This window comes from Pontibacter ruber (assembly GCF_023630205.1).
Taxonomy (GTDB): Bacteria; Bacteroidota; Bacteroidia; order Cytophagales; family Hymenobacteraceae; genus Pontibacter; species Pontibacter ruber.
Genome location: NZ_JALPRR010000001.1, coordinates 1,209,327 through 1,266,997, shown reverse-complemented (window position 1 = coordinate 1,266,997; position 57,671 = coordinate 1,209,327). Strand labels below are relative to the sequence as shown.

Below are 57,671 nucleotides of genomic sequence, written 5' to 3'. Positions count from 1 at the left end.
TTGTCCGGTTTGCGCTCCGTACCCTGTCGCCGGCCCGCAACGCTGAAGTGCTGAGCAACGAAGACACCAAGTATATCCAGAAAAAGGAGTGGCGCCTGATGATCGCTTACTTTTTCTTCGCCACCGTTCTGTCTGTTTTCGGAGCGGGTGCTTTGGCCATGCTTTCCAGTATCCTGCACATGTCTAAAGAGCACATGTTCGTGCTTACGCCTAATTTCAGTGCTCTTTTTGCACCGGGCCTGCTGCTGGGCCTGACACTGGCACTGCTGCCCCTGCGCCTGGCGCAACGTGCCCTGCTGGGTTATGATTACGACCTCTACAAAACCTTCATGCGCCAGCAGGAGGGGGAACGCTCCAACAGAGCCTACGCGATACTGCTTGTCATCATGCTGCTGATCTCGGGGATTGTAGCATGGTTTGCCTTGCAATGGCACGTAACCATAGACGAAAAGCAGCTCCAGATCACGAACCTGCTGCAGCAGGAGCGCACCTACAACCTGCAGGACATCACTAAAATACAGCACCTGGGCCACGAAGGGCAGTACCTGGTAGATTTTAACGACGGCACCAACCTCAACACTACTTACCTGAAGCCGGTACAGCTGGAGATGATCGCGCTGCTGGCCGAGCGTTCGGGCCACAGGGTTATCCGCTAATCAATTATACCTTCAGACACTGCTGTACAGGCGCGTACTTCCGTTGCGTCTTGTATCTTTGCGCAGTTTTTCCGGAAAGTATAACGATGAAGTATAAATTGCTGCTGCTTGCGCTGCTATGGAGTGTGGCGGCAACCGCACAGAAAAATGCCCTTACAGTAGCTGAGCTAAGTATAACTGCACCCGTTTCTGTAGAGAACCCGCAACCAGCCAAACCCCAGGACGGCCTGTATTTTTATGGCTTTCAGAAAGGCGATGTGGTGCTGGTGAACGTGGAACCAGAGAAGGCTGGCCAAACCATAAATCTGGAAGTGCAGGACTTTGCTTCGGGCTCGGTAGTGTATAGTTCTAAAAGTATAAAAAAGGTAAAAGACCTGCGCCTGACGGTGCCGCAAAAGGCTATTTACCGGTTTATACTTACATCCGCTATCGGCAACCCGCTGGCAGCACACTTAAGTATAAAACGCCTGCCTGCCAACGACGAGCTCCGCCACTTTAACCCCAACATCACCTGGAAAAACATAGCCGACACCACCTGGACAACTGCCTCTGAAAAAGTACTTGTTAAAGGTGAACTTACGCCTACTACATTGATAGACAAAACCTTCCGGGTAGCATCGATGGCCAACCTGAACCCAAGCCGCGTTTCAGTGCCGTTTAAACTGCCGGCAAATACCGTGCACTGGGTTTACTGGGTAGGCGTGGGACAGCAATCAGTAGAAGACCTGAAGAACATGACCAAATTAATAACGAAAGGTGCTTCTGTAGTGGCTTCTACGGTGGTTAGCCCGGTTGTTGGTTTTGGGTTAGGTTTGCTGCCGAGCCTGCCACAGGTAGCAGCCAGCGGCAACATCGATTATTACTTCATGAACAAAGCCTCGGCAGATAAATTTGTGGCCGATGAAGAAGGCTGGAAACCTTATACGTTCGCACAGGGCACCGGCATTGTCTCCGACTACAAAAAAGTATCGCTTTCCGAAACGCCTAAACCTGCAGACGGCACCCTTTACGCCACTTTCCGGAACAGTAACACCGTTACCGGCCTGGATATAACGCTTAAGATTGTAGCCTTTGAGCAGGAAAAGAAGTATGTAACCCGGCAGGTACGCAAACCAGCTAAAGTAGAGCAGAAATTGGTGCCGGTTTTTGGAGAGCAGTAACTACAGTTCTGAGTCCCGAATTCTGAGTCTTGAGTTGTTTTATACTCAATTGTCATCTCGACGATAGGAGAGATCTGTTTGAGACAATAGTTGTACAAGATTTCTCCCGAAGGTCGGAATGACAAAATGGGAGAGAAATTACAAACAAAGTATAACTCGAGACTCAGAACTCAGAACTCTAAAAAGTTTTGTAATTTACGGCCGACAATTTTGATCCTTTAAACCAAACATAAATCGATATGCAAGTTCGCGTAGAGAAAGACACAATGGGCCCTGTTGAGGTGCCTGCAGACAAATACTGGGGCGCCCAGACACAGCGCTCAAAAGAGAACTTCACGATCGGTGGTCAGCTGATGCCGAAGGAAGTAGTTGAGGCTTTTGCTATACTTAAGAAATCGGCTGCGCAGGCTAACGCACAACTGGGCGTACTGGCGCAGGACAAAGCTGATATCATTTCTCAGGTTTGCGACGAGATCCTGGCTGGCCAGCTGGCTGACCAGTTTCCGCTGGTAGTTTGGCAGACAGGTTCGGGTACGCAGTCTAACATGAACGTGAACGAAGTGGTGGCTAACCGCGCACACGTATTGCTGGGTGGCGACCTGATGGACGAGAAAAAGAAGATTCACCCGAACGACGACGTAAACAAGTCGCAGTCTTCTAACGATACCTTCCCGACAGCCATGCACATTGCCGCTTACAAGAAAGTGGTAGAGCACACGTTGCCATTGGTGCAGAAACTGCGCGACACGCTGAACAGCAAAGCAGAGCAGTTTATGGATGTGGTGAAGATCGGCCGTACGCACCTGATGGACGCTACACCGCTTACACTGGGCCAGGAGCTTTCCGGTTACGTAGCACAGCTGGACTATGGCATGAAGGCGCTTCGCAACACGCTGGAGCACCTGAGCACATTGGCGCTTGGTGGTTCTGCAGTAGGTACCGGTCTTAACACACCGGCTGGTTACGATGTGCTGGTTGCTGAGAAGATTTCTCAGTTTGCCGGCCATACGTTCATTACAGCTCCAAACAAATTCGAAGCACTTGCAGCACACGATGCTATCGTAGAAACTTCTGGTGCCCTGAAGCAACTGGCTGTATCGCTGATGAAGATCGCGAACGATATTCGTTTACTGGCTTCTGGCCCACGTTCCGGTATCGCTGAAATTCTGATCCCGGAGAACGAGCCGGGTTCTTCTATCATGCCAGGTAAAGTTAACCCAACACAGGCTGAGGCTATGACCATGGTTTGCGCGCAGGTAATCGGTAACGACGTGGCTATCTCGGTTGGTGGCATGAACGGCCATTTCGAGCTGAACGTGTTCAAGCCGGTGATGATCTACAACCTGCTGATGAGCGCCCAGCTGATCGGCGACGCCTGCGACTCGTTCGACAAACATTGCGCGGTAGGTATAGAGCCAAACACGGCCCGCATCAAAGAAAACCTGGAGAACTCGCTGATGCTGGTAACGGCGCTTAACCCGCACATCGGTTACGACAACGCAGCCAAGATCGCGAAGAAAGCGCACAAAGAAGGCACCACCCTTCGCCAGGCAGCTATTGCCCTTGGCCTGCTAACCAGCGAGCAGTACGATGAGTGGGTACGCCCAGAGGATATGATCGGCAGCTTGAAGAAGTAATAACATTATACTTTAACAGATACATTATACTTTAACAGATAAAGGAAAAGCAGCTCCGGAAGGGGCTGCTTTTTTGTTTATATACAAGTTCATGTAGCTTTTACTATATTTATACTTCAAATCGTAAAGCATGAACAGGCCGCAAACAATTCAGATTTTCTTACCAGATGGCTCACCTCGCAGCGTCAAAATTGCAGAAATCACAAATAGAGTTGTGAAGGCAGTTCTTGTTCCGAGAAATAAGTTAGAGTACATCGCTGGCAGAGATGAGCTAAAGAATGTCGGTGTCTATTTTCTGTTTGGTGAAAGTGCTGATAAAGCGAAGCCCATGGTATACATAGGCGAAGCCGAAGACTGCCTGGAGCGGATAAAGCAGCACAACAGATCAAAAGAGTTTTGGAACTATGCCGTTGTTATGGTTTCCAAGATCAATGCCTTTACTAAGTCTCATGCTAAATACTTGGAGCACATTGCAGTTGCTGAAGCCAAGGAAGCTAACAGGTTCGACACTGAAAACTCAGTTGTGCCGAATAAACCATTTGTAACTGAATCTATGGAGGCCGATTTACTGGATAGCTTTGATACTATCAAGATACTGCTCTCCACGTTAGGCTTTCCTGTCTTTGATAAGATCAGCAAAGAGTCCATCACTAAAAAAGAACTTCTAACGCTTAAAGGGGATAATCTTTATGCGGAAGGAGACTTGATCGACGATGGCTTCGTCGTTTTTAAAGGATCAGGACTAAAACTAAGTACTACTGCTTCTTGCCATGACTATTTAATAAACCTGAGAAAGAAGTTGATAGAAGAACAGATCGTGATGAATGTTGATGGCAATTATAAATTCATGGAAGATTATGTCTTCAATTCTCCAAGTACAGCAGGCGGTGTTGTATTAGGAAGAGCAACGAACGGCTGGACAAGCTGGAAGAACAAGAATGGAGTGACGCTTGATGAGTTAAAGAGAAAATAGCTCCCCGCTAGTGCGAGCTTGTAGCTCGTACTTTATTGTCACGATACAATATTACTATTTGCAAACTCGCGCCAGCACAGGGCGACTAAAAAGTGTCGTGTCCCGTTTATACAATTGTTAGCTGTAATTTAAGCTACCTTCGAAATTGCACATAAAAGAAGTGCTTAAATTCAGTAAGTATGATTGATTCAACCAATATTTGTTTGGCTTGTGGGTTGTGTTGCGATGGCACCTTGATTGGCTTTGTACAGCTTAGCCACGAAGAGTTGCCTGCAATAAGAGAATTAATGGATATTGAGGAGGCAAGTAGTGATGGGGTCTTTATTCAGCCCTGCAAAAAATATTGTGATGGCTGCTCTATCTACTTAGACAGACCAAAGCAATGTGCCAGCTATAATTGCGAACTTCTGGAATCTGTCCTACGAAAGGAACTGGATTTTACTTCGGCTATCGAAATAGTCGATGTGGCTAAACAGAGAAAGAGCGCTATTGAAGAAAAATTAGCGCTACTACCAATCAAGCTACAATCCCAATCATTCTACTTTAAAATGGCTGAGCTGAAAAAGCTGTATCAGAATAACCAGCATGAGTTAGCATCAACACAGGACTTCAAAGATCTTATAGCGGACATTAAGCAACTTGATGATCTGCTGTCAAAGGAATTTGGTGTCACAGTATTTTAAAGTAAAGATTATATCTTCATTAACAAGATCTTATACAATCACTTGTGTCCCACATTCCGAAAGTTTAGCAACAGTCCAACTTGTGGTTATACTTCTCAGCCATCTTTTAATTGGCTTTTTCAGCAACTGTAGTTCCACAGCCTAAAACCAGCCGCTGGTCTGGAACACCAACTATAAAACAACAAAAGCTACCGAAGTAGCTTTTGTAATCCTTTAGTAACTATAGCAAAAGTATAAACCTACCCAGCATTCGCAGTTCCTTTCAGCGCCTCTGCCACCGTCGCTTTCATGGGCGTAGTGGGGTGCCCGATGAGTTTGGAAAGTTGGCGGCTATCGTCGTACAAAGCGCCGTTTGATGCGGCTACATCCCAGCCGGCAATCGCTTGCGCCAAGCCTTCAGGCAAACCAAAACTGGTAAGGGCAGCAGCATAATCGGCTTTAGGCAGGTTTTTGTAAGGGATGTCTTTTCCTGATTGACGGGAGATTTCCGCAGCCAGGTCGCTGAGTGTAAAAGCTTCGTCTCCGGCCAGTTCATACACTTTACCTTTATGACCTTCTCCGGTTAAAACAGCAACTGCTGCCTCCGCATAGTCCGCACGGGCGGCTCCCGAGATCCTACCTTCGCCTGCACTGCCTATAAAAGCACCACCTGCAAGCGCACCCGGAATAGAGCCGGTATAGTTTTCGGTGTACCAGCCGTTTCGCAGGAGCGTGTACGGTATACCTGAGTTCTTCAAGTCTGCTTCCGTGGCACGGTGTTCTTCTGCAAGACTGATCGACGAGGTATCAGCGTGGAGTATGCTTGTATAAACGATCCATTTTACGCCGGCCTTCTTTGCAGCATCCGTTACGTTAAAATGCTGGGCAGCACGCCTTCCCACTTCACTTCCCGAGATCAGCAGTAACGTGTCTATGCCTTCCAATGCACGGTTTAGTGTTTCCGGCTTTTCGTAATCAGCTTCACGGGCTTCTATGCCCAGGTCAGAGGCTTTCTCTGTCGATCGCACCAGCGCTACCAGGCTGTCAGCAGGTACTTTGTCTTTCAGTTTGTTTACTACAAGGCGGCCCAGTTGCCCTGTGGCTCCAGTAATTCCTATTTTCATATGCTTGCTGCGTTTAGTTTCCGATCTATTCTGTACGAAAGTTAAAAGAACTAAGAGAAGCTACTATGGCTAAAGGTTAGCTCTTAAGCAATTGCGGAATATGTGGTTATACTTTACAGCTAGCTTTTAACAACTGTACTTATACTTGTGCAGGTTCATAACTTACTGCTATACTTTTCTACTGATCATGTACTCAAGCTGGATTAACTATAAACATTTTACTATATTAGTACTCCTATATACATCTGCTATGAAACAACTTTTACTCCTCCTGTCCATCGTCCTGAAATCGGCCCTACTACTTTCCTGCTCACAGGGGGAAGCAAAGCAAGAAGCCAAAGCTGCTGAACCTGAGGCAATCAGCCAAACAACCACGCCACCTGCAATCAAAGCGCACAGCGAACTAAACCGGGAAAAGCTTGTCAGTGAATGCGAGGCTTACTATGACGAGTGGGAAAGACTGAATGCAGGCAAAGTCGATCTCTTTGAGAAAAACATACTTGCCAAAGCCTTGGCTAACCCTGGGTTGCCGGAGCAAAACCGAAAGTTCCTGCTCGCCCTGAAGGAGTACCTGCGCCAACCGGTAACTGAGCAAGGCAAAACACTGGCGCCCCAGCAGCTTCTTTTTCCTGTTTTTAACCTGAACGAAGGCGAACTGGGCGTCATAAGTTTTCCGCAGTACGATACCAAAGACGAAACTTTCACCGACATATCAGTTGAGCGCACGATGCTGAACAGCCACCGCATTGCCACAACTACAGATCCGCATACTGAAACGAAACTGGTTTACCACAAGCAGGTAGCAGACTCTCTTTTCAAGCACCTAAACAAGACAGTATATACTTTCACAGACCAGAAACCAGTTAAAGCGGAGCTGCAGAACTTCGGATCATATACCGGCGAGTGCCTGGAATACTATAACTACCAGCTAAACCCCCAGCCCTACAGCCCCAGCGACAGAGTGATGATCGGGAGCAAGTATAACTTGGAGCTTACTTACAAAAACCAACCTGAAATTGACAAGCTGCATAAGGCACAATCTAAACCACAATGTTATGACTGCCCAACAAGTGAAGAGTTTACCAAGACCTTTGCTTCGCTTAAGGGAGTAGAGGGTTTATACTTTCCCGCTAAATAATGAATTAAAAACTCCCTCCAGAGGGCTGGTGATGAAAATGGGAGACAAAATCCTTTACCTGTGGTATGCAGAAGTAGACCTGGTAGGATGTCAGTGCATTTAGTTTAAGTATGGCCACCGAGCAACCACTCATCAACAAACCCTACCTGCTGGAGAAATTCCCCGGCAAAGGCGGCTGGACCTATGCGGCCATACCGGAGATAGCGCCGGATAAGCACGCGTATTTCGGTTGGGTTAGGGTGAAAGGAAGTATAGACGGCTACCAGCTAAAAGGCTACCACCTGATGCCGATGGGAAACGGTCAGCTTTTTCTGCCGGTAAAGGCGGAGATACGAAAGAAGATAAAGAAACAGGCAGGCGATTGGGTGCAGGTTATACTTTACGCCGACAGCACACCGCAGGAAGTGCCCGAAGAACTGCTGCTGTGCCTGAAAGACGAACCCGCCGCTTATGAGAAATTCCTAAACTGCACCGACAGCGAGCAGAAAGCCTTTGTAGACTGGATCTACTCTGCCAAAACCGACGAAACGAAAGTAGAGCGCATTGTTCAAACTATACACAAGCTGCTAAACCACCAAAAGCTGCACGACAGGTAATCGGAAGCGGTAAAAAGCTTTTAACCATACTTCTATAAAAGAAAAAGCAGCTAAGCTATAGGTTGGTGGATAACCAGAACTATGGCTTAGCTGTTTTTCAATCTAACGCAGGATAGGCTTTATACCTGCGGTATTAGTATTACTACATCAGATCAGTACAGTTCGTAAGCTGCAGCTTCCCAAATGGTATTTTCTGTTGCTTTTACCTGCATTGTTCCGTTCGAGGTCAGCGTCACATTTTTTAGTTTGTAGAAGCCGGCTTTTAAGTTTTTAGGGATGGTTAACCCTTCTACTTTTGCCTGTCCTGGTATGCTGCCTCCATCTCCGGTAGTAACCGTTTCAAGAACCTCAATCGACCTCATTGGGCAGAAGTACAGCACCATCTTATCACGGTTTTTCTCCAGACGCACAGGAGATAAGTTTGCAGTCACTGTTTCACCATGTGACAACTTTTCTTCCTGCATTCTCTTCTGCAACACCTCTGGCTGCGAAGAAGCTGTAATGATTACTTGCTTTGGTTCTCCGCCTCCTGAAGGTTGATCTTTTACACCAAACAAGTTTCTAAAGAAGGAAATCGGTTGAAAATTCATAGCACTTAGTTTTTGAGATGAAAAATAATTACATACAGGTTCTATTGACTTAGTCAATCATCAGGCTTATTTTGTACTTATCGGCTTAAGAATATGGCTTATTTGTTAGAGAACGGTGTTCCTCCCGCTCTTGTTCTTCCGAAGGGACTATAAGTGGCTTTGTATCAATTTTTTGATGTGAACGGAGCAAAAACAAGTGTGAAGCGCATCTTGTGTTATGAAAGAGAGCGGCAGCTTATGTTATACCCAAGAATAACTTTGCAGCGCTGGAAGTCTGGCGGCTCTCAGGCAAGCCTGCGGTGCAGGGCGACTTCTGTTAGCAAGCCTGCCACGGAAGAAGCTTAGACAATAGAAGAGCTAGATATGCCTGCCTGAAAAAAACATGCAACAGCTACAAGGAGGAAACCGGAAGGATGAAGGAATGTATGTGCCACTTCGTCACGTCAAATCTTTTTGGGCCTTTGTTTGTTCTGAGAAGTACACGTATAAAATCGCAATAACAGAAGTATAAACAAATGAAAATAGCAAAAGACCCATCAGAGTATAACAAGCTTACATCCGAGGAAGAGCGCATTATCGTGCACAAAGGCACCGAGTTTCCGGGCACGGGCAAGTACAATAACTTTAAAGGCGAAGGCGTATACCTTTGCAAGCGCTGCAATGCGCCCCTTTATACTTCCGAATACAAATTTGAGTCGCACTGCGGCTGGCCAAGCTTCGACGACGAAATAACCGGAGCCGTGAAGCGCATACCCGACCCGGATGGACGCCGTACCGAGATTGTTTGCGCCAACTGTGGCGCGCACCTGGGCCATGTGTTCGAAGGGGAGTACCTTACTCCTAAAAACATCCGCCACTGTGTAAACTCCCTGTCGATGACGTTTGTGCCGGTAGAAGATTTTGAGAAATAACGTATAGCAGCAGGGCATCTGCCTTCATGGCAACTATGTTCAGGCACAGAGGCAAGGTATCGGGTAACAAGCAGCAGGAGCGCGGCGTTTATACTTGCTCTGAGTGCGGCAACGTGTTGTTCGAAGCAGAAACAAAGTTTGATGTCGGCTCCGGCTTTCCCAGCTTCTGGTCTCAGGTAGGAGACAATGTAAAGCACAACCCGCTGAACACGTATGGCAGGCATCGCATACAGTTGCTGTGCAGCCAATGCGGGCAGCACCTGGGCCATTTGTTTGAGGATGCCAGAACACCAACCAACATGCGCTACTGCATCAATGCGGCAGCACTAAAACATACAGAAGTATAAAACAGGACATCCTGTTACTACAAATAAGATACAACCAATGGAAATAGCAACTTTCGGGAACGGATGCTTCTGGTGCACAGAAGCTGTTTTTCAACAACTAAAGGGTGTGGAAAAAGTAGAGTCGGGTTATGCAGGTGGCCATGTGGACAACCCCACCTACAAGCAGGTGTGCTCTGGCACTACGGGCCATGCCGAAGTACTGCAAATAACCTACAACCCTGATGTGATCAGCTACGAACAGCTGCTGCAGGTTTTCTGGGAAACACACGACCCAACAACCTTAAACCGGCAGGGCAACGACGTAGGCACGCAGTACCGCTCTGTTATTTTTTACCACAACGAGCAGCAGCGGCAGCTGGCCGAAAAGTATAAACAGGAACTGGATGCTTCCGGTGCTTTCGACGCCCCGATCGTAACCGCCATAGAGCCTTACAGCAATTATTACCCTGCCGAGAACTACCACCAGAACTACTTTATCAACAACGGCAGCCAGCCTTACTGTGCTTTCGTGGTGCGCCCTAAAGTAGACAAGTTCCGGAAAGTATTTAAAGACAAACTAAAGCCGGAGTACAGTTGATCGTGTTTCGTGTTTTGTGTTTCGTTCCTGATTTCCAACTTTCCACAACATTCGTAATTATTAATTCGTAATTGCTTGGACAGCTACTTCAAGAAACGCTACAACAGCTTCCGGTTCGCTTTTAAAGGCATCAATTCTGCTGTGCGGTCCGAGCCGCACATGAAGCTGCATGTGCTGTCGGCGCTGGGGGTAATCATAGCAGGCTTTGTGTTTGATGTAACAAAAACAGAGTGGTGCCTGCTGGCCGGAAGTATAGGCTTGGTGATTACAGCCGAGATATTTAACACTGCCATCGAAACGCTTACCAACCTGGTATCGCCCCAGCACAACCCCCTGGCTGGCAAAACCAAAGACCTGGCAGCAGGGGCCGTACTGGTGGCAGCTATCACAGCAGCTATAATTGGTCTGGTTATTTTCCTGCCTTACGTTATCGCTTATCTGCAGAGTTGATCTTTTCATCAAAGAATCTTAGCTATACGGTAACCCTGTACACTTCCTTTTCCTTCTCTCTAACTCATACTTTCAGGGCGATGATTCTTAACTGAATTATTATGTACCTTTGCGCCTTTAAAAACCGCCGCCACAACTATGAAAAAATTAACAGTTTGGGTAACGCTCCTGTTGCTGCTAAGTATGGCAGAAGCCTGCAAGCCTTTTCCATCGGCGCCTGCAGTACCTGCCAGCACCCCAGCTGATCAACAGCTAGCTCCGTGGCTTACTACCCTGATCCAGCAACTGCAGGAAGAAAAGCCAGCCAACCCACCGGCCAAGATCTACCGCTATACTTACAACAACCAGGAGGTATATTACCTCACGGGCCGCTGCTGCGATATCCCCAGCAAATTATTTAATGTAAAGGGAGATGTTCTATGCGAGCCTGATGGCGGCATTACGGGTAAAGGAGACGGTAAATGCCCGGATTTTTTTGAAAAACGTACAAATGAAACTCTAATTTGGGAAGATAAACGAGAAAGCTAAATAAAGATGACTGGAAACGACGTATTAAAAAACCTTTCGGAATATAACATCTGGGCAAACCAGACCATGTTAAATGTATTTGAAACCCTGCCGCATTTGCCAAATAATGCTGCGCGCTTACTAAGCCACGCACTCAATGCACAGGCTATCTGGATTGCCCGCATCACCGACACGCAAAGCCCGGTAAAAGTATGGCAGGAGCACAACCTGGAGCAGCTGAAGGAACTGCACAAAAATACTTCTTATAGGCTGGCCGAGATCGCTGCCAAGGCTGACGAAACAGAATTCAACCGCCTGATCGATTATACCAACAGCCAGGGCAACAAGTATAGCACCCGCGTGCTGGATATTCTGACGCATGCCTTTAACCATGCCACCTACCACCGCGCCCAGGTAGCTACCGACCTGCGCAAGAACGGCCACACACCTCCAAACACCGACTATGTAACCTATGTGCGCGAGCTGATGGGCCAGGTGTATTAAGACAAAAGCAGCAGACGCTATACTTTAGATTAACAAAAAGGAGCCTCTCGTAACGGGAGGCTCCTTTTTGTTTACACACTTACCTAAAAGTTGTGTATTGTATCTGCTTTCGCTCTTAGTGAGATAACTCAACAGTACCCAGGTCTTTGATCTGATCCTGTGATACGCTTACGTTCTCAACTGTCTTGTCGTGCTCGTTGTTCTCGGTATAGAACTTCACGGTGTAAGTACCTGCCGGTACACCTTTGATCAGGAAGTCGCCGCTTTCGTTGGCAAAGCCACCGATGGTGTCGTTCGCTGCAGAGATAACGTAGATGCCTGGCTTGTACTCGGCTGGCGTTACTTTGCCTTTTATACCTCCGGCAATAGCCTGTGTAATGGTACGCACTACCGGCTTCAGGTTATACTGTCCGTTGCCTCTTGCCACAACCGATTTGGCAGCATCAAAATCCAGCAGCACCATGTAGGTAACATCTTCTTCCAGCTCTGCATCTATAGTAAGCTTAACGCCTGAAGTCTGGCCACTTGGTGTCTTCAATGGCACTACAGTACCGTCTTTCAATTTTAGGGTATTATTATTGCCCAGCACCAGTCTGATCTGTGAGATAGTACCGGCAGGAAGGTTTGCGCTGGCCAGCAGGGTGTCGCGGCCATTGGCAAAATCCAGCAGGTTGTAAACACCCGGGTGTATCTGGTCTAGCGTCATCCAGTCAGATTCGCTATCCGCTTCTTCTACGCTGATCTGTACAGATTTAATATCAATATTCACCTCGTCGTAATCGCCGGGAGCGTCCGTCATGCGAACTTCCATTTTGGCTGTACCTGAGTTGTCTGAATCTGAGTCGCAGGAGCTGAACCATACCAGGCCACTCAACAGTAAAGGAATTACAAATCTTGCTTTCATAAGGTTTGATTGTTATAAGTTACATAGCAAATATCTGTACCGAACATGAAGACTACATGAAGATTCAGATTTTGCTATACTTTTTTTCAGGAGCTTTGATTTTTAGAGCACCCGTGACAGCAAAACGGCAAATAGAAATAGATTGTTATATAGCAAAACAAAAATAAAAGCCGGCAGATAGTATACCTGCCGGCTTTTATGCTGAAGATGTACGGTACACTAACCTTGTGGCCAGTATTGCCACAAGGTTAGTGTACTTTAGTTATTGCCTGTTGTTGCCGTATCTGGTTTGGCTACTGGTTTTGTTCTGGGCTTTAGCAGGTCATTGAGCCCTTTGGTAGCCTTTTGTTTCAGCTGCTGCTCGGCATCCAGGCGTTTCTTATCCAGTTCTGCTTTTGCCTTTTGCTCTGCTTCCAGGCGTTTTCGGTTCAGCTCGTTTTTCACACTGTCTTCCATCTGCTGCCTGCGTTGCTCCAGTTGTAGTTTGGCAGCATTCACTTTGTTATCGACTATACTTTTTGCCAGGTCCTTTACCTGCCCTTTGGCACTGCCGCCCGCCAATCCCACACGCGGGTCGGCCAGGGTACCGCCAATGTTCAGATTAAGCGTAACTCGCTCCGAGCCTTTCAGCTGCTCGTTACCGATCAGGCTGGCCAGGCGGCTGTTCAGTTCTTTTCCTACTTTGCCGGCCGGTACGTTCAAGGCCGTTACATAATCGATGTTGCCGTTGATGTTATTGGTTCCGCCCACGGTCATCTTGATATTTCCTACTTCCATATCGAATGGCTTTATTACGAGGCTGCCGTCAATGATCTGGGCATCAATGTAGCGGTTTTCTACTACCAGATGTTTCAGCTCGTCGAAGTGGGTCAACGCGCTTATTTTATCTATAATTTTTACGTCGCGCACCGCAGCCCGCAGTACCTGAATAATACCCGAACCATCCAGTGTTTTGAAGATCGGCACCATATCCTGGCCAAGCTCGCCATTGAAGTTAAACTTGGTAGAGAACGTACCGTCCAGCAAACCGGCTATCGGAGCAATTGCCTTGATCGTGTTGAACGCATTGAAAGCTTCTTTAAAGTTAAGGTTTTTTACATCCAGCTTCATGTCAAACAGCGGGTGCTGCAGGTTCTGGGTATTGTAGCTGCCGCTGGTGGCAAACGTTGCGCCCAAGGTGCTGAACGTGATGCCATCGAGCCGGGCCACTTTATCTTTCACCTTTACCTTTCCGTTCACATTGCTGAGTTTCAGGTTATCGTAGAGCACTTGCCTGGCGTTCACGTTCAAGGTAAGGTCCAGGTTAGCAGGCACTTCTACCACACCTTCTGCCTCTGCGGTAGCCGTTGTCGGCTTTCCGGTGTTTTCGTCCACCATCCACTCGTTCACATTAAAGTTATTAGAACTCAGGTTGAAAGTACCACGCAACGACTGGTTATCAGCCAAGGCATAGCCTAAGTAATTAGAGATGCTGCCATTGGCCTGCACATCGCTTTTGCCTAAATAACCACTCAGGCTTTTGATCTCGATGCGCTCGTTGTTGAACACCGCATCGGCTTTGTTTACTTTTATACCCTGTGGCATGTCGGTGCTCACAAAGTTCAGGTTGCTGATGGCCATCGTTCCGTTCGCCCTGATGTTGTTATACTTCTCGGCTTCCACATCGCTCATCTTTCCTTTGGCCGCCACGTTGGCATTTATTCTACCTGAAACGGTCATGCCCTCCTGCGGGAAGATCTTGGTTAGTTTGGTCAGGTCGAGTATGCCTTTGATATCGAAATCGAATGCGGGCTTGTCTATACCTGTTATCAGGGCTCTGCCTGAAAGCGGCTCGCCGTCCAGGGTCATATTAAAACGCTCCACGTTGATGCGGGTATCGTCGGTGTTGCCGGTCTTGTTGAGGACGTTGGCAACCATGTTCAGGTTCTGGATCGGGGCAGGGAAATCCTTCGACTTCACATACCCGTTGGTCAGGCGCAGGTCGGCATCTACTACAGGCATACTTGTTTTGCTGTAGGTACCTTTGGCGTCAGCGTCTACTTTCAGCAGGCCGCGCAGGGTCATGCCTTCCACAGGGAACACCTTGGTTATCTCATCCAGATCTAAATTAGCTTTCACGTTGCCGTCTACCTGCATAATCTCCAGGCCTTTTACCAGCACGCGGGCATCTACCGGGTTCTTGCCCAGGTCCAGGTGCAGCTTGCGCACATCTACTACCATACTTTCGTTGTTGCCGTCCTTGTTATCCAGGCGCATGTCCAGGTTGATGTTGCGGGCAGCCTGTGGCAGGTCCGGGTACTTGAACATTCCGTTGATCACCTTCAGCTCGGTGCCATAACCCGGCATGGAAGTATCATTAAACCGGCCTTTTACGTAGCCATCGAAGCTTAGCTTACCTTCTGTTTTGATGTCCTTGAACTTCTCGGTATACATGCCTGGCACCACCGACAGCACGTTGCGGAAATCTGTTTCGGTAGCCTTAAAGGTCAGGTCGAGGTCAATGTCCTCTTCCGGCATCAGGATGGAGCCAGCAAACTGGAACGGAAACTCATTGATGCGGATGTTGTTGTCTTTGAACGTATAAAGGTACTTTTCCAGGTCCATTGCCATCGTTACATCTGCATTGAGTTTGGCATTTTCGATGTAGTTCGCGCCGCCATAGGTCATGGTAAAGCGGTCGGCAGTTGTCTGGGAGGTCATGTCGAACACGCTTTTCTCGAAATCGCCGCTGCCGGTGTGGTTAACATTGTAGCCAGCCAGCCCAAAAGGAATGCTGAGGTCGTCGTAGAAGAGGGTACCGTTGTTCACGTCCCACTCCTTGATAGCCATTTTAAAATCGCTGGCAGCCGTGTCTGTTTCAGCCACAGTAGTATCCGGTATAAAGATGTCCCAGTTGGCTTTGCCGCTCTTCAGCACGATCAGGTGTATGACCGGTTTGTCCAGGGTTACACTGTTCACTTTCAGTTCATCGCCCCTGATAACGCTCATCAGGTCCAGGCCCATCTGGAAAGCCGGTATCCGGGCAAGGGTATCCGTGGCGAAAGAGTCTTTGCCGGCAATGGTGAGGTTAGCTACACTCAGCGACACGTTAGGGAAATCGCGGAATACGGAGAGGCTCACATCTTCCGTTTTATAGGTAACTTCTGCGTTTATATTCTTAGCAATCTGTTTGTCGAGGGCTTCTTTAATTTTATCTTTGAACAGGAAGGGCACCAACGCTGCTGCGGCAAAGAGTAGCGCCAGAAAAATGAAGAAGCCAATTACTACTTTTTTCATATGGGTTGGTTATTCGGTTCGGTAAAGCTAAACTATATATTTTATAGCGAAAACCATGCAGTTTCTGATAAAGCTGTGTTTTATTAAATTTAAGCGGTGCTTTTAAGTATAACTATGTCCGTAAAAAAAGCGTTTCTGTGCTTCCTATTCTTTTTAGGGACCGCTACGGCCATGGCCCAGGATGCTTTTTTCACCCAGCAATATGCCAACCGCCTGTACCTGAACCCTGCTTTTACCGGGCTTAACCACGAGTGGAGCGTGGCGGCTGCGCACCGCGGCCAGTGGCCTGCGCTTAATGGCTCCTTCATAACTAATCAGCTTACTGCAGACTACCGCTTTACGGGCAGCAAAAGTGCAGTTGGGTTGTTGCTGCAGCAGGATAGAGCAGGCATTGGCGGGCTTCAGAAACTACAAGCCGGCGCCCAGTATGCTTACCAGACCAGGCTCACCGATCAATGGGCTTTTTCTGCAGGCCTGCAGGGCTCAATAGCTTCTTTGCGGGTAAATTATGACAACCTCGTTTTTGGCGACCAACTCTCGGATAACGGTGTGGTGGCGGTAACCTCCGCCGAAGCCAATACCTTCGAGCCGACAAGTTACATCAGCTTCACGGCAGGGGGGCTGGTATACTCCGAACAGTTCTGGTTTGGGTTAACGGCAGCTCACCTGAACAGGCCATCTTACGGCTTTGCCCAAAAAACAGAACTCCCGCTCCGCTTCACGGCCAACGCAGGGTATAAACTTTATGCCCGTACGTCACAGTCGCAGGGGAAATTCTTTGAATTCAGTGTTACTCCGGCCATTACCTACACGCATCAAAAAAATTTAAGCAGAACAGACCTGGGTCTATACACTATCTATACTCCTGTTTCGTTAGGATTAATATATAAAGGAGTACCGGTTTCAGGTGGAACAGATCAGGACCAGGTACTTGCACTTTTGGCAGGCATACAGATCGAACAGCTAAAAATAGGCTTCAGCCACGATGTAGGGCTACAGGGAATCAGCAGGCAGGCGGGTGGTGCTAACGAAGTTTCGCTCGTGTTCGAACAAATAGACCTCAATCATTTGTTCGGAAACAGATTTAAAGATAAAATAATACAAAACATTGTTTGTCCGGCATTCTGATTTTAATTATAATTGCACGTTAAACTACATTACAAGAACCTTATCTAATTAGGTCTCATTTTTATGAATCTTTTCAAGTATTTATCTGCTGTGGTTGTAGGGGGCTTTCTCCTTGCATCATGCTCCAGGGACGCACGCCCTACCAGTACTGACCCTGGCGACTATAGCTCGGCCACAGGTATAGAGTACAACGAGGACGAAAAAGCATTTCAGGTAGAAGACTACGAGGATTTCCCTCAGGCTCCTGGTCTGGTGTTTATAGAAGGCGGTCGTACAACACTGGGTTCTATGGAAGAAGATGTTGCCATGACGCGCGACAACCTCGAGCGTACGGTAACAGTAGCTTCATTCTACATGGATGAGACCGAGGTGGCTAACATCCACTGGCTGGAGTACCTGCACTACCTGAAAGCTGACTCTTTACCGGAAGTATACCAGGCTGCTTTGCCTGATACTACTGTTTGGTCCCGTCAGCTATCTTTTAACGACCCTTATGTAACGTATTACCTGCGCTACCCTGGCTTCCGTTTCTTCCCGGTAGTAGGTGTTAGCTGGTTGCAGGCCAACGACTACTGTACCTGGCGTACAGCCAAGGTGAACGAAACCCTGGCGAAAGAAGCAACCGGTGGCAATAAAAAAAGAGGTGGCCTTTTTGGCAGAAAGAAAGATGCTGCTGAAGCAGCTCCAGCCGAAGGCACTGCATTATCTGTAGAATCTGGCTATGTATTGCCGAACTACCGTCTCCCAACAGAGGCTGAGTGGGAATATGCTGCCCAGGCTTTGATCGGTACGCAGTACTCCGAAGACGAAAACCAGAACAACAGAAGACTTTACCCTTGGGATGGTCACCAGGTGCGTAACCCGCACGGCAAGCAGATGGGTAAGTTCATGGCTAACTTCAAGCGTGGCCGCGGTGACTATGCCGGTATTGCCGGTGCCCTGAACGACGGTGCAATGATCACGGACTACATCTACAGCTACCCGCCAAACGACTTCGGTCTGTATAACATGGCTGGTAACGTGAACGAGTGGGTACAGGATATTTACCGTCCGCTTTCGTTCCAGGATGTAGAAGATCTGAACCCGTTCCGTAGAGATGGCTTCCTGGATGACTCTTCTAACTATGACTCCAGCGAAGGTTACCACTCTCTGATCAACGACGAAGTTCGTGTATACAAAGGTGGTTCTTGGAAAGACGTAGCTTACTGGTTATCCCCTGGTACCAGAAGGTACATGGCTCAGGATTCTGCCACAGCTACTATCGGCTTCCGTTGCGCGATGATTAACGCTGGTTCTAACCAGTAATCATAAGATTTTTTTTACCAGAAAAGCCCGGTGTTGAGCCGGGCTTTTCTGTTTTTACCTTATTTGCTAAGGTAAGAGGTGAGGCTATGCAACCGGAAACTAGTTGCAGGGACGGTCGCAACCTGTCCACCTGACGGCAGCCGCTATGAAACGTATACTTCAGTTGAAGCAGTAGCCGGAAAGCTTCCCTTCGAAGGGGGCAGGGGGATGTTTATACTCCAGCGATGAAACTTATACTTGTAAAGTACAGCCTCAGCCGGATTCACCGCCTTTAGCAAAGATGGGCAGGGGTGGCTGGAGCAGGTGTATCAGAGTATAAAAGCATGTCCTAAGTATAACCTACGCCGCGGCAATCGTTACCACGCTTACCTCTGAGCAGCCTTGTGCCAACAGCACTGTAGCACAAGCCTCCAAGGTTGCACCTGTTGTCAGCACGTCATCTACCAGCAAGATGCGCTTGCCTTTTACCCGCTCTGGAAATTTTACCTGAAAAACTTGTTCCACGTTTTGCCAGCGCGCCAGCCGGTTCTTACTAGTCTGTGAAGTAGTATCTACCAAACGTACCAACGTTTTGCTGCTCCATTCTAACTCCATCGCCTCCGCCAAACCTTTGGCAAAACTATCGGATTGGTTATAGCCCCGCCGGCGCAGCTTGTTTCGGTGGAGCGGCACCGGAAGTATAAGATCAAACTGTGAAGTATAGTGATGGTCGGAGAGGAGAGATCCGTAACGGAAGCCGAGGTGTTCGCCCAAATCCTGGGCACCTTTATACTTGAGCCGGTGCAACAGCCGCTGCACCCTGCCTTTAGACCGGAAATGCAGGTAAGAGAAAGCAAACCGCACCGGTACTTTACCCCAAAAACGGCGCTGCAGCGGGTTTAGCTCGGTTGCTCCATGCAGGTGGCAATCGGTGTATGGCAGTTTTATACTACAATCCGTACAAATAAACTTCTCGCCACGCGCCAAAGCTCCGTCGCAGGCATAGCAGGTTTCCGGAAAAAGCAGTGCAAGCAGGTCTTCAAACATAATCAGGCGAAGGAGTTAAGTATAATCTTTCGTAACTTCGTGTGCCTTAACAAGTAGGCATACATACTATTTTAATTAGCGACCATAACAATGAGTTTAGTAGAAGAATTCAACGATTACCGTGAGCGCATGAACGAGCGCATCATGTCATACGATAACAAAGTGATCAAGCGTTTCTTTAACCTCGACACTAACACCTATATGGAGGGTGCCCTGGATGTGAAGACAAAGGAAATGCTGGGCCTGGTAGCATCGATGGTGCTGCGCTGCGATGATTGCATTAAATACCATGTGGGCAAGTGCTACGAAGAGGGTTTAACCGATGAAGAAATATTTGAAGTATTTTCTATCGCCAATATCGTGGGCGGCTCCATCGTGATCCCACACTTCAGAAGAGCAGTAGAGTACTGGGAGGAACTTAAAGCCCAGCCGAGCGCTTCTTAAATCAAATTGCTGATTGCTGGTTGTTGATTGTTGTTTTTCTACAGGAATAAATGATCAATAGCCAGCAACCAACAATCAACAATAAAAATTATGATAGAACCATCCGAGAACCTTGAACACCGGTGGACACAGCTGCGGGCTTTCATGATGAAGCAGTTCGGAAAGAAGCCTGACCTGAATGCCATCCTTTTTCTGATCGGGATACAGGAGCTCGGCAAAGGCATCAGCAACTTCACCAAAGAAGAAAAACAGGACCTGATGCACATTGCTACCTGCAAGGTCTTCAGCCTATCGGGTTACTACGAACTTGAAAAGGTAGATGAAGACGGCTGGCCGCATTACCGCTCCGTGAAGGCACTTCCTTTCACAACCCTGAAAGATCAGGAGCAAATGCTCAAATGGCACATTCTGGAATACTTTGATCGTGCCGAGCAAGAATAGCTTTAATCCGGACTCAAGATTTTAGACACAAGACACATAAAGGAATATTATAAGAAAGTCTTTGATCTTGTGTCCTGTGTCTAATATCCCTTTTACAAATATGAAAATCATTACTTACAATGTTAACGGCATTCGTGCTGCGCTTTCCAAAGGCTTTCAGGACTGGCTGAGGGCGGCTAACCCCGACGTGCTGTGCCTGCAGGAGATCAAGGCCTGCGAAGAAAAATTTGACCGTGCCGTATTCGAAGATATGGGCTACAACGTATACCTGCACCCGGCCCTGAAAAAAGGCTACAGCGGGGTAGCCATACTTTCCAAATCAAAGCCGAACCATGTAGCGATTGGCTGTGGCATGGACTGCTACGACAACGAGGGGCGTGTGATCCGGGCTGATTACGATAATTTTTCAGTGATGAGCGTATACATGCCTTCCGGCTCGAGCGGGGAAGACCGCCAGAAATTCAAATTCCAGTGGATGGACGATTTTTACGGCTACCTCGGCGACCTGAAGCAGACATTGCCCGGGCTGGTTGTGAGCGGAGACTATAACATTTGCCACCAGGCCATTGATATTCATAACCCCAAGTCCAATGCAAAGAGCTCCGGCTTTTTGCCTGAGGAGCGAAGCTGGATGTGCAAGTTTATCGATTCCGGATTTATAGACTCGTTCAGGCACTTTAACACCGAGCCGCACAACTATACCTGGTGGAGTTACAGGGCCGGCGCACGCAACAAAAATCTTGGGTGGCGTATTGATTATAACATGGTAACCGAAAACCTGCGCGAGCGTCTGAACAGGGCTGCCATACTTACAGAGGCAAAACACTCAGATCATTGCCCGGTTCTGCTGGACCTAACACACTAAACTATAATGCTTTGTAGTTATTATACTACAGTTAGTAAAGTATAAACGCAGTAAGTTACCCACATCCTGACCAAGGTTGTTACAACGTATAAGCACCATGTAATATAAAGGAGTAAGCGCATGAAACAGTATGATGCACTGGACACCTTGCTGAAGCAGCTCCAGGATTATAAAAAGAAGTTCTACCTCAACCTGTTGTTGCGGGGTAGCATTTTTGCTGTTGGCCTGCTCCTTTCTACTTACATTGTTTACAGCTTGCTGGAGTACATGTTCTACTTCCCGCAATACGTGCGGGGCTTTTTGCTTTTCTCTTTTGTGGCGCTGGTGCTCTACGTATTTATACGCTGGATTGCGCTGCCCCTCTCTGCCCTGGCTAACCTGAAAAAACTGCTTTCAGACGAGCAGGCTGCTCTCCGTATTGGCGATTATTATCCGGAAATTCGGGATAAGCTGGTAAATGCCATCCAACTCCGAGATTTTGACCGGACAAACGAACTGATTGCGGCCAGTATTGAGCAGCGTTCCAGCCAACTGACTGCGTTTCGCTTTACAGAGGCTGTCAGGTATAAAGAGAACAAACCCTTACTGAAGTATATCGCGCTACCTGCCCTCATTGCGCTTCTTATTGCTATGGTGTATCCGGCCATTTTTGTACAGGGCACCGAGCGCATCATCAACTATAAAAAGTATTACGCCCCGGTTGCTCCCTTCCAGTTTATTGTGCTCAACGAGCCGCTGCAGACCTATCGGGGGGAAGACTTTGAGTTGAAAGTTGACATAGCAGGCAAAGCGGTACCGAGCGAAGTATACATTAACTACAGCGGTCGCAGGCAAAAGCTTACCAAAGATGCCAAAAACATATATACCTATACGTTCAGGCAACCGCAGAAATCGGTTACGTTTCAGCTGGAAGGCTCCGGGTTTTTGTCTGAAGACTATAACCTGAACCTGCTCTCGCGTCCTAATCTGAAGGATTTCCGGATGGAACTGGTGTATCCGGCTTACCTGAAGCGGAAGCCTGAAGTGGTGCAGAATACCGGCAATGCCACCGTTCCAGAGGGGAGCACCATCAAGTGGAGCTTTGCTGCTACCGAAACAGAAAGCATACAACTGGACTTTGAAGATCCGGTACAAACCATACATGCCAAAGCCGATAAGGGCACCTTCCGGGCCAGCAAGCAGTTTGGCCAGAGCCAGAATTATACGGTAAAGCTGCAAAATCAGCACAGCAGCAACAAAGAAAACATCGACTACCAGGTCACCACCATTCCAGACCGCCACCCGCAGATCAGCATCGAGCAGTTCCAGGACACTGCCCTTTATAGTTTTCTGGTGATAGGAGGGGACGTATCGGATGACTATGGTTTAACGCGACTCACGCTCAACTACCGCATCAGCAACGACATAAACCAGAAGCAGGCAAAGTATAAAAGCAAGCCGCTGCCCCTGAACCCACAGCAACTGAGCCAAACTTATTACTACCAGTGGAATACAGCAGCCCTAAACATGCAGCCCGGCGACCGGCTGGAGTACTTTGTTCAGGTATGGGATAACGACGGTCTGCACGGGCACAAGAGCGCCCGAACGCGCACGCTGGAACTTCGGGTACCTTCCAAAAGAGAAATGGAAAGCGAACTGGCCAACAACGCGCAGTCTGTAGAGAGCCAACTGAGCAAATCGCTGGAGCGCTCCATGAAACTGAAAGAGGAGTTAGAGAGGTCGGAAGAGAAGATGAAGACCAAGCGCAACCTCGACTGGCAGGACCGCAAGCAGCTCGAAGACCTGGTTGAAAAGAAAAAGCAACTGGAGCAGGATATTTCTGCCATGAAGGAGCTTTTCGATGAGCTGAACAAAAAGCAGAACATGCTCAGCGAGCAGGACAAGCAATTGGCCGAAAAAGCACAGGAATTGCAGAAGCTGATGAACAACCTGCTGGATGAAGAAACCAAAAAGCTGTACGAAGAGCTCGAAAAGCTGCTGCAGGAGCAACGGCCAAACGATCCGGAACTGCAGCAACTGCTCAGCAAGCTCGATAACCGCGAACGCAACCTGGAAAAAGAACTGGAGCGCGCTCTGGAGCTCTTTAAGCAACTGCAGTTCGAACAAAAGCTTGACAATGTTTCCGAAAAGCTGAAAGAAATGGCCCAGGAGCAGAAGGATCTCTCCGAGAAAACGGCCCAAAAACAGGAAGACAACAAGCAACTGCAGCAGGAGCAGCAAGAGATCAAACAGGAATTTGAGGATCTGAAAAAGCAGATGGAGGAACTCAAGGACCTCAACAACAAGCTCGAGAACCCAAACCAGATGAACGAGCAACAGCAGAACCAGGACCAGCAAGGTATAGAGCAGGACATGCAGAAGAGCCAGGAGCAGTTGCAGAAACAGCAGAACCAGAAAGCCAGCGAATCGCAGCAGAAGGCAGGGCAGAAGATGCAGCAAATGGCACAGAACATGGAGCAGATGAAGAGCAGCATGGGCATGGACGGCATGCAGCAGAACCTCGACAACCTCCGCGATATTCTCGAGAACCTGATTAAACTCTCTTTTGACCAGGAGTCGCTAATGAAATCGTTCCGGGGTGTTAACCAGAGCGACCCGCGTTTCATTACACTGTCGCAGCAGCAGCTCAACCTTCGCGACAATGCTAAGGTAATTGAAGACAGCCTGTTTGCATTGGCTAAGAAAGTATTCCAGATACAATCGTTTGTAACCCGAGAGGTGGCCCAGATGAACCAGAGTATGGACAACAGCATGCAGGAGCTCCGCGATCGCAACGTGCCCAAAGCAACCGGGCAACAGCAACTGGCCATGACAAGTATGAACAACCTGGCCCTGATGCTCAACGATGCGTTGAAGCAAATGCAGCAGGCCATGCAGCAGATGCAGGGAAGTATGGCCGGCAATCAGAAAGGGAGCAAGCCAAAGCCCGGAGATTTTGGAAAAATGCAGGATGCATTGAACAAAAAAATTGAAGAATTGAAAAAAGGAGGCAAGTCGGGTAAGGCACTCTCTGAAGAATTAGCTAAATTAGCTGCGGAGCAGGAAGCCTTGCGAAATGCCTTGAAAGAACTGGAAAAACAAGGCCAAAAACCCGGAGAGAACGGCAAAAACGGCAATCTGGGAAATATTAGCAAGATGATGGAACAAAGCGAGACTGATCTCGTTAATAAACGGTTAACTGAGCAAACCATCATGCGCCAGCGCGAAATACTGACGCGATTGCTCGAAGCAGAAAAATCAGCGAAGGAGCGGGAGTTGGATAATAAGCGTGAAGCAAAAAGCGCACAGGATATCGCTCGCAAACTTCCTAAATCATTTGAGAAGTATATAAAGGCAAAAGAAAAACAAACGGAACTACTTAAAACGGTACCACCGGCACTGTCACCATACTATAAACAGAAGGTAAACGAGTATTTCCAGAACATCAGCAATTAACAAGCACCTAATAGCAACCAACTAAGTAATATGAATCAAGTAAAAATTCAGATTCCTTCCTTAATTGAGAACATCAGAGTAATTGAGAGCTTTATCGATAATTCTAAGGAAGAATTCGAGTTTGAAGATGACATTTATGGCAACATCATGGTAGCCGTAACTGAGTCTGTAAATAACGCCATCCGTCACGGCAACAAATTCGACAAAGACAAAATTGTATACCTCACCCTGCAGGTAGAGCAAAACCAACTTAAGTTCGAAGTAGAAGACGAAGGTCCAGGTTTTGATTACGAGAGTCTTCCAGACCCTACTGCTCCTGAGAACCTGGAGAACCCTGGTGGCCGCGGTATCTTTTTAATGCGCAACCTGTGCGATGAAGTTAACTTCCTCGACAATGGCAAAAAGGTACAACTGATTTTCAACATTGTGACGGCAACAAATGGATCAACCAATTGAGTTTATTAGTGAGGATGTAGATTTCTCGCTGCCAAACCCAGATAAAGTTTCAGATTGGATCGCTTCAGTAATTGAGCAGCACGAGCAGGAGCTTATTGGCCTTACCTATGTTTTCTGCTCCGACGATTACCTGCATGCGATCAACGTAGAGTACCTCGATCACGATACGCTCACAGATATTATCACCTTCGATAATGCCGACGAAGAAGGCACGATTGAAGGTGATATTTTTATTAGCATAGATCGTGTCCGCGACAATGCCACTACCCACGGCACCTCATTTGAAGACGAAATGCACCGCGTGCTCATACACGGCGTGCTCCACCTGCTCGGCTACAAAGACAAATCCCCTGAAGAGGAGGTACAAATGCGTAAACAAGAAGATTCTTGTTTATCTTTGCGTAAATTTTAATCGCAAAAAGGAATTACCTACCTCAAGCAGATGTTTCACGTGAAACATCTCTAAAATCAGAATACATGTTTGCTGAATACGATATTATAGTTGTGGGAGCCGGGCATGCAGGCTGTGAAGCCGCCGCCGCCGCTGCCAAAATGGGTTCGAAAGTGTTGCTTGCCACCATGAACATGAACACCATTGCCCAAATGTCATGCAACCCGGCAATGGGTGGCGTGGCAAAAGGGCAGATTGTTCGGGAAGTGGACGCACTGGGAGGTATGAGCGGCATCATCACCGACGAGACCATGATCCAGTTCCGCATGCTGAACAAATCAAAAGGTCCGGCCATGTGGAGCCCGCGAGCACAGAGTGATCGCATGCGTTTTGCCGAAGCATGGCGCCTGAGCCTGGAGCAAACAGAGAATGTTGACTTCTGGCAGGAGATGGTCACCGGCATTTTGGTAGAGGGTGGAAGAGCCGTTGGCGTGCGCACCAGCCTGGGGATAAACATACGTGCCAAGGCCGTTGTATTAACGAATGGCACGTTTTTGAATGGTATTATCCACATCGGTGAGAAGCAACTAGGTGGGGGCAGAGCCGCTGAGAAATCAGCCAAGGGCATTACCGAACAACTCATTGAACTGGGCTTTGAAGCAGGCCGCATGAAGACCGGAACTCCTCCGCGTGTGGACGGACGTTCGCTTGACTACAGCCGCATGGAAGAGCAATTCGGTGACGAGAACCCATCGAAGTTTTCCTACACCGAAACCACTCCACTTCAGAACCAGCGCAGCTGCTACATCACCTACACCAATTCAGAAGTTCACGAGATCCTGAAAACCGGCTTCGAAAAGTCTCCGATGTTCCAGGGCCGTATTCAGGGTCTTGGCCCGCGTTACTGCCCAAGTATAGAAGACAAGATCAACCGCTTTGCCGACCGTGACCGTCACCAGATCTTCGTGGAACCGGAAGGATGGAACACCGTGGAAGTATACGTGAACGGCTTCTCCAGCTCACTGCCGGAAGACGTGCAGCTAAAAGCGCTTCGTAAGATCGTTGGATTTGAAAATGCCAAGATGTTCCGCCCGGGCTATGCCATCGAGTACGACTTCTTTCCACCAACGCAATTGAACCTAACACTGGAAACAAAGCTGGTGGAGAACTTATACTTTGCAGGCCAGATAAACGGAACCACCGGTTACGAGGAAGCAGCTTGCCAGGGCTTGATGGCCGGCATCAACGCACACAACAAGATAAACGACAAAGCTCCGTTTGTACTAAAGAGATCGGAAGCATACATAGGCGTGTTGATCGATGACTTGGTAAACAAAGGCACCGAAGAGCCATACCGTATGTTCACTTCACGTGCCGAGCACCGTATCCTACTGCGCCAGGATAATGCAGATATCCGCCTGACTAAGTTGGGATATGAGCTGGGGCTAGCAGATGAAAGCCGCATGAAGGCTGTGGATAAGAAGATAGAAGAGACAGCTGAAATCATTGCCTATTTAAATAACAAGCCGCTTGAGCCAGGAGATATCAACAGCATGCTAGAAAGTATGGGATCTGCTCCGATCGTAGAAAAGCAGCGTGCAGGCCAGTTGATCAAGCGACCAAACATCGAGATAAAGCATATTGCGGCAGCCGTACCAAGTATAGCCGAATACCTGAGCAAGTTCAAAGCCGACAGCGTAGAGCAGGCTGAGATTGCAGTGAAGTATGAAAGCTACATTGAAAAAGAATATGCAATGGCTTCGAAGATGAGCGAACTTGAGAACTACGTTATAAAAGAAAAGATCGACTACCGAAACATCCCGGCCTTGTCAGCAGAAGCAAAAGAAAAGCTACTGAAAGTTAATCCTGAAACAATAGGACAGGCTTCCCGCATCAGTGGCGTTTCGCCAGCTGATATATCTGTGTTGATGGTATACTTAGGAAAATAAATGAGCTACGAAAGACTGGAACACTGCCCGATCTGTGGCAAAGAAGATTTCAAAAACTTTTTAGTAGTAACAGATAATTCTGTATCAAAAGAGAGCTTCGTGATTGTGGAGTGCGAGAACTGTACGTTCAAGTTTACCAACCCAAGGCCTGATTCGGAAAGTATAGGAAGGTACTACGAATCCGAAGATTACATATCGCACAGCAACACAAAGACTGGCATTATCAACAGAGCGTACCATGTGGTGCGCTCTATTACTACCAAACAGAAAGTAGAGCTTATCAACAGGCACTCGCCAAACAAAGGCCGCATACTGGACTATGGTTGCGGAACAGGTGTTTTCCTGACCGCGTGTAAAAAAGACGGCTGGCAGATAAGCGGCGTTGAGCCTACAGCCAAAGCCAGGGAAATAGCAGCCTCACAGACCGGAGAAGCAATAGCCGCAACACTGGACCAGGTAAAAGACCATAAGTTTGATGTGATAACGTTGTGGCATGTACTGGAACATGTGCATACGCTAAACGAAACAATGGAACAGCTGATATCGCTGCTGCAGGAAGACGGGGTGCTGATCATAGCGGTTCCGAACGCTGACTCGCATGATGCCAAACAGTACCGCGAATTATGGGCAGCCTACGATGTACCGCGCCACTTGTACCACTTCACACAGAACAGCATGAAGCGTTTTCTGAAGAAGCACAAAATGAAACTGGACGAGGTACTGCCCATGAAATTTGATGCCTACTATGTGAGCCTGCTGAGCGAAAAACACAAAGAAGGTAAAACCAAAATGATCAGCAGTGTGCTGAATGGGTATAAGTCGAATAGCTATGCAGAGAAAAACGGCAACGATTATTCCAGCCTGATCTTTGTGGCAAAGCGGAAATAAGTGCAAAAACAATTGTGGACAAAACAGAACAAGGCAAGCGAAAGTTTGCCTGTTTTTCTTTTAAACGAACTATAGCATGAAGTTTTTCAACACATTTTTTGCTTCGGCTACCATCGCAGCAGTTACATCTTGTGCTTCTATCAGTACACCGGAAGGAGGGGAGAAAGACACAGCTTCTCCGACGCTAAAGAACAGCAACCCAAAGAACCAGGCACTCAACGTCAACACCCAAACCATCACACTTGAGTTTGATGAGGAAGTACAGCCGAACAATCTCCAGCGGGAACTGCTCATCACACCTTTTACCGAAAACAATTATAAGGTGCGAACCAATAGAGAGCGAATGGAGCTCACGTTCGATCAACCACTGGAACAGAATACAACTTATACCTTCAACTTCCGAAAAGGAGTACAGGATATAACAGAAAAGAACATAGCCGAAAATCTGCAGCTTACCTTTAGCACCGGAGCCTTCATAGACTCCAGCAGGGTGAGTGGCAAAGTAGTGGATCTGCTAACGCAGGCGCCGGAAAAGGAAGCTGTCGTTGCCCTGTATCCGGCAGGAGATACAACCGATATCCGCAAGAGCCGCCCGTATTATCAGACACAAACAAGCGCAGCAGGCGAGTTCAGCTTTGAAAATATTAAAGAAGGACCATACAGGATCTATGCGTTGATAGATAAGAACAACAACGCCATTTACGACAGCGAAAGTGAGAAAGTAGCCTACCTCACGCAAGCGGTAAACATCACCCCACAACCGCAGGAAGTAGCACTGCAAACAGTAAAACTGGACACGAAAAAGCCGATCCTGCAGCGTCGCGAAAACTTCACCGATCGCTTTGTAGCCAACTACAACGAAGGCATAAGTTCCTTTTCAGGAGCACCCGCACAGAGCCCGAAAGACTCGCTTATCTATAAAATAGGAACCGATGGGAAGGCAATCGATATTTTCGGCGGAAAAGTGTTTAGTGGAGGAGAGGTTGTACTTACTGCCTTGGACTCTGCAGGTAACAGAACCACAGATACCCTGAAAATTGCTTTCGAAGGGAAGCGGGCGCAGCGCATAAAAGGAGCTCAGCTGAAACAAACACAAGCAGCAACCGCAGGAAATTACAGGGTAGGCCAGGCAATTACAATAGAGCTGGAAACACCAGTACGCATTACATCAAAAGAGCCGGTAAGTATAATGGCAGATAGCCTTGTGCTTCGTAAGCTCAAGTACCCGGAGGAAGTAAGCCTGGATAGAACAGCTACGGAGATGACCTTCACCTTGCCGGCCGTGAACGGAAACAAAGGCCAGATAAGCCTTGCCCTAGACAGTCTGGGTATCGTGCCGGTTCAAGGAACAGGCCTGCGGTTTCCAAGGCTGCCCATCACCATTGCCGAAAACAGAGGAGCCGGAAGTGTAAAGGGCACAGTGACTACCAAAGAAACGTCTTACACCATTGAACTCCTGAACGACAAGTATAAACCCGTACAGCAGATAAGAAACAAGAGTACCTTTAACTTCCGGAACATAGAACCCGGTAACTATTACCTGCGGGTATTGGTGGATGAGAACAAAGATGGCAAATGGACCGCTGCAGATCCGGAATTGAAAAGGGCAGCAGAGAAAGTATACCTCTACCCAAAGCCATTAGACATACGGGCTAACTGGGAAATGGAAGGCGTAAAGCTCGAGTTTTAAACAGAGGAAAAATAAACAAAAAGAGGAGGCGGTACATCCGCCTCCTCTTTTTGTTTAAGCCCATAGCAACAGGATCTGTAGTGTGGACAAAACCATAATAAAGGCAATGAATGCAACTGCTAAGTAGAAAACCACAGAGAAATCAACAGCTGTGATTGCTACAGAAGTGTGTAATAGCCGATGAAAATGACAGGCCTCTGATAAAGATGATCAACTGAAGTAAGATGGAGAAACCGATAGATGAGATCAAATAATAATACATCAACTATAGTTGGAAGCTAACTGAGGTAGTTGCTTTAGAACAGCTACTCAATAGACAAAGAAAGCAAACGATATTTCTCCAACATCACGACACACACAAATATGGCTTCACACTTCCGAATAGATTCGTTCTGCTACAAGATAACATCAATCCATAAGGGGCGTCGTTCAGATCACATCTGAAGTCTTACATAAAATCGAAGACCTACCTGACAAAATTTAGTTTTCCTGAACCGTTTACTTTTCACTCGTGCTACCAAGCTGTTTGCTAAGGATAGTGTTTGCCCCACTTGATAGGGTACTGGCTTGCCGCAACAGCAATAATAATGCATACCTATCAAGGTCAGTAACCTTACTGAATTGCCTTTGATTAAGTATCAATCTGGTGCAGGTAGCATGGAGCTAACCGTTCCTGATCAGGCAGGTATGGCTTACCAGGCACAGCGTCGACCAACCTCACGACATTCCCTGATGTTTTCCTTGAAGCAGAGACCTCGGCGTTAGCAGAATCACTTTGCCCTTTCCAGAATCAGAGCACTCAACACATCCCTATAAGTTCGTGAAACAAAAGCATAACTAGAAACACACAGATGTGCGTAAGCAAAAGACTACAGAAACATGAAAATGGGAATAAAATGCCTCAAAATACCCATTGTGGAGTAATCAACAGAAAGGGTGGGTATAAGTGTGGATAAAAGTGGGTAAAATCTGATAACTCCAAAAGGCACCCGATCAACCAGGGTCAAAGCACCCCAGATAACCTTCAAAAAGTGGAAACAGGTGCACAAGTGAGGCCCGTAAAATCACTTTTCCACGCAAATGAGAAGTGTGAAAAAAGAAATACACAAAAACAGGTAAAAAGTGGAAAAGCTACTTAAAAAGCTGACACAGTATAGCTTGAAAGAAAAGGCAGTGTGGGAAGCTAAGTGAACAAGAATACACCTGTAAACAAGTTATGCGCAAATGAGTACTCAAGGAGAACTTATCAACTTATGAACAGCCTAAATAATGAAAGAAGAATTCTTTTAAAAACTTATCTAATTAAAATTGTTAAGGTTTGAAAAGTGTGGAAAGGCAGGGAAAAAGCCCGGAAATGATAAAGAATGGAGCAAAAAACCGACAAAAAGAAAATCTGTATCTTTAGGCTAGATAGCGCAAAAGCAAAACCCATAACGCATGAGATTATTATTAAAGCTCACACCACCATTCGAAGATCCTGTCTTAATCTTTACGCTGGTTCTTCTCATCATACTTATAGCACCGATCATCTTAAACAGGTTGCGCGTACCAGGCATCATTGGTATGATCATAGCAGGCGTATTGGTAGGGCCAAACGGATTCAATTTACTGCACCGGGACGCAAGTATGATCTTGTTTGGAACAGTGGGCATATTATACATCATGTTCCTGGCAGGGTTGGAAATGGACATGATCGGTTTCAAGAAAACAAAAGTAAGAAGCCTGGTGTACGGCGCCCTGACATTTCTGATACCCATTATTACAGGTACACTTGTGTTCTTCTATGGCTATGCCTATCCCATCAACTCAGCTGTATTGCTCTCCTGTATGTTTGCCTCACACACCTTGCTGGCTTACCCCATAGTAAGTAGAATGGGGCTCACAAAAAACGAAGCGATTACCGTGACCATAGGAGGGACGATCATAACCGATACAGCCGTTCTGTTGGTATTGGCAGTAGTGGCAGGTGTGGCACAAGGCAACATAGGAGTAGGTTATTGGATAAAGCTCGTGGTGTCGCTGGCCATATTTGTAGGCATCGTCTTATTCGTCTTTCCTATCATTGCCAGATGGTTTTTCAAGCAGATCGAGAGTGAAAAGGGAGCACAATTCATTTTTGTTCTGACACTCGTATTTGCAGCGGCATTTCTGGCGGAGCTGGCAGGGGTAGAGGCAATCCTGGGCGCTTTCCTGGCAGGTCTGGCACTTAACCAACTCATACCACATACTTCAGCCCTGATGAACAGGCTGGAGTTTGTAGGAAACAACATCTTCATTCCATTCTTCCTGATAAGTGTAGGTATGTTGGTTGATGTAAGCGTGCTGCTGGAAGGATGGGAAACACTCGTGATGGCCATTGTGATTGTGGTGCTTGCCCTGGCAACAAAATGGCTGCCTACCTACATCATGCAAAAGCTTTACGGCTATTCCGTTGTTCAGCGGAACCTGATGTTCGGACTAAGTACGGCAAGAGCGGCTGCAACACTGGCGGTGATCCTGGTAGGTTATGACCTGGGCATTATCGGAGAAACAGCGCTGAACCTGACCGTGGTGCTAATCCTGGCAACTTCCCTCAGCAGTTCGTTTATAACAGAAAAAGCAGCACGGGCACTGGCCATTTTCGAAAGCCGCAAAAAACCGGACCTCAGCGAAAAGCCGGACAGGATCATGGTGCCCATAGCCAACCCCTCTACCATAGAGAGCCTGGTGGACCTGGCCATCGTGTTAAAGAACCCGGATTACCACGAACCCATCTATCCGCTGGCTGTAGTAATCGATAACGAGCATGCCGAGGAAGAGATCTACAAGAAGAATAAAATGCTGCAGGAAGCCATTAAACATGCTGCAGCAAGCGACAGCGACGTGCAACTGGTATCAAAGATCGACATCAACGTGGCAAGCGGCATACTCCGGGCCATGAAGGAGTTGATGATAACAGAGGTGGTAATAGGTTGGAACGCCAAAATAACGACACGCGACAGGGTGTTTGGCACCGTGGTAGACAGCCTGCTGGAAAATACGGAGCAGATGATCCTGGTAAGTAAAATTGTGCAGCCACTGAATACGACCCGCCGCATCTTCGTGATCGTTCCGCTGAACGCTGACCTGGAAAGAGGCTATTTAAGGTGGCTCAGATCGCTTCGGCTGCTCTCAACACAGCTTGGGGCCAAACTGATCTTCAGAGGCAGGAGACGCACGCTAAACAAGATCAGAATGGCCCTGAAGGGAGCACGTCCGGCGGTAGAAGCAGAGTTTGTGCCCATGATGGCCGTTACCGAGATGGAAGAGATGCGGGCCCAACTGACAAAAGACGATATGCTGGTGGTTATATCCGCACGCAGGGGTACCGTTTCCTACAAAGGCGAGCTCGATTACATACCACGTGTGCTTTCCAGGAACTACAAAGAAAACAGCTTTATCATTATTTACCCGGAACAGCACCCGTCTCTCTACCAGGACAACCAGTTACAGAGCTCCTTCTACACAGAAGAAGAGATCAAGTACTAATTCCGGAGAGAGAAAAGACATACTACAAACCAGTGTAAGATAAACCGAGCTGCTGATATAGTATGAAACCAGACCAGGGAAAAGCGTTCAACTACGAGCTTGATTTCAGCAAGACTGATTTCAGGAAGCATCCGGAGCTTTACAGGGTAGGAAAAGGGGAGCAGGGGGTGTTGCTGGTAGAGCCATACAAATCCGAGATACTACCGCACTGGCGCTTTAAAACACCCGACATAGCCCGTGCATCTTCGGAAAAAATATACCAGCTGTTCCTCGACTACCTGGAGGCAGATGACTTTGTAGGCGCGGATATGGCCCGAAAATTTCTGCAGATGGGCTACACGCGCTCCAGGCGCTATGCCAACCACAAGACCGGCAAGAAGTATAACGGGCCCGTGCCCGACGATAAAAAAGGACAAAGCGGCGCACATGGCAGAGAGGAACTGCCACGCGAGCCGGATCCAGTTAAAGCAGAATCGGCTGCCATATTCAAAGCGAAATGGCAGGAGGCGAAGCAAAACAAGCAATATCAGCTGCTCAAAGAAAGTTTTACACACAAGTATGTACAGTAACAGATTTAGCTGTAACCTTGTACCTAAGAAACAGTATTTCACATATCTTTGTAAAACAAGATAACCAACACATTAACATGATCAACAAAGACATCAGGTTAGGCAAAGGGCTTGGTAAGATCAAGTTTGGCCTGACAATGGAAGAAGTAGAGGAGCTGCTGGGTGAGCCGGAAGAAATCGAAGAGTCTGACGAAGATGATGAGTTCGAACACCAGGCCTGGAATTATTGGGAAGAGGGTTACTCGCTGTACTTCGATAAAGAAGATGACTATAAACTTAGCTGCATCGAAACGGCCAACCGCGATGTGCAACTTTGGGGTGAGCGCATTTTTGAAATGAGCCAGGTACAGATCAAGCAACTTTTCAGCGATAACAACATTACCGATATAGAAGAAGAGGAAATGGAAACCGGCGAAACCCGTATTTCCTACGAGAAAGAAATGATCGACCTCTACTTCGACGAAGACCAACTGATCGCAGTAAACTTCGGGGTGTTTATCAACGACAACCTGGAAGTGGTTTGGCCTGAGAAATAGAACCAAGTATAAAGTATAAACAACGAGCCCCGGTTGCATCAAGTAACCGGGGCTTGTTGTTTTAAAGCAGCAGCAAGCAAAGTATAAAGATTTATACCTGGTGGAAAAGCTGCCCGTTTAAGGACAGGCCGTACTGTGGAAAGTATACCGGAAAATGCAGTCAGAGTAGCTGAAACGGGCGAAGTATAAATGCAAGGAAAGTATACTTATGCCAGTTTATACACAGCTGCAGTGGAAGTATAAAATGAAAAAGCCCGGTAATTACCGGGCTTTTTATGTTGATAGATCAAGAAGGTTATTTGAACAGGAAGTTCATAATCTCTTCCTGAATTACCGGGTTGATGGCCACAGCAAGTATGATAGAGATAATAAGACCAATCGTTACCGAAATGATGTCTTTGAAGATCAGGTTGAAAGTCTTGGCAAACTTCTCGGTGCTGTCGTGGGCACGCAGGCGCATACCTAACTCACGGCCGGCAAGCAAACCAACAAACACCCAGGTCGTACTCATCGGAATATTGTTTACTTCCTTGAAGTAGTAAAGTATAAGCGAGTACACCAGGTCAATGATAGTCGCGCTTCTAACATCACGTACTTCTGATTTCTCGTTGATCACATTCTGGATCTTATCGCCTTTCTTATAGAAAAGGAAGCCCAGACCAAGGAAAATAAAACCAGTAAAGGCAAGGAATTCATACACGTTCATCTGGCGTGGCAGGTAAACGGCAATATTGGCCAGATCCTGAGCCAGCCAGATATACCACAGGAAACCACTGATCACCCATTGCGCTACTGTCCAGAAAGCATGTGCTTCGCCTTTGATGAAGCGTTTGATAACTTTAGAAAGCAGCAGGTAAATAACAAGTGCTGAGATAAAGGCCGCAAAGTAGCCTAGCAAGCTTTTATTAACCATGCTGATGATAGTACCCGAAGTAGCCGTGAAAACACTCAGCAGCATAAACGTAGTAGATACCGGAATACGGAAGCGTGTTAAAAGCAGCAGGATAATAGGGGAAGCCAACTGCAGGTATACAAAGCTGGTTGGTGTCTGATCAAGACCCTTTGTTGCCAGTCGCTCGTAAGTAACGTCACCATTGAAGGTATACCAGCTATAGGATACAGTGGCAACGAAGATCAGGCCCATGAATAACCACTGCCAGTACCATTTCTTGTCTTCGTTAGAACCGATGAACGTACCGATGGTCTGGATACTATCGTTGGCAATGGCAGAGTAACCTGCAAAAGCAAAACCTACCCACATTGCTATAGATGGGTAAGGATAGACAGCTCCCGCAACTATAAGTGAAATAGCGATGAAGTATAAGAATTTCTTTTCCTTCTGAAGAACAACATCAACCAAACTATACCTTTTGGTAAATTTATGTGGCTGTGCCGGCACAACGTGCTTCGGATGTTTTTTAGTCTTAGGCATTAGTTAAGTATGAGTGAGATATAAAAAAACGGTGCAAAGTTACTCCAAACACAGCTAAGGTAAGTTTGCTCAATGTTAAGAAATTGTTAACACACACCAATTAAGGCTCCTTCACGTTGTTGTTCCTTAAAAAAGAAAGGTTTAGCGTAAAAAAAGGCAACAGGAGCGGCTAAAAAGTATAAAAGACGTATGGCATAATCAATGCGTATTAAGCTATCTTTGCACCTATGGCGACACAAGAGAAAACAACTGTAGAAAACGCACAATTAAAAGATATCATCTCGCACGCGAAGGAATACGGCTTTGTATTTCCATCCAGTGAGATCTACGATGGCCTGCAAGCCGTGTATGACTACGGGCAGATGGGTGTTGAATTGAAGAACAACATCAAGAACCTGTGGTGGAAATGCATGACCCAGCTCAACCAGAACGTAGTAGGTCTGGATGCGGCTATTTTCATGCACCCGCTTACCTGGAAAGCTTCCGGCCACATCGACAGCTTCAACGACCCGATGATCGATAACAAGGATTCGAAGAAGCGCTACCGTGCCGACGTGCTGATCGAAGAGAAAGCTGCTCAGCTGGAGAACGAAGGCAAAGTAGAAGAATCCGGTGCCCTGCTGGCTGAAATGGGCAGGCTGCTCGAAACAGAAAACCTAGAAGGTGTGCGCGAGCTCATCATCCGTGAAGAAATAAAATGCCCGATCTCTGGCACCAGCAACTGGACAGAGGTACGCCAGTTCAACCTGATGTTCTCTACCCAGGTAGGCTCCGTAGCCGAGGAATCGCAGACCATTTACCTGCGCCCGGAAACAGCCCAAGGTATCTTTGTGAACTTCCTGAACGTGCAGAAGACTGGCCGCATGAAAGTGCCTTTTGGTATTGCCCAGATCGGTAAAGCCTTCCGTAACGAGATCGTGGCGCGTCAGTTCATCTTCCGTATGCGCGAGTTTGAGCAGATGGAGATGCAGTTCTTTGTACGTCCTGGCACCGAGATGGAGTGGTACAACCAGTGGAAGGAAGCCCGTAAGAAGTGGCACGAGGCTATCGGTATTCCGGCCACGGACCTGCGCTACCACGACCACGAAAAGCTGGCGCACTACGCCAACGCCGCTGTGGATATCGAGTATAAATTCCCGTTCGGTTTCAAAGAAGTGGAAGGTATCCACTCCCGCACCGACTTCGACCTGACCCAGCACCAGGAGCTGAGCAAGAAGAAGATACAGTACTTCGACAATGACCTGAACGAGGAAGGCAAGCCGTACGGCAACTACATTCCTTACGTGATCGAAACCTCAGCCGGCGCCGACCGCCTGTTCCTGATGACGCTCTGCAATGCCTACCAGGAAGAAGAGATTACCGAAGGCGATGCTGTAAAAACACGTACATTCCTGAAGTTCCACCCTGCGCTGGCTCCTGTTAAAGCTGCTATCCTGCCGCTGGTGAAGAAAGGCGGCCTGCCAGAAAAAGCAACCGAGATCTTCGACTCGCTGAAGTATGATTTCAACCTGATCTACGAAGAGCGTGACACCATTGGCAAGCGTTACACCCGCCAGGATCTGATCGGTACGCCGTTCTGTATTGCCGTAGACTACGAGACGCTGGAGAACGACACCGTTACCGTACGCGACCGCGACAGCCGTGAGCAGGTGCGCATGCCAATCAGCGAGCTGAAGAGCTACATCGAGAGAGCCGTCAGCTTCAAGAGCATCTTTGAAAAGCTGGCTTAAGTATAAAGTATAACCAATTCAAAAAGCCGAAGGACCTGTGCCTTCGGCTTTTTTGTTTCTGCCTTCAACAACATATTTGATAAGTATGAAGCTTTGATAGGAGGGAATATCTATCATTTTTGCCTCTAAGTGCTTTTATTATGTTAATGTATAGAATCTGCTATACTTGCTTATCGTGCCATCACCGTGTGGAAAATTTTCCAGAAATCATTCGCTAAGCAACGCAAAAGCAATTTATACTTAAGTTTATAAACTGACTCCTTTGCTTTTCTGCTGCCATTAAGTTCTCCATCGTAGCTACAAATCACTCCGACACCTGAACCTTTTATTCCGGTGAAAGTTAGAAAGAGTGTTATTGATCTAATACTGTGCGGCTATGTATAAATGGTTCAAATTATACCTTCTCTTCAGCCTGGTACTGCAATCTGCCTGTAACGGAAACAACGCGAATGATCAGCCTGCCCCGCAACTTTCAGATGCAGAACTGGTGGATAAAGTGCTTGCAGAAGGCCTTAATTACCCGTGGGAGCTGGTTTTGGGACCAGATAATAACATCTGGATGACGGAGCGTGGCGGAAGAGTCAGCCGCATTGATCCTGAAACCGGAGCTGTAACAGAGGTCGCCACCATAAAGGAAGTAGAAGCAAGAGGAGAGGGGGGCTTGCTGGGAATGGCGCTTCACCCGAATTTCGATGCTAACCCGGAGGTATTCCTGGTGTACAACTACAACAGATCAGGCACCTACACAGAGAAAGTAGTAAAGTACAGGTATAACGGCACTTCGCTGGTGAATCCGGTGGTGTTGGTAGATAACATTGCAGCAGCAAATATCCACAACGGTAGCAGGCTTCTGATAACTCCCGATCTGAAGCTCTTCATTACCACAGGAGATGCGGCCAGTCCTGCTTCGGCGCAGAACACAGCCGCCCTGAATGGAAAGATCTTGCGTATCAACCTGGATGGTTCTATTCCAACTGATAATCCGATTAGTGGCAACCCGGTTTGGAGTTTTGGCCACCGTAATGCGCAGGGCCTGGTTCTGGTTGGCACTACGCTCTACAGCAGCGAGCACGGTCCAAGTCAGGACGATGAGATCAACCTGATACAGAAAGGGCGGAACCACGGCTGGCCCAATGTGAATGGCTTTTGCGATGCAGATGAACGGGCCTTTTGTGAAGAAAATAAAGTAGTGGAACCGCTCAAGAGTTATACGCCCACTATAGCTGTCAGCGGAATGGATTACTATAACCATGACCAGATTCCACAATGGAAGCATTCGCTGCTGGTAGCCACGCTCAAAGACAATACCCTTTACCAGTTCAAGCTAAGCGACGACGGCAACGAGATCACAGAGACAAATGAGTTTTACCGGAGCAAGTATGGCCGTTTGCGCGATGTGTTAGTTGCTCCGAATGGTAAGGTATATGTAGCGACCAGTAATGGCTCCAACGATAAAGTTATAGAGATAAGCCGGGGCAATTAGCTGTTGAAAAACTGCACAAGTTTGGCTCCAGCCTTATTATTTTGATGTTTTAGAGTGTACTTTTCAACTTTAGTATCTGGTTTGTTTTGCAGAGAATCTAAACACAACCGGTACAGATTGGTTGATCTGATAGAAAGCATATGCATACTACAACAATCAAACTATAAGGCTATGGCAAACACATCAAAATCAACTGGCAACAAATCATCCGATAAGGACCCGTGCTGGAAGGGCTACGAACAAGCAGGAATGAAAGACAAAAATGGCAAACAGGTACCCAACTGTATTCCCGAAAGCAAATCCAAGAGTCCATCCTCCAAAAAGAAAAGCTAATCCTGATCCATTTCAGACCACATAGCCCCGAAAATCGGGGCTTTTTCTGTTATAGCACTTAAAACTCTCCGGCAATGTTATGCTAAAGCGGTAAAGCTGTGCCATCTTGAGTTTATAAGAATGAGCAAAATTGCCTAACTTTACCGCTTGTAGTCCACTAAGGAAGTATAGCCTTTAAACCTGCCGGTTCTAGGTTACCCACCCTTACATGGCAAGAGTGAATTCGTGAGATTAAGATAAACCTGAAAACGGTGAAGTATAACGAGTATAAGAACCTGAACTACGCTCAACTGGGCGAGGACGTACTGGCTTTCTGGAAAGAGCACCGCATCTTCGAGAAGTCAGTCGCTACAAGAGAAGGAAACGATCCTTTCGTGTTTTTTGAAGGTCCGCCTTCTGCCAACGGTACGCCGGGCATTCACCACGTGATGGCCCGTGCTGTGAAAGATATTTTCTGCCGCTATAAAACTTTGAAAGGCTACCAGGTAAACCGCAAAGGTGGCTGGGATACGCACGGCCTTCCGGTAGAGCTGCAGGTAGAAAAGGAACTGGGCATTACAAAAGAAGATATCGGCAAGAAGATCACGGTAGAGGAGTATAACCAGCGTTGCCGCGAAACGGTAATGCGCTTCAAAAGCCAGTGGGACGACCTGACCGAGAAGATGGGCTACTGGGTAGACCTGAACAACCCGTACATCACTTTCGAGAACGAATACATCGAGTCGGTGTGGGCGCTGCTCAAAAAACTTTACGACAAAGACCTGTTGTACAAAGGCTATACCATCCAGCCATACTCGCCGGGTGCCGGTACCGGTCTGAGCTCGCACGAGCTGAACCAGCCAGGCTGCTACAAAATGGTAAAGGACACGACCATCGTGGCGCAGTTCGAGGTGAAGAAGATCACCCGCAACATGTTCCTGTTCGAATACGAGGAGGAGAAAGTATACTTCCTGGCCTGGACCACCACGCCTTGGACGCTACCTGCCAACACGGCCCTGGCTGTTGGTAAGGGTATCAAGTATGTAAAGGTTAAGACTTACAACCCGTACACCTACGAGCCGATCTCGGTTATACTTGCCAAAGACCTCGTGAGCCGCTTCTTCAACCCGAAAGCTGCTGACCTGGCCCTGACCGACTATAGCTCCGGCGATAAGCTGATCCCTTATAAAGTAGTTGAAGAATTTACGGGCGCTGACCTGGCCGGCGTGGAGTACCACCAGCTGATGCCATACGTGCAGCCGGACAAGCCTGCTTTCCGTGTGGTAGTAGGTGACTTCGTTACGACAGAAGACGGTACTGGTATCGTACACATCTCGCCAACCTTTGGTGCCGACGACTTCAGGGTAGCTGCCCAGAACGACATTCCGGCGCTGCTGGTACTGGACGAGAACGGCAAACCTTCGCCGCTCGTGGACAAGCAGGGCCGCTTTGTAAAAGAGGTGACTGACTTTGCCGGCATGTACGTGAAGAACTACACCGGCGAAGACGAGTCAGCGACTGATTACAAGCCGACGGATGTACTGATTGCCATCAAACTGAAAGAAGAAGGCAAGGCATTTAAGGTTGAGAAGTACGAGCACACCTATCCACACTGCTGGAGAACCGACAAGCCCGTGCTTTACTACCCACTGGACAGCTGGTTCATCAAGACCACAGCCGTGAAAGACCGCCTGATCGAACTGAACAAGACCATCAACTGGAAACCGGAATCTACCGGCACAGGCCGCTTTGGTAACTGGCTGGAGAACCTGGTGGACTGGAACCTGTCGCGCTCGCGCTACTGGGGTACGCCACTGCCGATCTGGAGAACAGAAGACGGGGAGGAAGAGATCTGCATCGGTTCTATTGCTGAGCTAAGCGAGGAGATCGACCGGGCCGTGGACAAAGGCTTTATGGAAGCCTCTGTAGAGATCAATGACCTGCACCGCCCGTATGTGGACAACATCGTGCTGGTGAGCGATTCTGGAAAGCCAATGTACAGAGAGACAGACCTTATCGACGTTTGGTTTGACTCGGGTGCCATGCCTTATGCACAATGGCACTACCCGATCGAGAACGAAGAAACGTTCCGTCAGAACTTCCCGGCTGATTTCATTGCCGAAGGTGTGGACCAGACGCGTGGTTGGTTCTTTACGCTGCATGCGCTGGGCGTGATGCTGGAAGATAGCGTGGCTTTCAAAAACGTAATCGCCAACGGCCTGGTGCTGGACAAGAACGGCAACAAGATGAGCAAGCGCCTCGGCAACGCCATCGATCCGTTTGATATGATCGGTACCTATGGCCCGGATGCCGTGCGCTGGTACATGATCGCCAATGCCCCGCCTTGGGATAACCTCAAGTTCAACCCGGAAGGCGTGGTAGAAACGCAGCGCCGTTTCTTCGGCACGCTGCAGAATACCTACTCGTTCTTTGCCCTGTACGCCAACCTCGACAACTTTACCTATGCCGAGCAGGATGTGCCGTTGGAGCGCAGAACCGAAAGCGACCGCTGGATCATCTCGAAGCTGAACACACTGGTAGCAGACGTAGACACATACTTCAACGACTACGATCCGACGCGTGCTGCCCGTGCCATCCAGGATTTTGTGGTAGACGACCTGAGCAACTGGTACGTGCGCCTGAACCGCAAGCGTTTCTGGAAAGGCGAGTACAACGAAGATAAGATCGCTGCTTACCAGACACTTTATACTTGCCTCGAAGTTATTGCCAAGCTTGCGTCGCCGATTGCTCCGTTCTATACCGAGCAACTGTACCGCGACCTGAACCACGTAAGCCGCAAGCACAGAGAAGAATCGGTGCACCTGGCCTACTACCCGGAGGTAGAGCACACCGCTATCGATAAGGACCTGGAAGAGCGCATGCAGCTGGCCCAGACCATTTCATCGCTGGTGCACTCGCTGCGTAAGAAGCACTTCATTAAAGTGCGTCAGCCGCTGCAACGTATCCTGATCCCGGTTCTGAATGAGCATACGCGTCAGCAGATACAGGCAGTAGAAGACCTGATCATGAGCGAAGTGAACATCAAGCACGTAGAGTACATCGACGATACGTCCGGTATCCTGGTGAAGAAGATCAAGCCGAACTTCAAGAAACTGGGGCAGGTGTTCGGCCCGAAAATGAAGCTGGTGGCCGCTGCCGTACAGCAGATGAACCAGGACGACATTGCGCACCTGGAGCGTGAAGGTGGTTTTGAGGTAAGACTGTCGGAAGATGAAACAGCAGTACTGACACCGGATGATGTGGAAATCTCTTCCGAAGATATCCCGGGTTGGCTGGTGGCCAGCGAAGGCAGACTGACGGTTGCGCTGGACGTGACCATCACCGAAGAGCTGAAGCAGGAAGGTATTGCCCGCGATATCGTGAACCGTATCCAGAACCTGCGCAAAGACAGCAACCTGGAGGTACAGGACAAGATCCATATCGCCCTGTTACCTACAAGCCCTGAAGTGGTAGCTGCTGTGGAAAATTACCGCGACTACATCGCCATTGAAACGCAGGCACTGAGCCTCGAGTTTGTAAACGAACTGCCCGATGCCACGCTGCTGGATATCGATGAGTACCAGGTATACATCCGCATCAGGACAGAAGCCCTGGCTTAGAATTTACTTAAAAGCACCGGTTAGGCCCTGCCTGATTGGTGCTTTTATACTTATTTAAAGTATACTTGCAGCTAAATACTACTGGCTGCTTAATAACAGAGCATGAAATATTGGAGATTCTACCTGCTTAGCCTTATTGTTATCCTGATCGACCAGGCAGTAAAGCTGATCGTGCATTACAACATGGAAATGGGTTTGCCAGGCGAGATCAAGCTGATCGATGATTGGCTGAAACTGCATTATACGCTGAACCCGGGCATGGCCTTTGGCGTGGAACTGGGCTCGGAGTACGGCAAGCTTATTCTTACCTTGTTCCGATTGGTGGCTATGTTTGGTATTGGCTATTACCTGTACTACCTGGCCAAGCACAAAGCTCCAAAAGGGTTGATCTGGTGCATTGCCCTTATTCTGGGCGGCGCCATCGGTAACTTGATCGACAGTACCTTTTATGGCGTATGGTTTGATAACGCGCTTTATGGCTCCTCTACGCCGTGGTTCCACGGGCAGGTGATCGATATGTTTTATGTGGATATCTGGGAAGGCATTGTACCGCACTGGGTGCCTATACTTGGTGGAAAACCCATGTCGCTGTGGCCTATCTTTAACGTTGCCGACTCAGCCATTTTTATTGGTGTGCTGCTGATCCTGTTTAATCAGAAACGCTTTTTTGCTCACCACGAGCCTGTTAAAGAAAGACCGGCTGAGCAACAACAAGGATTCTAATCAAAGTATAAAGTATAAGAAAAGCGGCTGTTCCATGTGGAGCAGCCGCTTTTTATTTGTTTATAGGTTAACTTCACTTACATGGGTTACGTCCAAAGGAGAAAGTAGCAAGACCTTATCAAAACAATGCTCAAATTGAGGTAGTGCGTTAAGCTGTTCCAAATCATGTGTTGATAGTCCATAGCTGATATAATCAACTAAAATGAGCCACCAAGAATCATATCTATTATGATGAGAGCGTACTTTATTTTGCTTTTCTTCAAGTACAATCTCTAGATTTCGATAGATGTTAGAAACAACTCCTCCTCCTGAATCACTATCAACGATAGCTCCTAAATGATAGGCGCTTCCAAGAGAAGTTGATGCTGGATGCAACTTTAATGTAAGATTCCCAAAATGTAATATCTTAGAAGTAGATAAACTTTTTAAATGTTCATCTAAAGCCTGCTTTAACTTTTTTATAAAGTTTTTATCAGCCTTGATTGGTCTTTTAAAGTTAATTGTCACGAAAGAAGACTTCTCAAATTGGCTATTATTATAGGATTTGAGGAGAGAGTCAATTTTAGGTATTAAGTTGTAATCTAACTGTTCCAAAGGCTCAATTTTAGACTCGGTAAAATGATGCTGATTTAGCCTTCGGACTTCTATACCAATATTGCCCTTAATTGAGAAATCAGGTGGAATGTTGCAGTTATTTCCTAGACAGTTCGGTTCATGTTGAACATCTTCATAATTTTTATCAAGAAGGAATTGATAAACTATTTCCTCTTCTCTATTCATGTTCGTCATATGCCTTAGCTACTATTAATGCCAGTAAATTAGACAGAATAGTTGGTTAAAAAGCACAAACTACCTCATCAATATGTCTGTAAGAATCGACATAAAACAACCAACAATTACCCGAAAACTCTTATTTTTACCAGAAGCATAAAATTCTAATACCCTTGGCTACACCTACTCCTATCCTTAAAGTAACCGACCTGGAAACCGTTTTCTCCACGCACCGCGGCATTACCAAAGCAGTGGATAAAGTATCGTTCGAGATATACCCGGGCGAGACAATGGCTATCGTAGGAGAGTCTGGATCGGGTAAGTCGGTAACATCGCTATCGGTGATGCGGCTGATCAACACCCCGCCGGGCCGGATAGCAGGAGGGAAGGCCATCTTCCAGTCGGAGAAGTTTGGTGAGGTAGACCTGTTCCAGTTGCCGGATAAGCAGATGCAGCAGATCCGAGGCAACGAGATAAGTATGATTTTCCAGGAGCCGATGTCGTCGCTGAACCCGGTGTATACTTGTGGAAAACAGGTGGCGGAGGTATTGCTGTTGCATACTAAACTTTCTGAGAAAGAGGCCAAAGAACGCACCATACAGCTTTTCGAGATGGCGAAGCTGCCTCGTCCGGAGAAAATTTACGACGCTTATCCACATGAGATTTCGGGTGGGCAGAAGCAGCGCGTAATGATTGCCATGGCCATGGCCTGCGAACCCAGTATACTTATTGCCGACGAGCCAACGACTGCCCTGGACGTAACGGTGCAGGCACGTATGCTGCAGCTGATCGATGAGCTGCGGGTAAAGGAAAACACCGCCGTACTCTTCATCACCCACGATTTGGGCGTAGTGGCCGAAATTGCCGACCGTATCCTGGTGATGTACAAAGGAAAGCTGGTGGAGCAGGGCAAGGTGCTGGATATCTTTACCAACCCGCAACATCCTTACACCAAAGGCCTGCTGGCTTGTCGCCCGAAACTGTCTGCAAAGCCCCAATCCATACTTCCTACCGTGTCAGATTTTATGGTGGAGGATGAGCAAGGCAACATCACAGAAAGGCAAAAGCAAGTATACGAGCCCTCGCTGGTGGATGTGGTCAATGGTTATGTAAATACGGTTACAGGCATAAAGCAAAAGCAGGAGAACAGCCAGAAGCCGCCGTTGCTGCAGGTGGAAAACCTGAAAGTATACTTCCCAATCAAGAAAGGCCTTTTTGCCCGCACCACAGACTACGTGAAGGCAGTAGACGGGGTCAGCTTCGAGGTGCAGCCCGGCGAAACCATCGGCCTGGTAGGCGAGTCGGGCTGTGGAAAAACAACCTTAGGGCGTACGCTGCTCCGGCTGATAGAGCCTACCGAAGGGCGCATTATTTTTGATGGCCGCGATATTGCCCAACTGAACTCCGAAGAGCTGCGCAAAAGCCGGCGCAACTTCCAGATGATCTTTCAGGATCCGTATGCTTCCCTAAACCCAATGCATACGGTTGGTGAAGCCATCATGGAGCCAATGCGCGTGCATAAGCTGTATGCCAGCGACAAAGAGCGTCGTGGAAAAGCAATGGAACTGCTTGAGAAGGTGGGACTTCTGCCGGAGCATTTCCAACGTTATCCACATGAATTTTCGGGTGGCCAGCGACAGCGCATCAGCATAGCCAGAGCCCTGGCATTGCAACCCAAGTGCATCATCTGCGATGAATCCGTATCAGCGCTGGACGTGTCGGTGCAGGCGCAGGTGCTAAACCTGCTCAACAAACTGAAGCAGGAGTTCCAGATGACCTACATCTTCATCACCCACGATTTGTCGGTAGCCAAGTACATGTCAGATCGGATCCTAGTGATGAGCAAAGGTCAGATCGTGGAGAGCGGTACCCCGGAGCAATTATACCGCAACCCGCAGCAGGAATACACCCGCACCCTCATCAGCGCCATCCCAAAAGGAGAGCCCGAAGATATCATTGCTGCCCAACAGAAACGTGACGCGATCAAGGCTGGAGCGATGAGTAGTTCTGAGTTTTGAGTCACGAGTTGTCTAAACACCCCTGCCACTCAGAGCTACGCTCGCTAGCATCGAACTCGCGTTCTCGCTAGTCTAAGGAGGGGAGTTCTGTTGTTGCTATAGCTGAAGCCATACTTTCATTGCTGCAGCTATAGCACGGACAGGTCGCGACCTGTCCCTACAAGCTGGTTCCAGTTGCATACTAGCTAACAAAGCAGTGTTGTTTCCAGTCCTTGGGTTGAGCGCCTTCTGAGTTTCCGGTGCCCGCCAGGGCATTGCGACCGAAGGGTAGCAAAGGAAAGCTAGACAGCGCGATACCCGAGGACGAGGCCCCGCGGCCGTGAGCGTTCCAAAGTATAAAATGAAAGTATAGGTTAGTAGGACTGAGGAAAACAAGTAGCTACGAAGCAAAGGCTTGCCTGCCACAAGTATAAACTTCAGCTATATCAGATTTCTCACAGCTACGCTGGCCACTTTCGACTCGCGTCTCAGGCGTGTTCGAAATGACAGGTGTTGCAAGATTCCTTTTAACCCCTCATCAAGCAAACATAGATTAACAAAACGATAATACCTTTATCCTCCTCCCATAGCCCATATATAGACTTTTCTATATAAATTCACCTGAAATTAGTTGCTGCTTTAGCCAAAGCGCCTTTGCTGGCGTATAGTATCAAAACTATTCAAGCTAAAGTTTGTATAAGCCGTAGCTGCCAACGAGGTGGCTACCCCAAGAGAATTACCCAACACATGAGAAGCAAAAAAGATAAAGGCGGCAGAGACAAAGATGGCCGCAGCGAAAAAGGAGGCTCCCGAAGAGGAGAATCTTCTTCTCGCAATAAAAGAGGATCATCAGAAAGAGGTTCTTCCGCAAGAGGCGATGCGTCCTCCAGACGTGACTCATCCTCCAGAAGAGAGGGATCCCGACGCGAAAGAGAGCGCAAGTCAGCCAAAACCATCGTACTGGAATCTTTCTCTGGCAGCCCGGATACTGTGTTCACACAACGACAGGTTCACCGCCGCCTGGGAGTCGTAGATAAAAAAGGCCGCGAGACAGTAGATGACATCCTGAAAACGCTGGTACGAGAAAATAAACTGCTGCTGATCGATGGCGATAAGTACCAACTCAACCTGCGCGTCAACATCATTACAGGACGTGTGGACCTGGCCAACAGCAAATATGCCTACATCGTGTCGGAAGAGACGGAGGAGGATGTGCGCGTTTACCGCGAGCACCTGAAGTATGCCATGGACGGCGACCGGGTGAAAGTAGAAGTACTTCCGACCTTTAGCGGCGGCCGTGCCGAAGGCATTGTCGTAGAAGTGCTGGAACGTTCGCGCGAGGAACTGGTGGGTATCATGCAGCTGTCGAAGAACTTCGGTTTTGTAGTGCCTGACTTCAAGAAACTATACTTTGATATCTTTGTAGGAGAGAACGGCCTGAACGGCGCACAAGCTGGCGACAAGGTGCTCGTGAAAATCGTAGAGTGGCCTGATAAACCGGATAAGAACCCGACAGGCGAAGTGATCCGGGTGTTTGGTCCGGCTGGCGAGCACGAGGCCGAGATTCACTCGATTATGGCTGAGTTTGGTTTGCCGTTCGAGTTCCCGCAAGCTGTAGAGGAGGAGGCAGATAGTATTTCTGAGAAAATTACGGCAGCGGAAATAGCCAAGCGCCGCGACTTCCGCGACGTGACCACCTTTACCATAGACCCGGCCGATGCCAAGGACTTTGACGATGCCCTGTCCATTAGAAAACTGGAGAACGGCAACTGGGAAATAGGTGTGCACATTGCCGACGTAACCCATTACGTGCATCCGCGCACGGTGCTGGAGAAGGAAGCTTTCCACAGAGCTACTTCGGTTTACCTTGTGGATAGAACAGTGCCGATGTTGCCGGAGCGCCTCTCAAATGGCCTTTGCTCGCTGCGCCCCCACGAAGAGAAGCTGACGTTTTCGGCCGTGTTTGAACTGGACGATAACGGCAAGCTATACGACCAGTGGTTTGGTCGCACCGTCATCTTCTCCGACCGTCGCTTTACCTATGAGGAAGCGCAGGAGCGTATTGAATCAGGCGAAGGCGACTTTGCAGAAGAGATCAACATCCTGAACCATATTGCCAAAAAGCTAAAAGATAAACGCTTTAAGAACGGCGCTATCAGCTTCGAGACCATCGAAGTAAAGTTCAAGCTCGACGAGAATGGAAAGCCGCTTTACATCTATGTGAAGGAGCGGAAAGATGCGCACAAACTGATCGAGGAGTTCATGCTGCTGGCCAACAAAAAAGTAGCCGAGTTTGTGTTTAACCTTGGCAAAGGCAAGCGCCGCCCAACCATGGTGTACCGTACGCACGGCCAGCCGGATCCGGACAGGCTAAGCACTTTCTCGCTGTTTGCCCGCAAGTTTGGCTACAAAGTAGACCCGGACGGAGACATCTCGGAAGAACTAAACAATCTGGCTGAAGAGACCGAAGGCAAGCCGGAGCAGAGCGTGTTGCAGAACCTGGCGATCCGGACTATGGCCAAAGCCAAGTATAGCACCGAGCCGGAAGGCCACTTTGGTCTGGCCTTCGACCACTACTCGCACTTTACGTCGCCTATTCGTCGCTACCCGGACATGATGGCCCACCGCCTTCTGCAGCATTACCTCGACGGCGGCCAGTCGGAAGACAAGGAAGCCTACGAAGAGCGTTGCCGCCACTCCTCCGAGATGGAGAAACGTGCTGCCGATGCCGAGCGTGCCTCTATCAAGTACAAGCAGGTAGAGTTTATGAAAGATACGATTGGCAACCAGTACAAAGGTATAGTGTCTGGTGTTACAGAATGGGGTATATTTGTGGAGATCGAAGAGAACAAGTGCGAAGGCATGGTGCGCCTCTCCAGCCTGAACGACGATTACTACGAGCTGGATTCTGACAATTACCGTGTGATCGGACGCCAGAGCAAGCGTATTATTTCGTTTGGCGACGAGGTGCTGGTAGAGGTAATGAGCGCCAACCTGGCCGACCGCACCATCGATCTGGAGCTAGTGAGAACCCTGAAACAACATTAAAATCCCTGTGGATATCAGCACCCTTTCAGAGAAGATAAACCATACCTTATCCACCCTTCGCTACGGCGAAAACCCTTCGGAACTATACGAACCGATTCGGTACATCATGGCCCTGGGTGGAAAACGCATACGGCCTTTGCTGGTGCTTCTGGCGGCAAAAATGTACAACGAGGATGTGGAAAAGACACTATTGCCCGCAGCGGGCTTAGAGGTTTTCCACAACTTTACGCTCATGCACGACGACATCATGGACAAGGCACCGCTGCGCCGCGGCAAGCAAACCGTGCATGAAAAATGGAACGCCAACACGGCCATACTTTCCGGCGACGTGATGCTGGTGCGTGCTTATCAGCTGATGATGCAGGTAGCGCCGGACAAGCTGCCGAAAGTGCTGGAACTGTTCAGCCAGACGGCTGCCGAAGTATGCGAAGGCCAGCAACTGGACATGAATTTTGAGCAGCGCGGTGAGGTAAGTATACAGGAGTACATCCAGATGATCACGCTGAAAACGGCTGTGCTGTTGGGCTTCAGCCTGGAGCTGGGTGCCATACTTCAGGGAGCGCCTGACTCCGATGCCGAGCACCTGAAAGCTTTTGGCGATAACGTAGGCATTGCCTTCCAGCTGCGCGACGACCTGCTGGATGTGTACGGCGACAAAGACAAGTTCGGCAAACAGGTAGGCGGCGATATACTCTCCGATAAAAAAACCTTCCTGATGCTGACGGCGCTGGAGCAAGCCAACGAAACGCAACTGCAAACCATACTTGGCTGGCGCGACAGAACCGGTGCCGAGACAGCCGAAGAAAAGGTAAAAGCCATCACGCAGGTATACGACGAGCTCCACATCCGCCAGCAAACCGAGCAGCAGATTGATCTGTACTTCCGAAGCGCCCTGCAGCACCTCGATGCCGTGCAGGTACCGGATGAACGTAAGGCAACGTTGCGCGGTCTGGCCCTGCAACTGATGGAGCGGGATTCATAACAGGTTTCACGTAAAACAAAGTATAAACGCCCCTCATAGTTTCTTGCTATGAGGGGCGTTTATACTTATACGTTCAGCTTTAACGGCTGCGCAGCACGTCAATGTCCTGCACGGTCAATTTGCTGAAATCATCTACCACCAGGTCAGCCAAAGACAGATCCTGGTTGCCGGAGTTGGCAGATTTATATCCGATGCATTTCATGCCGGCTTCCTTGGCACCTTTTACGCCATTGCTGCTGTCTTCCACCACAATAAATTCATGCGCCGGTACCTGGTAGCGCTGCGCTACTTCCAGAAAAATATCCGGTGCAGGTTTGCCTTCCTTCACGTCTTCGCTGCTCACTATAAAATCGAAGTACCCGGCAAAGCCCAGCTTTTCGAGCACCAAGTTAATAATGTTCTTAGGCGAAGAAGAAGCCACAGACAATTGGTAACCATGAGCTTTCAGGTTTGCCAGTAAGTCGTCGACAGCCGGTATGCATAGGATATCGCGGCGCTGCAGCTCGGTATACTTGGTTTCTTTTTCAATGGCGAACAGCTCTTCTATCGTGTGGGTCAGGTTATACTGCTCTATTAGTGTTGCCCATACTTTCTTGGGTGCCATGCCCACAAACGTATGGTGCAGCGAGGTCGGCACATCTATACTTAAGTTCTTAAAGAGGATCTTCTCCAACTCCATGTGGATGGGTTCGCTGTCTACCAGCACGCCGTCCATGTCGAATATCACGTATTTGCTCATCTTGTTCAGTTTGTTTAGAGTACGAGGAAAGGTCGCCAACTCAGCAACCGGTTTGCAAGAAACAGAACTTTCGTGTTACCTGACACTAGAAAGGACAGGAGTTATAGTTGTCTTACAGCTTTGTCTTTTATCTTTGTTCTGATTCAACATTCTCTACCTCATAAACCGCTTCAATGGATTTTAGTATCACCCTCATCCTGATCATACTTACAGTTGGTATCTCCTGGTACGCGTGGAAAAATGACGAGCTCATGCACCGCTGGATCTTTCAGCCCTACGCTGTACAGCGCGACAACTCCTGGCACCGCTTCCTGACCTCCGGCTTTCTACACGCCGACTTCTCGCACCTCTTCTTCAACATGTTCACGCTCTATTTTTTCGGGCGTTTGGTGGAGTATACTTTTATAGGAAATTTTGGCTTGGGTACCGGCATTCTGCTGTACCTGCTCATTTACATTGGCGGCATCATCATCTCAGACCTGCCTACCTATTTTAAGCACCGCAACGATCCGGGCTACCGTGCTTTAGGTGCGTCAGGCGGGGTTGCGGCGGTGGTATTCTCAAGCATACTTTTCTATCCAACGCAGGATATCTGCCTTTATGCTATCCTCTGTTTGCCAGGCTTTATACTTGGCATCATTTACCTGATCTATTCCTACTACTCCGGCAAGCGCATGGGCGATAACATCAACCACGATGCCCACTTTTACGGTGCCGTGTATGGCCTTCTGATCAGCCTGGTGCTGGTGCCGCAGGCGGGACCGCATTTTGTAGAGCAGATTGCCAACTGGCGCCTGTTCAGCTAAGTATAAGCAGGGTAATTCTTTTAGGCTGAGGCATAAAGAGCCTTGTGTTCGTAGTCTTAAAAATAGCTACATACGTATACTGTGTTGTAATTGAACACGTGCACGAATGGACAAGAGACACAAACACAACAGCCTATATCTAATAATTACTGCCCTTATGCTTTTTGCGAGTACGCACACCCAGGCACAGGGGCAGGCTACCCTGATGGAGCAGCTTATCAAAGACCGGCCTGTGCTGGTAGAACTGGTTACAGCTGCCGGCCTGGTGCCTGTTTTATCCGGCGATTCGCCCCACACGCTGCTGGCTCCGCCTGAAAGTGCGCTTACCGGCCTGAAAGGAGAATCCCCGGAAAAGCTTCGACGGATTCTGTCCGGCCACATCCTGAAAGGGAAGTATACCGAGAAAGACTTTAAGGATGGGGCACAGGTAAAAACCATCTCCGGCGAGAGCCTGCATATCTGCCGCAAGCAAGGCCATACTTTGATAAATGGTGTACGGATTGTGCAGGCTGATACGGAGCTAAGCAACGGGGTACTGCACAGCATGAGCGACGCACTTAAGATTTAAATTTATACTTGGTCAAAAGCCAGACAGCCACCTGTGATGTATTCACAGGTGGCTGTCTGGCTTTATAGCTGGCTTATACCCGCGCAGTAACATTCCGGATTGCGGATACGTTAGCCCAAAAATCTTTTCGATTACATTCCATTTTAGAGCTGCCACAGGTACAGCAAGTGCTTTATTATCTTATATTTAAGCTACAGTACCTGTAGCAGAGCGAATAAAGTTAAGTTACTGCCTGTTTTCTGCTGAAGGCAACACAGGGCAATAGGTATAGCAAGAGAACGCGTAGGCCACGGAGCTCAACTGCGCTAACAATCCATACTGTAAACATGCATGACTCCTGAGATCGGCATTGTACTGGCAATTATAGCAGCCGCCGTCGCACTGTTTATCAGTGAGCGGTTGTCGATCGATGTTGTGGCCATCCTGATCATGATCGCCTTTATGGTTACGGGCATCCTGACTCCTGCCGAAGGGTTATCAGGCTTCAGCAATTCGGCCACCATTACGGTGGCCACCATGTTCATCATCAGTTCGGCTATTTTCAAGTCAGGCGCTCTTAACAACGTAGGTGTCGTGCTCACGCGGATAGGCCGCAAAAATTACCTCCTCTGCCTGCTGGCTGTTATGGTCATTTCGGGTACCATCTCTGCTTTTATCAACGATACGGCCGTAGTAGCCCTGCTCATGCCAATCGTCATACAGGTTAGCCGCGACATTAAGATCAGCCCTGCCAAACTATTAATGCCTTTGTCTTTCGGTGCGCTGATGGGAGGTATCTGTACCCTGATCGGGACATCTACCAACATTCTGGTGAGCGGCATTGCCGAAGCGCATGGTTTAGCGCCTATCGGCATGTTTGAGATGACACCAGCCGGCGTACTGTTTCTGCTAACCGGGGTCGCTTATATATTTCTGGCGGGGCGCCACCTGTTGCCTAGCCGGGCTACGGCTCAGGACCTTACCGAGGAGTTTGGCATGGGTGATTACCTGACCGAGATCGTGCTGTTGCCCGGTTCCCCTTCGGTAGGCATGCCGCTCCGTAACTCAGGCCTGGTGCAGAACCTGGACATCGACGTGCTGCAGGTTACCCGCGACAAGCAGTATAAACTGAAAGCTACTCCTTATACCATACTGCGCGCCAACGATGTGCTGAAGGTGCGCTGCGATGTGCACAAGCTCAAGAAGATAAAAGACGAAAAAGGTATTGAGCTAAAGTCGGAGCGTAAGTTTAAGGAGCGGGACATGCGTGCCGGCAATACCAAGCTTTACGAGGCCATTGTACCACCCAGCTCCTACATGGTGGGCAAGTCGCTGAAGGAGCTGGACTTCAGGGCATACAACCATGGGGCAACGGTATTGGCCATCCGGCACCGCGATGAGATCCTGCACGAAAAACTGACCCACGTGAAACTCGCTTCCGGCGACGTGCTGCTGATAGCTGCCGACAAAGAACAGGCCCAGAAACTACGTTACAACGAAGACATCCTGATCATATCGGAAACGGAGCGCAGCCCTTACGATTACAGCAAGATTATACCCGTGTTGCTGATCAGTGCAGGCGTGGTGACGGCGGCGGCTACCGGCCAGGTGCCCATCGTGCTGAGCGCGTTGGTAGGCGTGGTGCTGCTGGTCGTTTTTAAGTGTGTGCGGGCAGAAGACCTTTACAAAACCATTGACTGGAAAGTGATCTTTATGCTGGCCGGCGTACTCTCGATGGGGGTGGCGCTGGAAAAAACCGGTGCTGCCAAGTTGCTGTCCGGCCTGCTGATAAACTCGGTGGGCGTTTATGGCCCGCATGTGCTGATGTCGGTGTTCTTTTTCATCACGTTCATGCTGACAAACTTTATGTCGAACAACGCAACAGCGGCGCTTCTGGCTCCCATTGCCATTGTGGCGGCAGAGCAGTTAGGCATCAGCGAGCGGCCCTTCCTGATGGCGGTTACCTTTGCCGCCTCTCTCAGCTTTATGACCCCAATGGGCTACCAGACCAACACCATGATCTACGGCCCCGGCAATTATCGCTTCTCCGATTACCTGAAAGTAGGCACCCCGCTCAACCTGCTGTTCTGGCTACTGGCCTCACTCATTATCCCATTCTTCTTTCCGTTCTGAGGACTGTTCCACGTGGAGAAGTATAATTCTGAATGAGTGATTGAGTGAATGAGCGAATTATGAACTAAAATGCTGAATGTGTGATTGTGCGAATGAGTGAATCACGAAGCATAGAAATTGTGAATGCAGTAAATTCCAAAGAGCAGTTTGTTGAGCAATTCCGACATCGAACAAAAAGGTTAGCTTTAGATACTATAAGTTTTAGCAAGAGCTTACCAAAAACAGAGGAGGCTGTCATCATGAAGCGGCAATTACTATGATCCATAACCTCTGTAGCGGCTAACTACAGAGCTGCCTGTAGAGCCAGATCCTCTGCAGAATTCCATTCGAAGATAAGTATAGTTATTGAGGAGGCAGATGAAAGTTTATTTTGGGTAGAGCTTTTGGAAGAATCAGGAACATCAACATCAGCCTCAGTGCTAAACCTCAAAAAAGAAGCTACAGAAATATTATCTGTACTCGCTAAAGCACGCAAAAACACTCCCAAATAATTCACTCATTCACTCAATCACTCATTCAGAATTACAAATACCCTCTTGCCTGCAGCGTGAACAGCTCGGCATACTTGCCATTTTGCGCCAGCAGTTCTTCGTGCGAGCCAAGTTCTTTCAACTGCCCCTGTTCCAGAAACAAGATTCTATCCGCCATACGCACCGTAGAGAAGCGGTGGGAAATAAGTACGGCTGTTTTGCCTTGTATCAGTTCTGAGAAGCGCAGGAATACTTCGTGTTCGGCTCGGGCATCGAGGGCGGAGGTAGGTTCATCGAGTATCAGCAGTTGTGCGTCGCGCATGTAGGCGCGGGCCAATGCTACCTTCTGCCACTCGCCACCCGACAGCTCCACGCCTTTGTTAAAGCGCTTGCCCAGTACCTGCTCATAGCCTTCCGGCAGGCGCTGTATCACCGGGTCAGCCAGGCTTTTCTGAGCGGATCCCTGGATGCGTTCGCGGTCGCTGATGTTGCTGATCTGGCCGATGGCGATGTTATCGGAGGCCGTCATCTGGAAGCGCACGTAATCCTGGAAGATGATGCCAACCTGATGGCGCAGGTCGTTGAGGTCATACTCGCGCAGGTCTACGCCGTCTAGCAATATCCGTCCTTCTGTTGGTTCGTACAGGCGTGCCAGCAGCTTTACCAGCGTGGTTTTGCCGGCTCCGTTTTCGCCCACCAAAGCCAGTTTTTCGCCCGCTCTCAAGTGAAACGATAGGTGGCGCACGGCCCACTTCTCGCTGTTAAGGTATTTAAACCCTACATTCTCAAACGTAAACCCATGCCGGATCGGTCTTGGCATAGGCAGCGGGTTTACAGGTGGTGTGATCTGTGGCCTGAGCTCCAGAAAATCGAAGAGGTCCTGCAAGTATAAAGCGCTTTCGGCAATCTGGGAAAAGCGCGTCATGATGCCCTGCAGCAGCCCCCGCATGTTGCTGAACGATCCGGCCAGAAAGGTAAGGCTACCCACCGTGATGGCGCCTACCACCGTCTGCGCAAGTATGAACACATAAGCGCCATAGTATGCCAGCGTGCCGATAGCCGAAAGTATACTTCCCCACACCGCGCGTTTCACGATCAGGCTTTTGTTCAGGTCATAGTAGCGGTCGGAGAGTTTTTTGAAGCGTTCTGCCAGGAAGCCGGAGAGGTTAAAGGTTTTGATCTCTTTGGCGGTTTCGTCGGAGGCCCCAATGTAGCGCAGGTAGTCGAGTTCGCGACGCTCGGGCGTCCAGGAGCGGGAGAGGGAGTAGGTGCGCTCGTTAAAGTACGTTTCGCCCAGGAAAGAAGGGATCACCGCGATCAGAAGTATAACGATCAGCCACGGGTTAAACGTGATCAGGCCTACAGCCAGGAAGCCGATGGTTACCATATCCTGCAACTGCGAGAGCACCTGCGACATCAGCACCACCCGCGTTACAGTTTGCCTTCGGGCCCGCTCCAGTTTGTCGTAGAACGTAGCGTCTTCGAACTGCGTCAGGTCCAGGGTGGCGGCATGCTCTATGAGGGTAACAGAGGTGCGGTTCGAAAACAGGTCTCCCAGCAAACTATCCAGCAGCGTAATGCCCCGGTTGATCAGGTCGGAGAGGAGCGCCAGTCCCAGTTCAGCAGCCACCAGCACCCACAGGTACGATAGTTCCCGCTCGCCCGTCACGTCTATCAGCCGGATCACTTCGTCGATAATCAGCTTGCCAACATACAGCATGGCCAGCGGCAGTGCAGCCTTTACCAGGCGCAGCAGCATGTTGCCGATGGTCATAGCAGGGCTGGTCTCCCAGATCAGGCGGAAGAACTTGGGCAGGTTCTTCAGGGCACCCACCTGGTCTTTAAAGCTTTTCTTATCGCTGGTTGCCTGTGTAGCGGCTCTTTCTCCTTTTCTGGGTGTATTCATACTTATACTATAACGCTGCTGCAGCAGCTTCGGCTATACCTATACCGGCAAGTATAGATTATGTTCAGGCTTGCTCATCAAGGTAAAAAATGGAAAATAGATATTAATGAATATTCAGTGCCCTTCTGTAACTTTAAGAGATGAAACACTATTATACTTATCTGCTTCTGGCTTGCATGCTCCTGGTAGAGCATATTGCCTCAGCTCAGACCGCAAGAATCAAATACTTCAGCAAAAGCGGAGTTAAGGAAGTTCCGGAAGCCCAGGCTTATTTTTACGAAGTAGAAGAAGAAAATGAAGCAGGCGGAGGCACCAGAACCCGCTTCCTGG

Annotated in this window: 49 protein-coding genes (2 of these 49 cut by a window edge); 40 read left to right on the top strand and 9 right to left on the bottom strand. The window is 48.4% G+C overall.

Features of this window, described 5'->3' with window-relative positions:
* From MJ611_RS05670 to MJ611_RS05650, 5 genes are all read left to right on the top strand, one after another.
* Positions 1-656: the 3' portion of a hypothetical protein gene (locus MJ611_RS05670; RefSeq protein WP_250428537.1), read on the top strand. The gene continues 61 nt to the left of window position 1, outside the view; 656 of the gene's 717 nt are visible here — the last part of the coding sequence; its start codon lies off the left edge, out of view; the stop codon is at positions 654-656.
* 86 nt (positions 657-742) lie between these two features.
* Entirely contained in the window at positions 743-1,816 is a 1,074-nt protein-coding gene (locus tag MJ611_RS05665) for a hypothetical protein (RefSeq protein ID WP_250428536.1), read from the top strand.
* A gap of 239 nt (positions 1,817-2,055) precedes the next feature.
* Positions 2,056-3,453, top strand: coding sequence for a class II fumarate hydratase (gene fumC, locus MJ611_RS05660; protein WP_250428535.1), 1,398 nt, complete (start codon positions 2,056-2,058; stop codon positions 3,451-3,453).
* Between the two features lie 130 nt (positions 3,454-3,583).
* Positions 3,584-4,426 (top strand): GIY-YIG nuclease family protein, encoded by an 843-nt coding sequence (locus tag MJ611_RS05655; protein ID WP_250428534.1) that lies wholly within the window; start codon positions 3,584-3,586, stop codon positions 4,424-4,426.
* Positions 4,427-4,605: 179 nt separating this feature from the next.
* Positions 4,606-5,109, top strand: coding sequence for a YkgJ family cysteine cluster protein (locus MJ611_RS05650; RefSeq protein WP_250428533.1), 504 nt, complete (start codon positions 4,606-4,608; stop codon positions 5,107-5,109).
* A 239-nt stretch (positions 5,110-5,348) separates the two neighbouring features.
* Here the strand turns inward: MJ611_RS05650 and MJ611_RS05645 are convergent, their stop codons facing one another.
* Positions 5,349-6,212, bottom strand: a complete 864-nt coding sequence (locus tag MJ611_RS05645) for an SDR family oxidoreductase (protein ID WP_250428532.1) — start codon at positions 6,210-6,212, stop codon at positions 5,349-5,351.
* A gap of 250 nt (positions 6,213-6,462) precedes the next feature.
* Between MJ611_RS05645 and MJ611_RS05640 the strand changes: the two genes are divergently transcribed.
* Positions 6,463-7,350, top strand: a complete 888-nt coding sequence (locus tag MJ611_RS05640) for a hypothetical protein (protein ID WP_250428531.1) — start codon at positions 6,463-6,465, stop codon at positions 7,348-7,350.
* A gap of 110 nt (positions 7,351-7,460) precedes the next feature.
* Positions 7,461-7,946 (top strand): YdeI/OmpD-associated family protein, encoded by a 486-nt coding sequence (locus tag MJ611_RS05635; RefSeq protein WP_250428530.1) that lies wholly within the window; start codon positions 7,461-7,463, stop codon positions 7,944-7,946.
* A 152-nt stretch (positions 7,947-8,098) separates the two neighbouring features.
* On the opposite strand, the gene MJ611_RS05630 is transcribed toward MJ611_RS05635, so the two are convergent.
* Entirely contained in the window at positions 8,099-8,536 is a 438-nt protein-coding gene (locus MJ611_RS05630) for a hypothetical protein (RefSeq protein ID WP_250428529.1), read from the bottom strand.
* A gap of 515 nt (positions 8,537-9,051) precedes the next feature.
* Here MJ611_RS05630 and MJ611_RS05625 point away from each other — a divergent pair.
* From MJ611_RS05625 to MJ611_RS05600, 6 genes are all read left to right on the top strand, one after another.
* On the top strand, positions 9,052-9,447 hold the full coding sequence (locus MJ611_RS05625; RefSeq protein WP_250428528.1) for a methionine-R-sulfoxide reductase: 396 nt from the start codon (positions 9,052-9,054) through the stop codon (positions 9,445-9,447).
* Between the two features lie 35 nt (positions 9,448-9,482).
* Positions 9,483-9,794, top strand: coding sequence for a peptide-methionine (R)-S-oxide reductase (locus MJ611_RS05620; RefSeq protein ID WP_250428527.1), 312 nt, complete (start codon positions 9,483-9,485; stop codon positions 9,792-9,794).
* Between the two features lie 37 nt (positions 9,795-9,831).
* On the top strand, positions 9,832-10,371 hold the full coding sequence (msrA, locus tag MJ611_RS05615; RefSeq protein ID WP_250428526.1) for a peptide-methionine (S)-S-oxide reductase MsrA: 540 nt from the start codon (positions 9,832-9,834) through the stop codon (positions 10,369-10,371).
* Between the two features lie 75 nt (positions 10,372-10,446).
* Positions 10,447-10,821, top strand: coding sequence for a diacylglycerol kinase family protein (locus MJ611_RS05610; protein ID WP_250428525.1), 375 nt, complete (start codon positions 10,447-10,449; stop codon positions 10,819-10,821).
* Positions 10,822-10,959: 138 nt separating this feature from the next.
* Positions 10,960-11,349, top strand: coding sequence for a DUF6970 domain-containing protein (locus MJ611_RS05605; protein ID WP_250428524.1), 390 nt, complete (start codon positions 10,960-10,962; stop codon positions 11,347-11,349).
* A 6-nt stretch (positions 11,350-11,355) separates the two neighbouring features.
* The gene (locus MJ611_RS05600; protein WP_250428523.1) at positions 11,356-11,832 is read left to right on the top strand and encodes a DinB family protein; all 477 of its coding nucleotides are present in this window, start codon (positions 11,356-11,358) and stop codon (positions 11,830-11,832) included.
* A gap of 115 nt (positions 11,833-11,947) precedes the next feature.
* On the opposite strand, the gene MJ611_RS05595 is transcribed toward MJ611_RS05600, so the two are convergent.
* Both MJ611_RS05595 and MJ611_RS05590 read right to left on the bottom strand, forming a co-directional pair.
* Positions 11,948-12,736 (bottom strand): DUF4382 domain-containing protein, encoded by a 789-nt coding sequence (locus MJ611_RS05595; protein ID WP_250428522.1) that lies wholly within the window; start codon positions 12,734-12,736, stop codon positions 11,948-11,950.
* 258 nt (positions 12,737-12,994) lie between these two features.
* On the bottom strand, positions 12,995-16,012 hold the full coding sequence (locus MJ611_RS05590) for an AsmA-like C-terminal region-containing protein (protein ID WP_250428521.1): 3,018 nt from the start codon (positions 16,010-16,012) through the stop codon (positions 12,995-12,997).
* 114 nt (positions 16,013-16,126) lie between these two features.
* Here MJ611_RS05590 and MJ611_RS05585 point away from each other — a divergent pair, with 114 nt between their 5' ends.
* Entirely contained in the window at positions 16,127-17,140 is a 1,014-nt protein-coding gene (locus MJ611_RS05585) for a PorP/SprF family type IX secretion system membrane protein (RefSeq protein WP_250428520.1), read from the top strand.
* Positions 17,141-17,203: 63 nt separating this feature from the next.
* Positions 17,204-18,445, top strand: coding sequence for a gliding motility lipoprotein GldJ (gene gldJ / locus MJ611_RS05580; RefSeq protein ID WP_250428519.1), 1,242 nt, complete (start codon positions 17,204-17,206; stop codon positions 18,443-18,445).
* A gap of 339 nt (positions 18,446-18,784) precedes the next feature.
* Here gldJ and MJ611_RS05575 read toward each other — a convergent pair whose 3' ends face one another.
* Positions 18,785-19,471, bottom strand: a complete 687-nt coding sequence (locus MJ611_RS05575; protein WP_250428518.1) for a ComF family protein — start codon at positions 19,469-19,471, stop codon at positions 18,785-18,787.
* A gap of 90 nt (positions 19,472-19,561) precedes the next feature.
* On the opposite strand from MJ611_RS05575, the gene MJ611_RS05570 reads away from it, so the two are divergent.
* The 12 genes from MJ611_RS05570 to MJ611_RS05515 all read left to right on the top strand — a co-directional run bounded on the left by MJ611_RS05570 (position 19,562) and on the right by MJ611_RS05515 (position 34,642).
* Positions 19,562-19,915 (top strand): carboxymuconolactone decarboxylase family protein, encoded by a 354-nt coding sequence (locus MJ611_RS05570; protein WP_250428517.1) that lies wholly within the window; start codon positions 19,562-19,564, stop codon positions 19,913-19,915.
* 90 nt (positions 19,916-20,005) lie between these two features.
* Positions 20,006-20,356, top strand: coding sequence for a hypothetical protein (locus MJ611_RS05565; RefSeq protein WP_250428516.1), 351 nt, complete (start codon positions 20,006-20,008; stop codon positions 20,354-20,356).
* Between the two features lie 100 nt (positions 20,357-20,456).
* A complete protein-coding gene (locus tag MJ611_RS05560) occupies positions 20,457-21,221 on the top strand; it encodes an exodeoxyribonuclease III (RefSeq protein WP_250428515.1) in 765 nt (254 codons plus the stop codon).
* Positions 21,222-21,341: 120 nt separating this feature from the next.
* The gene (locus tag MJ611_RS05555; protein ID WP_250428514.1) at positions 21,342-24,656 is read left to right on the top strand and encodes a DUF4175 family protein; all 3,315 of its coding nucleotides are present in this window, start codon (positions 21,342-21,344) and stop codon (positions 24,654-24,656) included.
* Between the two features lie 30 nt (positions 24,657-24,686).
* Positions 24,687-25,112, top strand: coding sequence for an ATP-binding protein (locus tag MJ611_RS05550; protein WP_250428513.1), 426 nt, complete (start codon positions 24,687-24,689; stop codon positions 25,110-25,112).
* A complete protein-coding gene (gene ybeY / locus MJ611_RS05545; RefSeq protein ID WP_250428512.1) occupies positions 25,096-25,524 on the top strand; it encodes an rRNA maturation RNase YbeY in 429 nt (142 codons plus the stop codon). The genes MJ611_RS05550 and ybeY overlap by 17 nt, the downstream gene beginning before the upstream one ends.
* 65 nt (positions 25,525-25,589) lie before the next feature.
* Positions 25,590-27,452, top strand: a complete 1,863-nt coding sequence (gene mnmG / locus MJ611_RS05540; protein WP_250428511.1) for a tRNA uridine-5-carboxymethylaminomethyl(34) synthesis enzyme MnmG — start codon at positions 25,590-25,592, stop codon at positions 27,450-27,452.
* Complete coding sequence (locus tag MJ611_RS05535; RefSeq protein WP_250428510.1) at positions 27,453-28,340, top strand: class I SAM-dependent methyltransferase; 888 nt, start codon at positions 27,453-27,455, stop codon at positions 28,338-28,340.
* Positions 28,341-28,416: 76 nt separating this feature from the next.
* Complete coding sequence (locus MJ611_RS05530; protein ID WP_250428509.1) at positions 28,417-30,030, top strand: Ig-like domain-containing protein; 1,614 nt, start codon at positions 28,417-28,419, stop codon at positions 30,028-30,030.
* Between the two features lie 1,437 nt (positions 30,031-31,467).
* On the top strand, positions 31,468-33,537 hold the full coding sequence (locus MJ611_RS05525; RefSeq protein WP_250428508.1) for a cation:proton antiporter: 2,070 nt from the start codon (positions 31,468-31,470) through the stop codon (positions 33,535-33,537).
* A 62-nt stretch (positions 33,538-33,599) separates the two neighbouring features.
* Positions 33,600-34,106: a DUF4385 domain-containing protein gene (locus MJ611_RS05520; protein ID WP_250428507.1), complete on the top strand. Its 507-nt coding sequence runs from the start codon at positions 33,600-33,602 to the stop codon at positions 34,104-34,106.
* Positions 34,107-34,183: 77 nt separating this feature from the next.
* A complete protein-coding gene (locus MJ611_RS05515; RefSeq protein WP_250428506.1) occupies positions 34,184-34,642 on the top strand; it encodes a hypothetical protein in 459 nt (152 codons plus the stop codon).
* A 295-nt stretch (positions 34,643-34,937) separates the two neighbouring features.
* Here the strand turns inward: MJ611_RS05515 and MJ611_RS05510 are convergent, their stop codons facing one another.
* A complete protein-coding gene (locus tag MJ611_RS05510) occupies positions 34,938-36,074 on the bottom strand; it encodes a hypothetical protein (RefSeq protein ID WP_250428505.1) in 1,137 nt (378 codons plus the stop codon).
* Positions 36,075-36,301: 227 nt separating this feature from the next.
* Here MJ611_RS05510 and MJ611_RS05505 point away from each other — a divergent pair, with 227 nt between their 5' ends.
* The 5 genes from MJ611_RS05505 (at position 36,302) to MJ611_RS05485 (ending at position 43,942) form a co-directional block, all read left to right on the top strand.
* Positions 36,302-37,804, top strand: a complete 1,503-nt coding sequence (locus MJ611_RS05505) for a glycine--tRNA ligase (RefSeq protein WP_250428504.1) — start codon at positions 36,302-36,304, stop codon at positions 37,802-37,804.
* A 376-nt stretch (positions 37,805-38,180) separates the two neighbouring features.
* Positions 38,181-39,287, top strand: a complete 1,107-nt coding sequence (locus MJ611_RS05500; protein ID WP_250428503.1) for a PQQ-dependent sugar dehydrogenase — start codon at positions 38,181-38,183, stop codon at positions 39,285-39,287.
* A gap of 171 nt (positions 39,288-39,458) precedes the next feature.
* A complete protein-coding gene (locus tag MJ611_RS05495) occupies positions 39,459-39,620 on the top strand; it encodes a hypothetical protein (RefSeq protein WP_250428502.1) in 162 nt (53 codons plus the stop codon).
* A gap of 251 nt (positions 39,621-39,871) precedes the next feature.
* Positions 39,872-43,219 (top strand): isoleucine--tRNA ligase, encoded by a 3,348-nt coding sequence (ileS, locus tag MJ611_RS05490; RefSeq protein WP_250428501.1) that lies wholly within the window; start codon positions 39,872-39,874, stop codon positions 43,217-43,219.
* Positions 43,220-43,321: 102 nt separating this feature from the next.
* On the top strand, positions 43,322-43,942 hold the full coding sequence (locus MJ611_RS05485) for a lipoprotein signal peptidase (protein WP_250428500.1): 621 nt from the start codon (positions 43,322-43,324) through the stop codon (positions 43,940-43,942).
* Positions 43,943-44,002: 60 nt separating this feature from the next.
* Here the strand turns inward: MJ611_RS05485 and MJ611_RS05480 are convergent, their stop codons facing one another.
* Positions 44,003-44,722 carry a hypothetical protein gene (locus MJ611_RS05480; protein ID WP_250428499.1) on the bottom strand — a complete coding sequence of 240 codons (720 nt, stop codon included), beginning with the start codon at positions 44,720-44,722 and terminating at the stop codon, positions 44,003-44,005.
* Positions 44,723-44,886: 164 nt separating this feature from the next.
* Here MJ611_RS05480 and MJ611_RS05475 point away from each other — a divergent pair, with 164 nt between their 5' ends.
* From MJ611_RS05475 to MJ611_RS05465, 3 genes are all read left to right on the top strand, one after another.
* A complete protein-coding gene (locus MJ611_RS05475) occupies positions 44,887-46,731 on the top strand; it encodes an ABC transporter ATP-binding protein (protein WP_250428498.1) in 1,845 nt (614 codons plus the stop codon).
* Between the two features lie 726 nt (positions 46,732-47,457).
* Positions 47,458-49,758: a ribonuclease R gene (gene rnr, locus MJ611_RS05470; RefSeq protein ID WP_250428497.1), complete on the top strand. Its 2,301-nt coding sequence runs from the start codon at positions 47,458-47,460 to the stop codon at positions 49,756-49,758.
* Between the two features lie 7 nt (positions 49,759-49,765).
* Positions 49,766-50,740 (top strand): polyprenyl synthetase family protein, encoded by a 975-nt coding sequence (locus MJ611_RS05465; RefSeq protein WP_250428496.1) that lies wholly within the window; start codon positions 49,766-49,768, stop codon positions 50,738-50,740.
* A gap of 79 nt (positions 50,741-50,819) precedes the next feature.
* Here the strand turns inward: MJ611_RS05465 and MJ611_RS05460 are convergent, their stop codons facing one another.
* Positions 50,820-51,479 carry an HAD family hydrolase gene (locus MJ611_RS05460; RefSeq protein WP_250428495.1) on the bottom strand — a complete coding sequence of 220 codons (660 nt, stop codon included), beginning with the start codon at positions 51,477-51,479 and terminating at the stop codon, positions 50,820-50,822.
* A 173-nt stretch (positions 51,480-51,652) separates the two neighbouring features.
* Here MJ611_RS05460 and MJ611_RS05455 point away from each other — a divergent pair, with 173 nt between their 5' ends.
* The 4 genes from MJ611_RS05455 (at position 51,653) to MJ611_RS05440 (ending at position 55,456) form a co-directional block, all read left to right on the top strand.
* Positions 51,653-52,285: a rhomboid family intramembrane serine protease gene (locus tag MJ611_RS05455; RefSeq protein ID WP_250428494.1), complete on the top strand. Its 633-nt coding sequence runs from the start codon at positions 51,653-51,655 to the stop codon at positions 52,283-52,285.
* Between the two features lie 157 nt (positions 52,286-52,442).
* Positions 52,443-52,853 (top strand): fasciclin domain-containing protein, encoded by a 411-nt coding sequence (locus MJ611_RS05450; protein WP_250428493.1) that lies wholly within the window; start codon positions 52,443-52,445, stop codon positions 52,851-52,853.
* 330 nt (positions 52,854-53,183) lie between these two features.
* A complete protein-coding gene (locus MJ611_RS05445) occupies positions 53,184-54,965 on the top strand; it encodes an SLC13 family permease (RefSeq protein WP_250428492.1) in 1,782 nt (593 codons plus the stop codon).
* 263 nt (positions 54,966-55,228) lie between these two features.
* Entirely contained in the window at positions 55,229-55,456 is a 228-nt protein-coding gene (locus MJ611_RS05440) for a four helix bundle protein (protein ID WP_250428785.1), read from the top strand.
* A gap of 31 nt (positions 55,457-55,487) precedes the next feature.
* On the opposite strand, the gene MJ611_RS05435 is transcribed toward MJ611_RS05440, so the two are convergent.
* Positions 55,488-57,341, bottom strand: a complete 1,854-nt coding sequence (locus MJ611_RS05435) for an ABC transporter ATP-binding protein (protein ID WP_250428491.1) — start codon at positions 57,339-57,341, stop codon at positions 55,488-55,490.
* Between the two features lie 140 nt (positions 57,342-57,481).
* Between MJ611_RS05435 and MJ611_RS05430 the strand changes: the two genes are divergently transcribed.
* Positions 57,482-57,671, top strand: partial view of an energy transducer TonB gene (locus MJ611_RS05430; RefSeq protein WP_250428490.1) — the 5' end (the start) only. The gene runs 638 nt beyond the window's last position; 190 of the gene's 828 nt are visible here — the first part of the coding sequence; it begins with the start codon at positions 57,482-57,484; the stop codon falls past the right edge of the window.

Bases quoted from the DNA above. Each gene is read 5' to 3' on its own strand.
- MJ611_RS05665 (WP_250428536.1), top strand. From the start codon at position 743: ATGAAGTATAAATTGCTGCTGCTTGCGCTGCTATGGAGTGTGGCGGCA.
- fumC (WP_250428535.1), top strand. From the start codon at position 2,056: ATGCAAGTTCGCGTAGAGAAAGACACAATGGGCCCTGTTGAGGTGCCT.
- MJ611_RS05655 (WP_250428534.1), top strand. From the start codon at position 3,584: ATGAACAGGCCGCAAACAATTCAGATTTTCTTACCAGATGGCTCACCT.
- MJ611_RS05650 (WP_250428533.1), top strand. From the start codon at position 4,606: ATGATTGATTCAACCAATATTTGTTTGGCTTGTGGGTTGTGTTGCGAT.
- MJ611_RS05645 (WP_250428532.1), bottom strand. From the start codon at position 6,212: ATGAAAATAGGAATTACTGGAGCCACAGGGCAACTGGGCCGCCTTGTA.
- MJ611_RS05640 (WP_250428531.1), top strand. From the start codon at position 6,463: ATGAAACAACTTTTACTCCTCCTGTCCATCGTCCTGAAATCGGCCCTA.
- MJ611_RS05635 (WP_250428530.1), top strand. From the start codon at position 7,461: ATGGCCACCGAGCAACCACTCATCAACAAACCCTACCTGCTGGAGAAA.
- MJ611_RS05630 (WP_250428529.1), bottom strand. From the start codon at position 8,536: ATGAATTTTCAACCGATTTCCTTCTTTAGAAACTTGTTTGGTGTAAAA.
- MJ611_RS05625 (WP_250428528.1), top strand. From the start codon at position 9,052: ATGAAAATAGCAAAAGACCCATCAGAGTATAACAAGCTTACATCCGAG.
- MJ611_RS05620 (WP_250428527.1), top strand. From the start codon at position 9,483: ATGTTCAGGCACAGAGGCAAGGTATCGGGTAACAAGCAGCAGGAGCGC.
- msrA (WP_250428526.1), top strand. From the start codon at position 9,832: ATGGAAATAGCAACTTTCGGGAACGGATGCTTCTGGTGCACAGAAGCT.
- MJ611_RS05605 (WP_250428524.1), top strand. From the start codon at position 10,960: ATGAAAAAATTAACAGTTTGGGTAACGCTCCTGTTGCTGCTAAGTATG.
- MJ611_RS05600 (WP_250428523.1), top strand. From the start codon at position 11,356: ATGACTGGAAACGACGTATTAAAAAACCTTTCGGAATATAACATCTGG.
- MJ611_RS05595 (WP_250428522.1), bottom strand. From the start codon at position 12,736: ATGAAAGCAAGATTTGTAATTCCTTTACTGTTGAGTGGCCTGGTATGG.
- MJ611_RS05590 (WP_250428521.1), bottom strand. From the start codon at position 16,012: ATGAAAAAAGTAGTAATTGGCTTCTTCATTTTTCTGGCGCTACTCTTT.
- MJ611_RS05585 (WP_250428520.1), top strand. From the start codon at position 16,127: ATGTCCGTAAAAAAAGCGTTTCTGTGCTTCCTATTCTTTTTAGGGACC.
- gldJ (WP_250428519.1), top strand. From the start codon at position 17,204: ATGAATCTTTTCAAGTATTTATCTGCTGTGGTTGTAGGGGGCTTTCTC.
- MJ611_RS05575 (WP_250428518.1), bottom strand. From the start codon at position 19,471: ATGTTTGAAGACCTGCTTGCACTGCTTTTTCCGGAAACCTGCTATGCC.
- MJ611_RS05570 (WP_250428517.1), top strand. From the start codon at position 19,562: ATGAGTTTAGTAGAAGAATTCAACGATTACCGTGAGCGCATGAACGAG.
- MJ611_RS05565 (WP_250428516.1), top strand. From the start codon at position 20,006: ATGATAGAACCATCCGAGAACCTTGAACACCGGTGGACACAGCTGCGG.
- MJ611_RS05560 (WP_250428515.1), top strand. From the start codon at position 20,457: ATGAAAATCATTACTTACAATGTTAACGGCATTCGTGCTGCGCTTTCC.
- MJ611_RS05555 (WP_250428514.1), top strand. From the start codon at position 21,342: ATGAAACAGTATGATGCACTGGACACCTTGCTGAAGCAGCTCCAGGAT.
- MJ611_RS05550 (WP_250428513.1), top strand. From the start codon at position 24,687: ATGAATCAAGTAAAAATTCAGATTCCTTCCTTAATTGAGAACATCAGA.
- ybeY (WP_250428512.1), top strand. From the start codon at position 25,096: ATGGATCAACCAATTGAGTTTATTAGTGAGGATGTAGATTTCTCGCTG.
- mnmG (WP_250428511.1), top strand. From the start codon at position 25,590: ATGTTTGCTGAATACGATATTATAGTTGTGGGAGCCGGGCATGCAGGC.
- MJ611_RS05535 (WP_250428510.1), top strand. From the start codon at position 27,453: ATGAGCTACGAAAGACTGGAACACTGCCCGATCTGTGGCAAAGAAGAT.
- MJ611_RS05530 (WP_250428509.1), top strand. From the start codon at position 28,417: ATGAAGTTTTTCAACACATTTTTTGCTTCGGCTACCATCGCAGCAGTT.
- MJ611_RS05525 (WP_250428508.1), top strand. From the start codon at position 31,468: ATGAGATTATTATTAAAGCTCACACCACCATTCGAAGATCCTGTCTTA.
- MJ611_RS05520 (WP_250428507.1), top strand. From the start codon at position 33,600: ATGAAACCAGACCAGGGAAAAGCGTTCAACTACGAGCTTGATTTCAGC.
- MJ611_RS05515 (WP_250428506.1), top strand. From the start codon at position 34,184: ATGATCAACAAAGACATCAGGTTAGGCAAAGGGCTTGGTAAGATCAAG.
- MJ611_RS05510 (WP_250428505.1), bottom strand. From the start codon at position 36,074: ATGCCTAAGACTAAAAAACATCCGAAGCACGTTGTGCCGGCACAGCCA.
- MJ611_RS05505 (WP_250428504.1), top strand. From the start codon at position 36,302: ATGGCGACACAAGAGAAAACAACTGTAGAAAACGCACAATTAAAAGAT.
- MJ611_RS05500 (WP_250428503.1), top strand. From the start codon at position 38,181: ATGTATAAATGGTTCAAATTATACCTTCTCTTCAGCCTGGTACTGCAA.
- MJ611_RS05495 (WP_250428502.1), top strand. From the start codon at position 39,459: ATGGCAAACACATCAAAATCAACTGGCAACAAATCATCCGATAAGGAC.
- MJ611_RS05485 (WP_250428500.1), top strand. From the start codon at position 43,322: ATGAAATATTGGAGATTCTACCTGCTTAGCCTTATTGTTATCCTGATC.
- MJ611_RS05480 (WP_250428499.1), bottom strand. From the start codon at position 44,722: ATGAATAGAGAAGAGGAAATAGTTTATCAATTCCTTCTTGATAAAAAT.
- rnr (WP_250428497.1), top strand. From the start codon at position 47,458: ATGAGAAGCAAAAAAGATAAAGGCGGCAGAGACAAAGATGGCCGCAGC.
- MJ611_RS05460 (WP_250428495.1), bottom strand. From the start codon at position 51,479: ATGAGCAAATACGTGATATTCGACATGGACGGCGTGCTGGTAGACAGC.
- MJ611_RS05455 (WP_250428494.1), top strand. From the start codon at position 51,653: ATGGATTTTAGTATCACCCTCATCCTGATCATACTTACAGTTGGTATC.
- MJ611_RS05450 (WP_250428493.1), top strand. From the start codon at position 52,443: ATGCTTTTTGCGAGTACGCACACCCAGGCACAGGGGCAGGCTACCCTG.
- MJ611_RS05445 (WP_250428492.1), top strand. From the start codon at position 53,184: ATGACTCCTGAGATCGGCATTGTACTGGCAATTATAGCAGCCGCCGTC.
- MJ611_RS05435 (WP_250428491.1), bottom strand. From the start codon at position 57,341: ATGAATACACCCAGAAAAGGAGAAAGAGCCGCTACACAGGCAACCAGC.